The 57,671-nt window shown below is 60.8% G+C and carries 42 protein-coding genes (2 of these 42 only partly in view); 17 read left to right on the top strand and 25 right to left on the bottom strand.

From position 1 onward, the window contains the following. The 3 genes from HKK57_RS25780 to HKK57_RS25770 form a co-directional block, all read right to left on the bottom strand. Positions 1-1,171: the beginning of an AAA family ATPase gene (locus tag HKK57_RS25780; RefSeq protein WP_169391096.1), read on the bottom strand. The gene continues 2,468 nt to the left of window position 1, outside the view; only the first 1,171 of its 3,639 coding nucleotides appear in the window; its start codon is at positions 1,169-1,171; its stop codon lies beyond the left edge, outside the window. After that, positions 1,168-2,409 carry an exonuclease SbcCD subunit D C-terminal domain-containing protein gene (locus tag HKK57_RS25775; protein ID WP_169391095.1) on the bottom strand — a complete coding sequence of 414 codons (1,242 nt, stop codon included), beginning with the start codon at positions 2,407-2,409 and terminating at the stop codon, positions 1,168-1,170. Before HKK57_RS25775 ends, HKK57_RS25780 begins: the two co-directional genes overlap by 4 nt. 345 nt (positions 2,410-2,754) lie before the next feature. Beyond that, complete coding sequence (locus HKK57_RS25770) at positions 2,755-2,964, bottom strand: hypothetical protein (protein ID WP_169389584.1); 210 nt, start codon at positions 2,962-2,964, stop codon at positions 2,755-2,757. Between the two features lie 238 nt (positions 2,965-3,202). On the opposite strand from HKK57_RS25770, the gene HKK57_RS25765 reads away from it, so the two are divergent. Together HKK57_RS25765 and HKK57_RS25760 are read left to right on the top strand one after the other, a co-directional pair. Then, positions 3,203-5,149, top strand: a complete 1,947-nt coding sequence (locus tag HKK57_RS25765; protein ID WP_169391094.1) for a hypothetical protein — start codon at positions 3,203-3,205, stop codon at positions 5,147-5,149. A gap of 99 nt (positions 5,150-5,248) precedes the next feature. Then, on the top strand, positions 5,249-7,162 hold the full coding sequence (locus tag HKK57_RS25760; RefSeq protein ID WP_029294777.1) for a hypothetical protein: 1,914 nt from the start codon (positions 5,249-5,251) through the stop codon (positions 7,160-7,162). Between the two features lie 79 nt (positions 7,163-7,241). Here HKK57_RS25760 and HKK57_RS25755 read toward each other — a convergent pair whose 3' ends face one another. From HKK57_RS25755 to HKK57_RS25720, 8 genes are all read right to left on the bottom strand, one after another. Next, positions 7,242-10,301 carry a hypothetical protein gene (locus HKK57_RS25755; protein ID WP_169391093.1) on the bottom strand — a complete coding sequence of 1,020 codons (3,060 nt, stop codon included), beginning with the start codon at positions 10,299-10,301 and terminating at the stop codon, positions 7,242-7,244. 591 nt (positions 10,302-10,892) lie between these two features. Continuing rightward, complete coding sequence (locus HKK57_RS25750) at positions 10,893-12,533, bottom strand: BatD family protein (RefSeq protein WP_029294781.1); 1,641 nt, start codon at positions 12,531-12,533, stop codon at positions 10,893-10,895. Beyond that, on the bottom strand, positions 12,530-14,266 hold the full coding sequence (locus HKK57_RS25745; RefSeq protein WP_029294783.1) for a VWA domain-containing protein: 1,737 nt from the start codon (positions 14,264-14,266) through the stop codon (positions 12,530-12,532). The genes HKK57_RS25750 and HKK57_RS25745 overlap by 4 nt, the downstream gene beginning before the upstream one ends. Beyond that, positions 14,263-15,351 carry a vWA domain-containing protein gene (locus HKK57_RS25740; protein ID WP_169391092.1) on the bottom strand — a complete coding sequence of 363 codons (1,089 nt, stop codon included), beginning with the start codon at positions 15,349-15,351 and terminating at the stop codon, positions 14,263-14,265. The genes HKK57_RS25745 and HKK57_RS25740 overlap by 4 nt, the downstream gene beginning before the upstream one ends. Then, positions 15,344-15,838 carry a DUF4381 domain-containing protein gene (locus tag HKK57_RS25735; RefSeq protein WP_029294787.1) on the bottom strand — a complete coding sequence of 165 codons (495 nt, stop codon included), beginning with the start codon at positions 15,836-15,838 and terminating at the stop codon, positions 15,344-15,346. The genes HKK57_RS25740 and HKK57_RS25735 overlap by 8 nt, the downstream gene beginning before the upstream one ends. Then, positions 15,835-16,767: a DUF58 domain-containing protein gene (locus HKK57_RS25730; protein WP_029294789.1), complete on the bottom strand. Its 933-nt coding sequence runs from the start codon at positions 16,765-16,767 to the stop codon at positions 15,835-15,837. Before HKK57_RS25730 ends, HKK57_RS25735 begins: the two co-directional genes overlap by 4 nt. Positions 16,768-16,772: 5 nt before the next feature. Then, on the bottom strand, positions 16,773-17,732 hold the full coding sequence (locus HKK57_RS25725) for an AAA family ATPase (RefSeq protein ID WP_003218556.1): 960 nt from the start codon (positions 17,730-17,732) through the stop codon (positions 16,773-16,775). Between the two features lie 251 nt (positions 17,733-17,983). Then, positions 17,984-18,337 (bottom strand): hypothetical protein, encoded by a 354-nt coding sequence (locus HKK57_RS25720; RefSeq protein WP_092235787.1) that lies wholly within the window; start codon positions 18,335-18,337, stop codon positions 17,984-17,986. Positions 18,338-18,784: 447 nt separating this feature from the next. Between HKK57_RS25720 and HKK57_RS25715 the strand changes: the two genes are divergently transcribed. Next, positions 18,785-23,644 carry an NAD-glutamate dehydrogenase gene (locus HKK57_RS25715; protein WP_029294799.1) on the top strand — a complete coding sequence of 1,620 codons (4,860 nt, stop codon included), beginning with the start codon at positions 18,785-18,787 and terminating at the stop codon, positions 23,642-23,644. A gap of 595 nt (positions 23,645-24,239) precedes the next feature. Here HKK57_RS25715 and HKK57_RS25710 read toward each other — a convergent pair. The 3 genes from HKK57_RS25710 to HKK57_RS25700 all read right to left on the bottom strand — a co-directional run bounded on the left by HKK57_RS25710 (position 24,240) and on the right by HKK57_RS25700 (position 27,095). Beyond that, a complete protein-coding gene (locus HKK57_RS25710; RefSeq protein ID WP_169391091.1) occupies positions 24,240-24,917 on the bottom strand; it encodes a GntR family transcriptional regulator in 678 nt (225 codons plus the stop codon). A gap of 15 nt (positions 24,918-24,932) precedes the next feature. After that, positions 24,933-25,634 (bottom strand): FadR/GntR family transcriptional regulator, encoded by a 702-nt coding sequence (locus HKK57_RS25705; protein ID WP_029294803.1) that lies wholly within the window; start codon positions 25,632-25,634, stop codon positions 24,933-24,935. 150 nt (positions 25,635-25,784) lie between these two features. Further along, positions 25,785-27,095, bottom strand: coding sequence for a C4-dicarboxylate transporter DctA (locus tag HKK57_RS25700; RefSeq protein ID WP_029294804.1), 1,311 nt, complete (start codon positions 27,093-27,095; stop codon positions 25,785-25,787). A 232-nt stretch (positions 27,096-27,327) separates the two neighbouring features. On the opposite strand from HKK57_RS25700, the gene HKK57_RS25695 reads away from it, so the two are divergent. Beyond that, positions 27,328-28,002, top strand: a complete 675-nt coding sequence (locus HKK57_RS25695) for a DNA-3-methyladenine glycosylase I (RefSeq protein WP_169391090.1) — start codon at positions 27,328-27,330, stop codon at positions 28,000-28,002. A gap of 3 nt (positions 28,003-28,005) precedes the next feature. Here HKK57_RS25695 and HKK57_RS25690 read toward each other — a convergent pair whose 3' ends face one another. Together HKK57_RS25690 and pdxR are read right to left on the bottom strand one after the other, a co-directional pair. After that, on the bottom strand, positions 28,006-28,413 hold the full coding sequence (locus tag HKK57_RS25690; RefSeq protein ID WP_070995939.1) for a cupin domain-containing protein: 408 nt from the start codon (positions 28,411-28,413) through the stop codon (positions 28,006-28,008). Positions 28,414-28,496: 83 nt separating this feature from the next. Then, positions 28,497-29,930 (bottom strand): MocR-like pyridoxine biosynthesis transcription factor PdxR, encoded by a 1,434-nt coding sequence (gene pdxR, locus HKK57_RS25685; RefSeq protein WP_169391089.1) that lies wholly within the window; start codon positions 29,928-29,930, stop codon positions 28,497-28,499. A 162-nt stretch (positions 29,931-30,092) separates the two neighbouring features. Between pdxR and HKK57_RS25680 the strand changes: the two genes are divergently transcribed. The 3 genes from HKK57_RS25680 to HKK57_RS25670 all read left to right on the top strand — a co-directional run bounded on the left by HKK57_RS25680 (position 30,093) and on the right by HKK57_RS25670 (position 35,781). Beyond that, on the top strand, positions 30,093-30,533 hold the full coding sequence (locus HKK57_RS25680) for a carboxymuconolactone decarboxylase family protein (protein WP_169391088.1): 441 nt from the start codon (positions 30,093-30,095) through the stop codon (positions 30,531-30,533). A gap of 118 nt (positions 30,534-30,651) precedes the next feature. Next, positions 30,652-34,017: a calcium-binding protein gene (locus HKK57_RS25675; RefSeq protein ID WP_169391087.1), complete on the top strand. Its 3,366-nt coding sequence runs from the start codon at positions 30,652-30,654 to the stop codon at positions 34,015-34,017. Between the two features lie 18 nt (positions 34,018-34,035). Beyond that, on the top strand, positions 34,036-35,781 hold the full coding sequence (locus HKK57_RS25670; RefSeq protein ID WP_169391086.1) for a hypothetical protein: 1,746 nt from the start codon (positions 34,036-34,038) through the stop codon (positions 35,779-35,781). A gap of 231 nt (positions 35,782-36,012) precedes the next feature. On the opposite strand, the gene HKK57_RS25665 is transcribed toward HKK57_RS25670, so the two are convergent. From HKK57_RS25665 to HKK57_RS25640, 6 genes are all read right to left on the bottom strand, one after another. Beyond that, entirely contained in the window at positions 36,013-36,780 is a 768-nt protein-coding gene (locus HKK57_RS25665; protein ID WP_070995936.1) for an SDR family oxidoreductase, read from the bottom strand. Between the two features lie 16 nt (positions 36,781-36,796). Continuing rightward, complete coding sequence (locus HKK57_RS25660; RefSeq protein ID WP_029294820.1) at positions 36,797-37,864, bottom strand: phosphotransferase family protein; 1,068 nt, start codon at positions 37,862-37,864, stop codon at positions 36,797-36,799. Positions 37,865-37,993: 129 nt separating this feature from the next. Then, entirely contained in the window at positions 37,994-38,947 is a 954-nt protein-coding gene (locus HKK57_RS25655) for a 2-hydroxyacid dehydrogenase (protein ID WP_029294822.1), read from the bottom strand. A 146-nt stretch (positions 38,948-39,093) separates the two neighbouring features. Continuing rightward, positions 39,094-39,525: a hypothetical protein gene (locus HKK57_RS25650; protein ID WP_169391085.1), complete on the bottom strand. Its 432-nt coding sequence runs from the start codon at positions 39,523-39,525 to the stop codon at positions 39,094-39,096. A gap of 63 nt (positions 39,526-39,588) precedes the next feature. Further along, a complete protein-coding gene (locus HKK57_RS25645) occupies positions 39,589-40,083 on the bottom strand; it encodes a DUF4822 domain-containing protein (RefSeq protein WP_169391084.1) in 495 nt (164 codons plus the stop codon). Positions 40,084-40,366: 283 nt separating this feature from the next. Beyond that, entirely contained in the window at positions 40,367-40,579 is a 213-nt protein-coding gene (locus tag HKK57_RS25640; protein WP_169391083.1) for a hypothetical protein, read from the bottom strand. A gap of 342 nt (positions 40,580-40,921) precedes the next feature. Between HKK57_RS25640 and HKK57_RS25635 the strand changes: the two genes are divergently transcribed. Next, a complete protein-coding gene (locus HKK57_RS25635; protein ID WP_029294830.1) occupies positions 40,922-42,199 on the top strand; it encodes an HAAAP family serine/threonine permease in 1,278 nt (425 codons plus the stop codon). A gap of 392 nt (positions 42,200-42,591) precedes the next feature. Here HKK57_RS25635 and acnB read toward each other — a convergent pair whose 3' ends face one another. Further along, entirely contained in the window at positions 42,592-45,201 is a 2,610-nt protein-coding gene (gene acnB, locus HKK57_RS25630; RefSeq protein WP_029294832.1) for a bifunctional aconitate hydratase 2/2-methylisocitrate dehydratase, read from the bottom strand. Between the two features lie 395 nt (positions 45,202-45,596). On the opposite strand from acnB, the gene HKK57_RS25625 reads away from it, so the two are divergent. Beyond that, on the top strand, positions 45,597-46,067 hold the full coding sequence (locus HKK57_RS25625; RefSeq protein WP_029294834.1) for a DUF1289 domain-containing protein: 471 nt from the start codon (positions 45,597-45,599) through the stop codon (positions 46,065-46,067). 148 nt (positions 46,068-46,215) lie between these two features. Here the strand turns inward: HKK57_RS25625 and HKK57_RS25620 are convergent, their stop codons facing one another. Next, positions 46,216-47,079: a universal stress protein gene (locus tag HKK57_RS25620; protein ID WP_070995003.1), complete on the bottom strand. Its 864-nt coding sequence runs from the start codon at positions 47,077-47,079 to the stop codon at positions 46,216-46,218. A 157-nt stretch (positions 47,080-47,236) separates the two neighbouring features. Between HKK57_RS25620 and HKK57_RS25615 the strand changes: the two genes are divergently transcribed. The 3 genes from HKK57_RS25615 to HKK57_RS25605 all read left to right on the top strand — a co-directional run bounded on the left by HKK57_RS25615 (position 47,237) and on the right by HKK57_RS25605 (position 49,984). Beyond that, positions 47,237-47,839: a tRNA-(ms[2]io[6]A)-hydroxylase gene (locus HKK57_RS25615; RefSeq protein WP_029294839.1), complete on the top strand. Its 603-nt coding sequence runs from the start codon at positions 47,237-47,239 to the stop codon at positions 47,837-47,839. A gap of 149 nt (positions 47,840-47,988) precedes the next feature. Next, complete coding sequence (locus tag HKK57_RS25610; protein ID WP_029294841.1) at positions 47,989-48,696, top strand: winged helix-turn-helix domain-containing protein; 708 nt, start codon at positions 47,989-47,991, stop codon at positions 48,694-48,696. A 4-nt stretch (positions 48,697-48,700) separates the two neighbouring features. Continuing rightward, positions 48,701-49,984, top strand: coding sequence for an ATP-binding protein (locus tag HKK57_RS25605; protein WP_154907422.1), 1,284 nt, complete (start codon positions 48,701-48,703; stop codon positions 49,982-49,984). Between the two features lie 68 nt (positions 49,985-50,052). On the opposite strand, the gene HKK57_RS25600 is transcribed toward HKK57_RS25605, so the two are convergent. Beyond that, a complete protein-coding gene (locus tag HKK57_RS25600) occupies positions 50,053-50,844 on the bottom strand; it encodes a MipA/OmpV family protein (protein ID WP_169391082.1) in 792 nt (263 codons plus the stop codon). A 221-nt stretch (positions 50,845-51,065) separates the two neighbouring features. On the opposite strand from HKK57_RS25600, the gene nosR reads away from it, so the two are divergent. The 5 genes from nosR to HKK57_RS25575 form a co-directional block, all read left to right on the top strand. Further along, positions 51,066-53,246: a transcriptional regulator NosR gene (gene nosR / locus HKK57_RS25595; protein ID WP_104912165.1), complete on the top strand. Its 2,181-nt coding sequence runs from the start codon at positions 51,066-51,068 to the stop codon at positions 53,244-53,246. A gap of 38 nt (positions 53,247-53,284) precedes the next feature. Next, a complete protein-coding gene (gene nosZ / locus HKK57_RS25590; RefSeq protein WP_029294848.1) occupies positions 53,285-55,207 on the top strand; it encodes a TAT-dependent nitrous-oxide reductase in 1,923 nt (640 codons plus the stop codon). Positions 55,208-55,461: 254 nt separating this feature from the next. After that, on the top strand, positions 55,462-56,721 hold the full coding sequence (locus HKK57_RS25585; RefSeq protein WP_405045207.1) for a nitrous oxide reductase family maturation protein NosD: 1,260 nt from the start codon (positions 55,462-55,464) through the stop codon (positions 56,719-56,721). Continuing rightward, on the top strand, positions 56,721-57,632 hold the full coding sequence (locus tag HKK57_RS25580; protein ID WP_029294852.1) for an ABC transporter ATP-binding protein: 912 nt from the start codon (positions 56,721-56,723) through the stop codon (positions 57,630-57,632). Before HKK57_RS25585 ends, HKK57_RS25580 begins: the two co-directional genes overlap by 1 nt. Further along, on the top strand, positions 57,629-57,671 hold the beginning of the coding sequence (locus tag HKK57_RS25575; protein WP_029294854.1) for an ABC transporter permease. It continues 788 nt past the right edge of the window; the window shows 43 of its 831 coding nt (coding positions 1-43); its start codon is at positions 57,629-57,631; its stop codon lies off the right edge, out of view. Before HKK57_RS25580 ends, HKK57_RS25575 begins: the two co-directional genes overlap by 4 nt.

Below are 57,671 nucleotides of genomic sequence, written 5' to 3'. Positions count from 1 at the left end.
CGCTGCTTTGGGCCAGCTCGCGGGTCAGGCGGGTGAGGGTGCTGTGTTCCTCGAAGGCCTGGCGCAGCAACGGCGCAGCCTCGGTCTGTTGCTGCAGGGCCACGGCCAAGGCGCCGTGCGCGCTGGCTTGTTGCTGCTGCAGTTGTTCCTGACGCGCGTGCAGGGCTGTCTGCTGCTCAAGGTGTTGGCGGATCTGCGCCGCCAGGGGCTCCAACTGGCCGGTCAACTCGCTGTGCCGCGCAAAATGATGACGCTGCGGCGCCAGTTGCTCCAGGCGGCTCAAGTCCAGGCGTTGCGGGCCCTGGCTGTGCCACGCCTGTTCGGCCTGTTGCAGTTGCTCGACCGCACTGTGCTGGCGCTCTTGCCACTCGCGCAGTTCCTTGAGCCAGGTGTGTTGCAGTTCGAGCTGTTTGAGCTGGGCCTGCTGGGTCTTGAGCTGCTGCTGAGCCGCGCTCAACTGTTGATCCAGCTCGGCGCGGGCCTCGGCCGGCAGCGGCGTGACACCTGTGGCTTGGTCCTGCAGCAGCTTGTGGGCGTCCTTGGCCTCCCGGGCCTTGACGAACGCGCGCTGCCCCAGTTGGGTGTAGAGCGCGGTGTCGGTGAGTTTTTCCAGCAGTTCGCTGCGCTCGTTGTCGTTGGCCTTGAGAAACGCGCTGAACTCACTTTGCGCCAGTAGTACAGCCCGGGTGAACTGCTCGAAATTCAGGCCCAGCGCCAGTTCCAGCTGGGTCTTGTATTCGGTTTTCTGGCTGGCCAGCAGTTGTTCGCTGTCCAGGTCGATCAGGCTCTGGCGGCTGTGTTGCAGCTTGCCGCTGGCCTTGTCCCGGGCGCGGTTGGCTTCCCAGCGCGCACGGTAGCGGCGCCCGTTGACGCCGATAAAGTCGACCTCGGCATAACCTCCACCGGTGCCACGCCGGATCAGGGTGCGTGGGTCGCCAATGGAGATATCGGTATCGGCATCGGGCATTTTCGCCTGGCCGGTATCGCCCAGGCGTGGCACGGCGCCAAACAGCGCCAGGCAGAGGGCGTCGAGCAAGGTGCTTTTACCGGCGCCGGTGGGCCCGGTAATCGCAAACAACCCGGCGCTGGCCAGGGGCTCGGCGGTAAAGTCGATCTCGAATGGCCCGGCCAGCGAGGCGAGGTTTTTCAGGCGGATGGCGAGGATCTTCATGGCTGTTTGCCCTCCTGTTGCACGTCCTGGAGCAGCACGGCGAAATCCTTCAGGGTCTGTTCATCCACTTCACTGCCATAGCTGTCCTGCCAGGCGCGGCTGAACAGTTCCTGGGGGGTGAGCTGGTCGAGTTCGATCAGGGTGTCTTCGTCACTGCCGTCGCTGCCGCGTTGGCCGGCGTACTCGGCGGCGATGCGCACCAGGCGCACCGCCTTGCCCAGCAGGGCCGTTTCGATTTGCTGGCGCAGGTCCGGTTGCGGCTCGTCGAGGCGCACCCGCACTTCGAGCCAAGGGTGGCGCTGGGTTTCGGCGAGCAGGTCGATATCCGGCAGATCGGCCAGGGCCTTGAGGATATCGGCCAAAGGCGCGGCTTCCAGGCGTTGCAGGTTGACCGCGCGCGGAATAAGGAGGGGTTCGACGCTGACCAGCATTTGGCCCTGGAATGTCACGTCGAGAATCTGGTGCTTGTAGCCGATTTCGGAGAACGACAGCGGAATCGGTGAGCCGCTGTAGCGAATCCGCTCTTCGCCATTCACCTTTTGCGGCTTGTGCAAATGGCCGAGGGCAACATAGCCGACACTCTTGTCGAACAGGTTGGCCGGCAGCGCCTCGGCATTGCCGATGATCAGGCTGCGCTCTGAGTCTTCCGACACCGAACCACCGGCCATATGCGCATGGCTGATGGCAATCAGCGCCTGGCCTTTTTTGCGTTTGGCGTTGGCGGCGGCAATCAGCCATTCATGGACCTGGCCGATGCCGCGCAGGTAGTCGTCACCCAGGTGCGCACCGGTCACTTCTGCCGGGCGCAAGAACGGTAATGCCAGGCACCACGCGGCGATCTTGCCTTTGGCATCCGGCAACGGGATCAGCAGGCGCTCGGCATCCAATTGCCCATCGTCCAGCCACAACACGCGGCCCAGCGCATGGGTACGCAAACGGCGCATCAACGGCGCAGGCAGTTCGATGCGCGAGCCGGAATCGTGGTTGCCGGCGATCATCACGATGGTCAGCGTCGGGTTTTGTTCATGGGCGCTGATGATGAAGTCATACAGGCGCTCCTGAGCCTTGAGCGGCGGGTTGACCGTGTCGAAGATGTCGCCGGCGATCAGCAGCGCATCGGGGCCATGCAGTTTCAGTTGGCCCAGCAGCCAATCGAGGAAACAGGCGTGCTCGAAGTCGCGTTCCTGGCCGTGGAGGTTTTGGCCAAGGTGCCAGTCGGAGGTGTGGAACAGACGCAAGGCGAACTCCGTGGGGAAGAGGTAAAGAGGGGAGGAGTTTACCTGTGTAGGCGCTGGCGTGCCTGAGAAGGCGGTGGGGCAATTGAAAAAACTGCCAGCTGACACACCGCTTTCTCTTCAGGGCTGCACAAATCAAATGTGGGAGGCCCCACTACTTCTTCGAAGTAGTGCCGTCGCGCATCAAACTGGATACCCTGAGGCGATCGGGCTTGTCGGAACGCCGCATCGCCCGCTCGCCACAGGGAGTTCGTCAGTGCCTGAAAGTTGTGTAGATACCGATGCTGCGATGGCGGCGTGTCAGTCGAATTTTGGTGTGTCTAATGAAGTGAAAACGGGACAGGTCTTTTAAATAGATCTGTCCCGTTTTTGCCGTTTTTGTCCCGTTTTTTTGGCGTTGGCGGCGGCAATGAACCATTCATATACCTGGCCGATACCACGCAGGTAGTCTTCAGTCAGGCGTGCTTGAAGTCGCGTCCCTGGCCGTGGAGGATTTGGCCCAGGTGCCAGCCCTATCTTTTTATAGGCACAGTGCGGCGTTTTTTCGAATGCGCTCATTTATTGAAGACTCCGATTATCAGACGAGTGGTCGACTTACCTGTCAGATATGACAGTAGACAGTGATTTTTCGGCAGCGCTTACTGTTAGTACTTGCCTACACCACGACGTGATTTAGCTTCATTACGAATGGAGCGGGCAAAGGCTAGTTCTTGAGCGTTGATACTAGCTATTTATTCACGCGACCACTGAGTCTGGTTGCTGATTGTAGATATTCTAATGTCTGGAGGTCTATCTTATGTCAATTCCTGTGGCAACTCATGTGACGATTATCGGTGAGGCCGTTGCGGGTGCAGTGGTCCGCGGCAGTTACTTTTACGTTAATGATATTCCCGAGCAGAACTCTATATATAGATGGTATATAGATGGAACTTCATTTATAGAGGCTAAAAGCCTTGACTTTCAAATACAGGCATCCCTCAGTGGAGCAAAAATCAGATTTTCGGTAACACCAATGGATGAGAGTGGTGACATTGGTATAGAAACCTTCTCGCCGGAGATAGAGATCTCTGATGGTTATCAGAATATTACCGACGAAGAGCATCGTAATAGTTTTGTTTCCCAGCGGGGTCATTCTTCTTATTATGTGCCAGATCCTAAAGATAGAGTGTTTGTCGCTAGCGCACAGGCCTTTTCACTGACTGACGGGAAAACGCAAAGTGTTCATATCAGAGGGCGTGCTGATCATGCGGGTGATCCCCCGCAAGAAATACGCCAATACCTGAAAAATAATCCAGCTACGCGTATGTTTTCGACCGAGCGAGACTTTGGTGCACTGGTACCCGTGTTGGGCAGTACTAAGCGCCTGTTGTTGTGGGGGACTAATATGGCTAATGTTCCCCCGCAGCTGGACTTGAATAATATTAAGTATGTGTATAGCAATCGTACGGCGGTCGCCTTTATTTATGACAATCCGGCGCCTGGAAAAAATACGATCGGCGCATTTGGCAATGCCGCGAACGGCGGAGTGGTCCCAGATGAGATTCAGAGGAATCTGCTGTTCGATCCGCCTAAGGCAATCTATGCGACGGAAACCGCGTTTGCGGTATTGACTTACAGGGGAACTGTCTATGCTTGGGGTCAGGCTGCGGGCGGAGGAGTTATTTCTTTAAATGCTCAGAATTACTTAAGGACGATGAAGGTTGAGCGGATTATCAGCACAGCCGGTGCGTTTTGCGCGATTGGTCCGCAAGTCATCAATGACCCTGAAATCAAGCACGTCGTGACTTGGGGCGACGCGGCTAACGGCGGGGCAATTTCTGCCCAGGACCTGACTTACATTCTTGATCAGGATGGTGTTGAGCAGGTCGTTGCCAATCGCAATGCTTTCTGCGCTGTGACGAAATTGCGCAGAAGAGCGATAAGTTGGGGGGCGGCAAGCTACGGAGGAACCATGACCGAAGCTGCACGAAGACTCGCTGCCGGAGGCAATATTCTTTTATGCCAAGGCTCTGCGTGGGCCTTTACCATGTTCAATAACTCCGGGCTGTCTGAATCTTGGGGCGCATCGGGTTATGGTGGACTTTCCGGTCACGAGGGGTCTGACGACGAAAACGACGCTGGGAAAGTATTTGAAAAAAGCGTTGAAAAGAATCGCATTGAAGCACTCTTCAAAGATATGCGGATCAATGATTGGTATCAACAACAACGGTCACCGACGCGCCACAGAGCAGAATGTGATCCAAGTGCTACCCCAGGCGCCAATTTAGGTGAAATTGTCACACCTAATGGCATCATCAGCCTTTACTCTAATGACTCCAGCTTTTTCATGGTTGCGAAGGAGTCCGATGGGCGAACCAAGGACCTGTTTTCTTGGGGCCAAACCCTAGGAGGTGGAGCTATTCCACCGGCTACCCGGCAAGTCCTGATGGCCAGTCAAATAACGGGTGTGCACTGCACGAATGGGGCCTATGGCGTAATTAGCACACAAGGTTTTGTTGGTGGGGTGGTTTCCGTATTTGGTGGTGGCAATGCTTATCAGGATGCAGGGGAAGTTCCGGAAGCGCTTCAGGAATATTTGAGAGGTGATGTGAGTGGACTTTACGCTCTGAAGTTTATGCCGCCCTATTATCCTACCGGCTCAAGATCGCCCTCAGCATTTGCAGCCAGACGAACAAATGGAACGTATGTTGTCTGGGGCGGCGGAGCGAGTGTAACAGATGAGTTGTATGACCCGGCCGGTTAAGGGAGTGTATGTTTTGGACGGCGCTCTACGGCTTACGTTATTTGAAGCCGTTGTAGAGAGTTGCCAACAGTTTGGATTGCTGTGATTGGAGAATTCAACATGAGCAATGTTAAGGAAAAGGCTGTTATTCGTGCTGTCCCCAGTGCAAGTGACGTAGAAATTGTGGGGGATATATTTGTAGGCGCCACTGTGCACGGCCTATATAAGTATGATGCTAATGGTGCCAGCCACGAAGGATTGTCACGCTTCTATTGGCATCTCAATGGTGAACGTTTATCTGATGAAGGGCAGTTGGATTTAAAACTCAGGCCTTCCGATGACGGTAAGTTTTTGCAGTTTTCGGTTGTGCCGGTGGACTCGGTGGGGACAACAGGTAGTGAGTATTTCTCACAGTTTTACGAGGTTCGCTCAGGTTTTCAGGGCATATCTGACGAGGAAAATGAGTGGTGTTATCTGAAGCAGCGCGGTAATTTTTCATTCCACGTCCCGGAGCCCTCAGATAGAATATTCGTTTCCTCAGGCGGGGCATTTGCGTTGCTTGAGCCAACCAGTGGCGACGTTCATTTGGAAGGGCAGACCGGCTGGGGGTTACCCGTGCCTCCTGAGATAGTTAACTTTCTAAAGAATAACAAGGCGATAAAATTATTTTCGGCAGAGTTTAGTTTTGCCGCGTTGGTGAATGTCGGTAGTACCAATCAATTGTTATGCTGGGGTAATACAATTCCATCCACTGCGCCTATTCTTCAAGGGGTAAAGTCGGTTTACAGCACTCGAAGTGCGTTTGCCGTCATTCTCGACAATCCTGCTCCCGGCGCAGACAGTATTCGTGCGATTGGCCCTGTTAATAATCCGGTCTCCACGGTTCCTGCGGAGATCCAGCGAGAATTGTGGTTCGATCCTCCCAAGGCCATTTATGCCGCAGATGATGCATTTGCTGTTTTAACTCAAAACGGCAGGGTTTACGCATGGGGGCAACCCAACAATGGCGGCAACATACCGCCAGACGTGCGGGCGCATTTGAATTCGATGTTTGTTACTCGGATAGTTGCATCGGCGATTTCCTTCTGCGCTATAGGGAGAGATGGCGACATTGCTGTCTGGGGGGCCGCTACCGGTGGCGGAAGCATTCCCACAGACCGATTGACGAGTATTCTGGACGATGGTGGCGTGCAATCCGTCATTGCCGCGACGGCGTCGTTCTGCGCCATCACGCGAAATAGGCGTAGAGCGGTCAGTTGGGGCAGGGCAGCTGAAGGGGGCGATATGAGCGCCAGTGCCGCTCAACTTGCCGCGCGCGGTAATATCATTTTGTGTCGGTCCGCCCGGTGGGCGTTTCTGATGGCTAACAGTAGCGGTCAGGCGGAGGCTTGGGGAGCCCCTCAATATGGTGGGGCTCCCTTGACTGCTCAAGAGAAGCGTCAATTCAGGCAGGTGTTGAAGGGGGCGAAAGCTGTACCGGGCTATGCCAGCCGGCGCGGCGAAAGCAGTCAGTCGCCAAGACTGCGCAGGAATGTTTCGTCCTCAGCCATTATTGTCGACGGGAATCTCAGCTTGTATGCCAACGATGTCAGCTTCTTTTTGCTGAGCCGTCATGATGACGGACGGACCAATGCAATCGTGTTGACAGGGTTGAACACTCATGGCGGCACGATGAATCCGGCGTTGCGGCAGACTCTGATGGCTAGCCTGATTCGTGACGTTTACTGTACAAATGGTGCGTACGGTGTAATCACTACGCAGGGCGGCACGGATGGGGCGGTATCAGTTTGGGGGGCCACACTGGCGATGGAAGATGCCGGTGAGATTCCTCCGGAGTTGGCTGAGTACCTGCGCAGCAACGTAACGGAGTTGTACTCGATCAAGCGTTTTCCCTACGTGGTCCTTCCACCGCCGCCGCCTCCCATCCCACCGCATACTGACCCTTCCTTTGCGGCACGTCGCACCGATGGCACTTACGTATTATGGGGTGGCAATGTAAGGAACCAGTATTTTGATCCGAGGGCAGCACAATAGCTGTGCTCTTCACCTAACAGATATATAAACAACCCGCGGATGTCGCGGGTTGTTTATGTTCGTCAGTTGGGCATTTCACCTAGTTGGCAGGTTGCACAAATTGCATGCGGGGCATTTCCCGTATTTGGATCTGGTCGAGGGAAAAGGTGCTTGTCGCATTGATCGAGAAAGTTATTCTTACCTGGTGAGCTTGTGTGGGTGGTGTTGCAGGCGTTGTAAAGGTATGGCTTAACCTATCCCAATTTCGGTCCGGGGCCACAGCCCTGGTAACCGTCGTGTTGCCAAAGCTGATTTTGGCTGTCGTTTGTGAGGTACTACCGGTGGTTTTGCAGTAGAAGCTGACCTCGTATTGAGTGTTTGCCTTCAAATCGACGAAGGTTTTCTGCACGCCGGGTTCTATGGCCTCGAAGCTGTTTTTGGTTGCTTGCCAAATGACGTTTTCGGCGCCTTCAATCGTCAGGGCACCTTTGCCGTTAACGCTGTTCACCCATCCGTTCCAGTTGAAATTGTAGAAGTCGGTCAGGTCCCGGAAGTAATCGACACGTATGTTGTAGGTTCTCGTCGGAAAGGCTACGGCCAATGCTTTACTCAAGCTTTGACCGAAGCCTACCCACAGCTGAATGGTCAGTGTTGAACCGTCCATGAGCCGCTGGAGAGACTCAATGGGTGTGGGTGGCTGTAGTCCTCCGATAGCGTCAACCTCACCCAGGCGGTGAGAGATGTAAGTCATCTCATGATAGGCGTCGCCGTTGTTATAGATTCCCTGATATTCCATCCAGACACGGCTGTCGGGATGAATGAACGGCCAGACTGGTGTCAGGGTGCGAGCCCCTATTACCAACTGCGAGAGTGTCAGGTCTGCGGCGTCTCCTACGCCTTGGATAAATGGGGTGGGTAAGCCGGTAAGGGGCAGCAGTTCCAGATCTACGATTTCCGATGCATAGGAGAACGTGCCGCGGGTGAAGTGATATTGCACGCTGATACGGTTGCCCCCTTCGCGAATGCCCTTGGCAATAATCTCCGGCGAAATGAAGGCGCGCACTTCATGGGTGTCGGGATTACCCTGTACTTGGATGGCATCGCTGCCAATCCCGTCGCTGCTCAACCACTCGAGCAGACTCTCATCGGTCGCGAGCATGGGCCGGAACTTAATAGTGACCCAGGTGCCCGCCAAGGCGGCCAGGGGATTGAGCCGATCCGGGTGCAGGGACGCACCTTCGATGATGGGCCGATCCAGCGTCACACCCTTGCCGACGGTGAGCGCCAGAACTTCTGAGCGCAGCACCACCCGTGGTGGCCCAGGGCGCTCCAGGCTGTAGGAGATGCGCAGGCTACCGTTGTTGTTCTTATCGAGAATGTCACGGCTGACGGGATAGGGCAGTTCCTTGCCCTGCGTTGCGCCGTTGATCTCCAGGCTGCCGCTGGCGGAACCGCCAGGGCCGGAACCAATGCACGACCAATGCAGCGTATCGCCAGCGACAGTGTCGAGGAAAGTAAAGGTGACCAACACCTCGTTGCCGGGCACGTCAGTGGGGTCGACGTTGTTACCGATAGCCCCCTGCAGCCGTGGCTCCGGCATGTCCACCGTCCGCTCCCCGATCTGGACACCCAGCATCGCCGATTGACGGATCGCCAGCGCATTGCCGCCCAACAAATGAACGGCGCCATCGTTGGTTTCGTAATGAATCGTCGTGTGGCCCTTGCCGGTGAACGGCGCGAGCTCGGCCGCGGTGACTGTGTATGTGCCGCCCTGGGCACCGGCCAATTGCTCCTTGCGGTAGATAATGGCCTCGCCCCCACCCGCAGGTACGTGGGTGATTTTCAGCTCTTCCAGCCAGCCCGGATTATGCGGCTCGTAAACCGGAATGGTGACGGTGATGTCCTGACCTGCCGGAATCAAGCCCAGCTCAATAGGGCTGACGCTGGGGGGCGGCATCAGAACCGGGGTACCGACCACGGTAATCGTGATACTGCCGGATTGCCCGAGGAATACCCCGGCGTCAGTTTCCCAGCGGAATGACACCCGGAATGAACCACCGACCAATTGGCTAATGATGCTGGCATCGATGGAAATATAGGTAAATCCCAAGTTCTTGTCGGTCTCAGGCGCCTGCACGAAGGTCTGAGGAGTACCGTCGGCTAGTGTGCCGAACAGGGTAACGATGATCTTATGCCTGGGGTTGGGTGTCGGAACCGACCGCGCTGTATAGGCGATGACTTCGAAGATCGCGCCACTTTGGGTGTCGAAGTCGATTTGTCGCGATTCGAGTACGGCGCCATCCACCAGGAAAGTCGGAGCCTCCAACAGACTGGGGTCCAACTCGGCCTTCAGCAAATACGGCTTGGAGTACTGGTATTTTTCTCCGGAGAAGTTTTCTACCACATCCCGGACGCGAAAACGCAAGGTCAACTCGCCCTGTTGTCCGCCCTTATCGATGACCGACTTGGGTACAAAAACCCGTATCGGTTCCGTCCCTGCGGCTTCGGCAGGGCTCACGGTATGCAATATGAAAATGCCATCCCAGGACAATTCGATCACATCGTTTTGGCGAATGTACTGGTACAAGTAAATCAGGCACCACACGCCGGCAGAGACATCGCCTGCGCCAATGGTCGACCCGTATGCAAACCCTTCGACAGCCATGACCAGCCCGGTATGCCATTCGTTGCCAGGATCGGTATCGATTCCGCCAGGCCGGTTGATCTTGATCAGATAGCGTTCAGGTGGAGAGGTACTTTCGTTACCGCTGCCGGCCCGTCGCACGAGGCCACTGCCCAGCACCTCGCCTTTAGGCACTTTCTCCTCGGGTATTGCCAGGTTATGACGGGGCCGAGTCAGGTCGGTGACTACACCGTCGAATAACTTGTCTCCAAGAAAAAGGGCGTAATAATCGTTGATGTTCTGACTGGCCCAATTTTCAAACGCGAACAACGCGTAGGGACGCACATGGCGAATACCAAGGCCATGGATAGCGTTTTCAGGATGTGCGGTGAACTGCAGTGGCACCGAAGGATAGGCGGAATAAGGTCGGTCCAGGTCTTCCAGCCGTTGCGGCTCGGGGGTGGGGGGCGGTGGCCCGTCCGTTGTGCAGACGGCGGGACGCGAATGACCGGTAGGAAACCTTGAATGCTTGGGCATGATGAGCTCTCCTGGCTGAGGGGGAACGCGCCCTGGCTGGACGCGTTGGTGGCGAGGAAGATCAAACACCCGGAGGATAGGGATGGGTAACTGTCAGAAATGACAGTGACGACGAATGGTCACAGGTAGAGGCCTCCCTGGGCGTAGAGCGGTGGCACGTTAGTAGTGTGGCGGCGAATGGTTCGTCTATGGAGAAGAGGAAAAGGATCGGCGTTTACCTGTGTTGCAGAACATTCTGCCCCAGATGATGCAGGTCCTATGTGGAAAGAGGCGTGCGCGCGATAGCGGTGGTCAGTCTGTTGACCCACTATTATCGGGGACAAGCCCCTCCCGAAGGGCTTAAGCGGTGTGCGGTCGAGGATTTTGCGGCCATCGTGGTTTAGCGGGATGAGTGAGATCAACATCAAAAGCGAGGAGTCCTGACCGCCGACCTGACTTTTGAAGCCTGTGCATACCCCTGTAGGAGCAAGCTTGCTCGCGAACAAACGTCAACGATAACGCGTGGCTTCTGGATGCACGCGGCGTTCTTGCTGACACCATCGCCGGCAAGCCAGCGCCCATAGGGGTTGTAGTGTTGGCACAAAATTGTGGTTACTTCGGATACAGCGGCGGCAAGCTGGTGCTGTCTGCCACCGGCGCCTGTTCGCGTTCGGCCATGGGGATGGCCTTGACCGCGCGCCATAACTCTTCGCCCTGCCAATACTGGCCGCTTTCGCTGTAGAGCGCGCCATTCAACCCATCCAGCGCATCGGACAAGGGCACGAACCGCGCCGCCATGTCCGCCAGGGTTTCCGGTTGCTGGCGGGCCCAGGCATCCAGGGCCTGGCGCGTGGCCTGGGGGTCGTTGGCCTGGCTGGCGCGCTTGAGGTCGTCGAGCAAAGTCCGAGGGCTAGGGCCGGTCTGGGCGGCGCGCAGGATCGCCGGCCGTGAGCGGGCCCGCCACCACAGGCCGAAGCCGAGCAGGGTGGTGCAGGCGAAGAGCAGGCTGGTGAGCTGCCAGATCCACAGGCGGCCATCATCCGGTGCCGTGATGACCGTGGGCGTGGCCGGTGTGTCGACCACCAGGCTGGGGTTGACCGCCACTTGCAGGGTGCGGGCCGGCAGGCTGGTGCGTTCCAGATGGTCTTCGTGGGTGTTCCACCACACCACTTCCACGGCGGGCAATTCCAGCGCGCCGGCGCGGTTGGGCACCAGGGCTTCGCGGTCTTCGCGGCTGCCTATCACTCCGCGTTCGCTGTTTTGGTTGCTCAGTACCGGCTGGTCGGGGTAACGCCGCAGACCGGCGATTTCGGTGCTCGGCAGCGCCGGCAACTGGGCGCTGGCCAGGCCTTCGGCCTTGAGGGTAAGGATGCGGGTCAGGGAGTCGCCGACCTGTACGTTCGCAGGTTCCGGGTTCCAGCTTTCCCCCAGGCTCAGGCTGCGGGCCGGCAGCCAGGGCGCGTCCGCTGGATACAGGGCCGGCTTGGGCTTGACCGTCAGGGGGATCTCGGTGGAATTGACATGCAGCAGCTTGCCAGGCCTTGGCGCCTGGGGCGCAGTGCCCTGGGCCGGGCGCGGTTCGACCATGGTGGCGCTGAACATCTGTGCGGGGATCAGCAATTGCCCGCTGTGTTGCGGGTAAATCCCGTAGCGCATTTCGATCACGCCATGGCGCACGCCGTTGATGACTTTCTCATAGGTACGTGAATCGCCCACTTGCTCGACCCGGGCATCGGCCAACTGCAAAGGGGCCAGGCTGCTGTCGTCATACAGCGCCACCGAATGGTAGATGCGCACGGTCAACAGGGCCTGGGCTTGCACGTAGACCGTGTTCTGGTCGAGGCTGGCTTCGATGAACACCGGTTGTAGCTGGTTGTCGCTGTCCTGGCCCAGGGTTTCGTCCACTTGCAGGCTGATCGCCTGGGTCTTGAGTTCGCCCAGTTGCAGCGGTGGGATCACCACCGTGCCGGTGCTCTTGGGTTGCAAGGTGATGATCCAGCGGGTCGTCGCGTGGTTGCTACCGTCGAGGGTGGTGAGCTGGTTGATCTGGCGGGTGCCGCGTACGTCGAACAGCGGATCCAGGGGCGAGAGGTCCGGTTTGCCGAACTGGGTGACGTCGTTGGACTCGATTGTCAGCTCCACCGTTTCCCCGGAATTGACGCGGCTGCGGTCGATACTGGCGGCCAGGTCGGCCGCCTGGGCGTGAGCGGCCCACAGCGCTAGCAATAAGACAAATGGGGTGCAGCGGCTCATCGAGTCTTGTCCTGATGTTGTTGCTGTTCGTACCAGAATTTGCGTCGCAACAACTCGCCGGGGTTGTCCGGGATCTGTCGCAGCCATTGTTCCAGGGCCTGGCGGTGCTCCTCGTCGAGGCTGTCGTTCGTCGGGCGCAGAGGGGGCGTGGTGGTCTGTTCGTCGCCCAGTTCGCTGCCGGGTACTTCGTTACTGCCTGCAGGCGGCGGGGTGCCGGGCTGTTTTTCGCCGGTGCCCGCCTGGCCCGCGCCCTGGGGCGATTGCTCGCCGCCGCTGGTTTGCTGGCCATCGTCGCCTGGTTGCGCAGTTTGGCCGGGTTGGGTGGATTCGTCATCCTCGTTTTTTTCGGGGGCTGGAGGCTCGGGTTCCGGTTCTTCCAGCAACAGGCTTTCGACGAGGGCTTTGTTTTTCAGCGCCGGCTGCAAGTCCGGCTGGGCCTCCAGGGCCTGTTCATACGCGTCTATCGCCGCTTCCAGCTCGCCAGCGCGGGCCAGGGCATTGCCCCGATTGTAGTGGGAGTAGGCATCACTGCCTTCGGCAAAGCGCCGGGCGGCCTCGGCGTAGTTGCCCGCTTCATACAGGGCCACACCTTGCCATTGCGGGTTCTCGAAGTGTTCGGCGGCTTCGGCCGGGCGTTTGTGCTTGAGCAGGTATTGGCCCTGTTGGTCGGGGCGCAGCCACAGGTCATCAAAGCTGAACGCGTAGCTGGGTTGCGGTGCGGCCAGCAGCAGTAGCGGCAGGCAGAACAGCCAGCCACGGCGCCCGGCGCAGGCGGCGAGCAGCAGCAAGGGCAGCAATAGCCAGTAGCCCTGGTCGGCCCAGGTGTCCAGTTGCAGGCGCTGGCCGTCGTCGCGCAGGTTTTGCGGGCCGTCCAGCAGGCCAAGGTTGCGCAGGTCTTTGTCGTCCAGGCGCGCCTGGCGATAGCGGCCGCCCATTTCACTGGCGAAGGCCTTGAGCGTCGGGCTGTCCAGGCGCGGGATCAGGATCGCGCCTTGCTCATCCTTGAGGAACTCGCCGCTTTCCTGGGTGACCGGCGTGCCTTCACGGCTGCCAATGCCTAGGATCGACAGGCTCGGCGCCTGGCCTTGGAGCAGCAGGCGAATGCCCTGGCGTTCCTGCTTGGACAGCGAGGAGCCAATCAACAGCAAACGGCCCTGGCCGAGGCCGCCGTGCTTGAGCAGGTCCAGGGCTTTTTCCACCGCCAGGTCGGCGCGATGGCCGGCCTGCGGCATGATCGAGGGACGCAGGGCATCCAGCAGGTTGCGGCTGGTGGCCAGGTCATCGGAGAGCGGCACCAGCGTATGAGCGCTCCCGGCATACACCACGATGGCGGTCTGCGCATCGCTGCGCGCCTGCAGCAGATCCACCAGCTTGCGCCGCGCCTGCTCCAGGCGGTTGGGTGGGCTGTCGGTGGCGAGCATCTCGGGGGTCAGTTCCAGCAGTACCACCAGCGGGTCGGCGGGTTTCTGGCTGATCTGTTCAACTCGTTGCCAGCCGGGGCCGAGCAAGGCCAGCACCGCCAGCAACCAGGCCAGGCCCAGCAACAACCACGGCGACTTGCTTTCCCGACCATTGCCGCCACTGAGCAGGGCGGCATGGAAGGCGGGTGGCAGGATCATCTGCCAGCGCCCGGCGCGCTTTTGTCGATGCCACAGTTGCCACAGCAACCAGCCGAGCACGGGCAGCAGCAACAGCCACCAGGGACGAAACCAGTGCGGCCATAAAGCGATCATCGACGCCTCCGCAAGCGCAGGCGTTGAAGGCGTTGGCGCCATTGTGGGTGCTGTTGCAGGAAGTGGCCCTTGGTCGACAGTTTATTGAGCAGGCGTTGCAGGGCGTTGTCCGGCCAGCGCTCCTGGATCACCAGCAACAGGCTCAGAAACAGCGCCAGGGCCAGTGGCCCGCTGTACAGCGCCTGGGTCGGGCGGGCCTGGGTCGGTTGTTGTGCCACCGGCTCCAACTGGTCAAGGGTTTCCTTGATCGCTTGCAGCTCTGCACCGTCGTGGGCACGGAAATACTGCCCACCGGTGGTTTGGGCGATGGCCTTGAGCGCCGGCTCATCCAGATCCAGGCTGGGATTGAGGCCGAGCATGCCCAGGGTGCCGGTCTGCTCCGGGTTGGCGCCGATGCCGATGGGGTAGATCTTCACGCCTTCTTCGGCGGCCAGGCGCGCGGCAGTCAGTGGGTCAATTTCGCCGCCATTGTTGGCACCGTCGGTCACCAGGATCAGCACCCGGCTTTGTGCCGGGCGCTGCCGCAGGCGCTTGAGGGCCAGGCCGATGGCATCGCCAATCGCCGTGTTTTTACCGGCAATGCCGATGCGCGCCTCATCCAGCCAGGTGCGCACAGTGCTCCGGTCGAAGGTCAGCGGCGCCTGCAGGTAGGCCTGGCTGCCAAACAGGATCAGGCCGACGCGATCACCCTCGCGGCTCTCCAGAAAGTCCCCCAGCAGGTGTTTGACCAGGCTCAAGCGGCTGACGTCTTCGTCCTGCCACTGCATATCGGGGAAGTCCATGGAACCTGACACATCCACCGCCACCAGCAGGTCGCGGCCGCTGGCGGCAATGGGCAGCGGCTCGCCGAGCCATTCCGGGCGCGCGGCGGCGGTCAGCAGCAACAGCCACAGGACCACGAATGGCGCTTGTTGGCGCCAACCCGGCAGGTTGATGCGCGCGCGGCGCCGGGCCAGGCCTTCGAGGTCGCCGAGGAAGCTGACCTTCAAGGCCGGCTCGCCACTGTCGGCTACCGGCAGGATCAGGCGCATCACCCACGGCAGGGGCAACAGGGCAAAGATCCACGGCCAGGCGAACTCAAACATGCTTGCGAATCCACGTGTCGACGGCTTGCGTCAGGCCGGCGATGGCCTTGTCGTCGAGTTTGCATTCGGGTTTGTAGGTGCCTTCCACCAGCACCATCCACCGCGTCAGGCCGGCCGCCGGGCAGCGGTTGTCGAGAAACGCCAGCCATTTGCGCCCATTGAGGGTGTGGCTCTGGCTGTAGGGGTAGTCGTTGCGGCACAGGCGCTTGAGCAGGCCGTTGAGTTGCTGCAGCCAGGCGCCGGCCGGCGCGCCATCGTAGGGTTTGGGCATCAGCGCCAGTTCCGCGAGGGCGGCGATGCGCACGGGGTCCAGGGGTTGTTCGGCCCGGGCCAGCGGGCGTTTGCCCGGCAGAAAGCGGCGCAGCCACCACAGGCCCCAACCCAGCAGGGGGATCAACCCCAGCAACAGCCACCAGCCGGGCGCCGGAGGCCAGAACCCAATGGCCGGCGGGGCAATCAGCGGTTGCAGTTGGTCCAGGCTGCTCATGGCTTTTTCACCGGGCGTTGCGGGTTGAGGTATTCGCGCAGTTGCTCGACCATTTCGCTCTGGGTGCTCAAGGGCATCAGCAATACCCGTAGCTTTTGCGCGAGCAGTTCCCAGCGGGCGATGCGGGCTTCGGCCTGGGCCTTGTAGGCTTGGCGCAGCTCGAAGTTCAAGGTGTCGATTTCCAGTTGTGCGCCCCGTTCGGCAAAGCGCAGCAGGCCGGCGGCGGGCAGGGCGTGGTCCAACGGGTCCGAGACGGGCAGCAGCAACAGGTCGCAATGGCGCGACAACAAACTCAGTTGTTGTTCAGCACCTTCGGTCAGGGCACGTTCATCGCAGATCACAATCACCAGGCTGCCGGGGCGCAGTACTTCGCGGCCACGGCGCAGGGCCATGCCCAGGGCATCGGCTTCGGGGCGGCTCTCGGTGTCGAGGCTCTGGTTGACCCGTACCAGGCGGTTGAGCAGTTGCAGCAGGCTTTGTTTGCTGCGTCGTGGCTTGATTTCATAGTGCTCGTTATCACCGAACACCAGGCCGCCCACCCGGTCGTTGTGCCCCAGCGCGGCCCAGCCGATCAGGCTGGCGGCTTGCGCTGCGAGAACCGACTTGAACATCAGCCCGGAGCCGAAGAACAGCCGGCAGCTTTGCTCGACCATGATAAAGATCGGCCGCTCGCGCTCTTCATGGAACAGCTTGGTGTGGGGCTCCTGGGTACGCGCCGTGACCCGCCAATCGATGGTGCGCACATCGTCACCCGCCTGGTACACCCGCACCTGATCGAAGTCGACCCCGCGCCCGCGCAGCTTGGAGTGGTGCAGGCCGATCAACGGGCTGCGCTGGCTCGGCGTCGAAAACAGTTGCACCTCCCGCACGCGATGACGCATCTCGATCAACTCGCTGAGGGAAATACGGATTCCATCGCCGGCGTTCATGGGGCTCAAGCGACGGCAACGACGTCGAGAATGCGTTGCACCACACGGTCCTGGTCGATACCGGCTGCTTCGGCTTCAAAGGACAGGATGATGCGGTGGCGCAACACGTCGAACAGCACCGCCTGGATATCTTCGGGGCTGACAAAGTCGCGCCCGGCCAGCCAGGCGTGGGCCCGGGCGCAGCGGTCGAGGGCGATCGAGCCCCGAGGGCTGGCGCCGTAGGCGATCCACTCGGCCATCTCCGGGTCGAACTTGGCCGGGGTGCGGGTGGCCATGACCAGTTGCACCAGGTATTCCTCCACGGCATCGGCCATGTACAGGCCGAGGATTTCCTTGCGCGCGGCAAAAATCGCCTGCTGGCTGACCCGCCGCTCGGGCTTGGTCTCGCCATTGAGGGCTTCGCCACGGGCCTGTTGCAGGATGCGGCGCTCCACGGCAGCGTCGGGGAAGCCGATCTTGACGTGCATCAGGAAGCGGTCGAGCTGGGCTTCAGGCAGGGGGTAGGTGCCTTCCTGCTCGATGGGGTTTTGCGTGGCCATCACCAAAAACAGCGGTGACAGTTCGTAGGTACTGCGCCCGACGCTGACCTGGCGCTCGGCCATGGCTTCGAGCAGGGCCGATTGCACTTTGGCCGGGGCACGGTTGATCTCGTCCGCCAGCACCAGGTTGTGGAAGATCGGCCCTTGCTGGAACACGAAGCTGCCGGTTTCCGGGCGATAGATTTCGGTGCCGGTGATGTCGGCGGGCAACAGGTCGGGGGTGAACTGGATGCGATGGAACTGTGCTTCGATGCCTTCGGCGAGCTCCTTGATGGCCTTGGTCTTGGCCAGGCCGGGAGCGCCTTCTACCAGCATATGGCCGTCGGCGAGCAGGGCAATGAGCAGGCGCTCGATGAGTTTTTCCTGGCCGAGAATCTGCGTAGAAAGAAAGGTTCGCAGCGCGAGCAGCGCTTCACGATGTTCCATCGATGACGGTTCCTGGAAAGATGAGCCTGGGGCGTGTGAAAAATGCCAGGGCCTGGGGGGCTTACTTTAATGCATTGGAGGGGCTGGCGACTAACGAACCGGGGGGTATTTTTTGGGGTTTGTGGGAAAGGTCTGAGGTTTTTGGCGTCGATGAGGGCCTCATCGCGGGCAAGCCCGCTCCCACATTTGGATTGTGGCGCGTTCAAATGTGGGAGTGGGCTTGCCCGCGATGGCGATTTTGCAGCCGCCAATCAAGGTGTGCGGATGTAAGTGCCGGTGCCCTTGAGAATGTTCTGCAAGGTTTCTTCTACCTCGGCCAGGTCCGATTCCGGCGTGCTGTGCTTGATCTGCAGGTGATCGCTGCCACCCAGCGCGTCCTTGTCTGCCGCGCCAATCTCTACCAGCAAGGTGGTCGCGCCCAGGGTGATCTTCAAACCGTCCAGGGTCGAAGGTTCGTAGTCCCAGGTCAGCTCCACCTCGTCCTCATCCGGATAACGGGACAGCATGAACATCTCGCCATTGGTGCCGTGGCAGCAGAGCATGGCCATGTTGTCTTCTTCGTCATCGCACGGGGTGGCGAGCAGGTGGGCGGTGGTCAGTTGCATGGGGAATCCTGTGTGGGAGAGGGCGCAGCGTGGCAATTGTGCCATTGCGGCCGATTTTGTGCTGCATGCTGTTATGACCTCGGGGCCCGGATCAGTCATTTCTGGCACTCGCGGGCTGGAAAATAGCCTGTTTTGCAACCGGTTATTTCAGGTTGCACAAATTGCAACCGGTGCGCTGCGTGCTGATGACCGAATATGTCGCAGCATCGCAAGCAGGCCGCTTCCCACACTCGTTAAGCTGCGCAACGTATGTGCCTGCAGCGTGACGCTGACCTGCCCGTTGTACCGTCATCCGCCAGCGGCATGTGACCTCATTGTCTTGTCCAGCTTCACCCACCTGTCACCCTGATTCGTTTATGGTTACCGACGAACAGAAATGACGGTCTCCCCGCAAGGGGATAACACGCGACGCTTCCATCAATAACAAGCCCAAGCGGAGTACCACAGATGGCGTTCTTCACCGCAGCCAGCAAAGCCGACTTCCAGCATCAACTGCAAGCGGCACTGGCGCAGCACATCAGTGAACAGGCACTGCCACAAGTGGCGCTGTTCGCTGAACAATTCTTCGGCATCATTTCCCTGGACGAGTTGACCCAGCGTCGCATGTCCGACCTGGCCGGTTGCTCCCTGTCTGCCTGGCGCCTGCTTGAGCGCTTTGATCACACCCAGCCGCAAGTGCGCGTCTACAACCCCGATTACGAACGCCACGGCTGGCAGTCGACCCACACCGCGGTCGAGGTCTTGCACCATGACCTGCCGTTCCTCGTCGATTCGGTACGTACCGAACTGAACCGCCGCGGCTACAGCATCCACACCCTGCAAACCACCGTACTCAGCGTGCGCCGTGGCAAGAAGGGCGAGCTGCTGGAAATCCTGCCCAAAGGCACCCAGGGCGAAGACGTCCTGCAAGAATCGCTGATGTACCTGGAGATCGACCGCTGCGCCAATGCCGCCGAGCTGAACGTGCTGAGCACGGAGCTTCAGCAGGTATTGGGCGAAGTGCGCGTGGCCGTGGCTGATTTCGAGCCGATGAAGGCCAAGGTCCAGGAACTGCTGGACGGTATCGACAACAGCCAGTTCGCCATCGAGGGCGAAGAAAAGGCCGAGATCAAGAGCTTCCTGGAATGGCTGGTGGGCAACCACTTCACCTTCCTGGGCTATGAAGAATTTGTGGTACGCGACGAGCAGGACGGCGGCCATCTGGAGTATGACGCCGATTCCTTCCTCGGCCTGACCAAGCTGCTGCGCGCCGGCCTCACTGCCGAAGACCTGCGCATCGAAGACTACGCCGTGGCCTACCTGCGCGAACCGACAGTATTGTCGTTCGCCAAGGCTGCGCACCCAAGCCGTGTACACCGTCCGGCTTACCCCGACTACGTGTCGATCCGCCAGATCGATGCCAGCGGCAAGGTCATCAAGGAATGCCGTTTCATGGGCCTCTACACCTCCTCGGTGTACGGCGAAAGCGTGCGGGTGATTCCGTATATCCGCCGCAAGGTCGCGGAGATCGAACGCCGTTCGGGCTTCCAGGCCAAGGCGCACCTGGGCAAGGAACTGGCCCAGGTGGTCGAAGTACTGCCCCGCGACGATCTGTTCCAGACCCCGGTGGACGAGCTGTTCAGCACCGTGATGTCGATCGTGCAGATCCAGGAACGCAACAAGATCCGCGTGTTCCTGCGCAAAGACCCATACGGCCGCTTCTGCTACTGCCTGGCCTACGTGCCGCGGGATATCTACTCCACCGAAGTGCGCCAGAAGATCCAGCAAGTGCTGATGGATCGCCTGAAGGCCTCGGACTGCGAATTCTGGACCTTCTTCTCCGAATCCGTGCTGGCCCGTGTACAGCTGATCCTGCGGGTTGACCCGAAGAATCGCCTGGATATCGACCCGCTGCTGCTGGAAAAGGAAGTGGTGCAGGCCTGCCGCAGCTGGCAGGACGACTACGCGAGCCTGGTGGTCGAAAGCTTCGGCGAAGCCCACGGCACCAACGTGCTGGCGGACTTCCCCAAGGGCTTCCCCGCCGGCTACCGCGAGCGCTTTGCCGCGCACTCGGCCGTGGTCGACATGCAGCACCTGTTGAACCTGACCGAAGCCAAGCCGCTGGTCATGAGCTTCTATCAGCCGCTGGGCCATGTGACCGGCCAGCAGGAACTGCACTGCAAGCTGTATCACGCCGATACCCCGCTGGCGCTGTCCGACGTGCTGCCGATCCTGGAAAACCTCGGCCTGCGCGTGCTGGGTGAGTTCCCGTACCGCCTGCGCCACGCCAATGGCCGCGAGTTCTGGATCCACGATTTTGCGTTCACCGCCGCCGAAGGCCTGAACCTCGATATCCAACAGCTCAACGACACCCTGCAGGACGCGTTCGTGCATATCGTCAACGGCGATGCCGAGAACGATGCGTTCAACCGCCTGGTACTGACCGCCGGCCTGCCATGGCGTGACGTGGCGCTGCTGCGTGCCTACGCCCGTTACCTCAAGCAGATCCGCCTGGGCTTTGACTTGGGCTATATCGCCAGCACCCTGAACAACCACACCGACATCGCTCGCGAGTTGACCCGGTTGTTCAAGACCCGCTTCTATCTGGCGCGCAAGCTCACCGCCGACGACCTGGAAGACAAGCAGCAACGCCTGGAACAAGCGATCCTCACCGCCCTGGATGACGTTCAGGTGCTCAATGAAGACCGGATCCTGCGGCGCTACCTGGACCTGATCAAGGCCACCCTGCGTACCAACTTCTACCAGGCTGACGCCAACGGCCAGAACAAGTCGTACTTCAGCTTCAAGTTCAACCCGCACGCCATTCCCGAGTTGCCCAAGCCGGTGCCGAAGTTTGAAATCTTCGTCTACTCGCCGCGCGTCGAAGGCGTGCACCTGCGCTTTGGCAACGTCGCCCGTGGCGGCCTGCGCTGGTCCGACCGTGAAGAAGACTTCCGTACCGAAGTGCTGGGCCTGGTAAAAGCCCAGCAGGTGAAGAACTCGGTGATCGTGCCGGTCGGCGCCAAGGGCGGCTTCCTGCCGCGTCGCCTGCCATTGGGCGGCAGCCGGGACGAGATCGCGGCCGAGGGCATCGCCTGCTACCGCATCTTCATTTCCGGCCTGTTGGACATTACCGACAACCTGAAAGACGGCGCCCTGGTGCCTCCGTTGAACGTGGTGCGCCACGACAACGATGACCCGTACCTGGTAGTGGCGGCCGACAAAGGCACCGCGACCTTCTCCGATATCGCCAACGGCATCGCCATCGACTACGGCTTCTGGCTGGGCGATGCGTTTGCTTCCGGTGGTTCGGCCGGTTACGACCACAAGAAGATGGGCATCACCGCCAAGGGCGCGTGGGTCGGTGTGCAGCGACACTTCCGTGAGCGCGGCATCAACGTGCAGGAAGACAGCATCACGGTGGTGGGCGTCGGTGATATGGCCGGTGACGTGTTCGGCAACGGCTTGTTGATGTCCGACAAGCTGCAACTGGTCGCCGCCTTTAACCACCTGCACATCTTCATCGATCCAAACCCGAACCCGGCCACCAGCTTCGTCGAGCGCCAGCGCATGTTCGAGCTGCCGCGTTCGGCCTGGAGCGACTACGACACCAGCATCATGTCTGAAGGCGGCGGGATCTTCTCGCGCAGTGCCAAAAGCATCGCCATCTCGCCACAGATGAAAGAACGCTTCGACATCCAGGCCGACAAACTGACCCCGACCGAACTGCTGAACGCCTTGCTCAAGGCACCGGTGGACCTGTTGTGGAACGGCGGGATCGGCACCTACGTCAAGGCCAGCACCGAGAGTCACGCCGATGTGGGCGACAAGGCCAACGACGCGCTGCGCGTCAACGGCAACGAGCTGCGCTGCAAGGTAGTGGGCGAGGGCGGTAACCTGGGCATGACCCAACTGGGTCGTGTGGAATTCGGCCTCAATGGCGGCGGCTCCAACACCGACTTCATCGACAACGCCGGTGGCGTGGACTGCTCCGACCACGAAGTGAACATCAAGATCCTGCTCAACGAAGTGGTGCAGGCTGGCGACATGACCGACAAGCAACGCAACCAGTTGCTGGCGAGCATGACCGATGAAGTCGGCAACCTGGTGTTGGGCAACAACTACAAGCAGACCCAGGCCCTGTCCCTGGCCGCACGCAAAGCCTACGAGCGTGCTGCCGAGTACAAGCGCCTGATGAGCGACCTGGAAGGCCGGGGCAAGCTGGACCGCGCCATCGAGTACCTGCCGACCGAGGAGCAGCTCGTCGAGCGCGCCACCACCGGCAAGGGCCTGACCCGTCCAGAGCTGTCGGTGCTGATCTCGTACAGCAAGATCGACCTCAAGGAAGCGCTGCTCAAGTCCCTGGTCCCGGATGACGACTACCTGACCCGTGACATGGAGACCGCGTTCCCGCCGAGCCTGGTGGCCAAGTTCTCCGAGGCCATGCGTCGCCATCGCCTCAAGCGCGAGATCGTCAGCACCCAGATCGCCAATGACCTGGTCAACCACATGGGCATCACCTTCGTGCAGCGGCTCAAAGAGTCGACTGGCATGAGCCCGGCCAACGTGGCCGGCGCCTATGTGATCGTGCGTGACATCTTCCACCTCCCGCACTGGTTCCGTCAGATCGAAGCCCTGGACCACCAGGTGTCGGCTGAAGTGCAACTGGCGCTGATGGATGAGCTGATGCGCCTGGGTCGCCGTGCCACGCGCTGGTTCCTGCGCAGCCGTCGCAATGAGCAGGATGCGGCGCGTGATGTGGCGCACTTCGGCCCGCATCTGGCAGCGTTGGGCCTCAAGCTGGACGAACTGCTGGAAGGCCCGACCCGCGAAGGCTGGCAGAACCGTTACCAGGCGTATGTTCAAGCCGGTGTCCCGGAGTTGCTGGCGCGCATGGTGGCGGGTACCACGCACCTGTACACCCTGCTGCCGATCATCGAGGCCGCCGACGTGACCGGCCAGAGCGCCGCCGATGTGGCCAAGGCCTACTTCGCCGTGGGCAGCGCCCTGGACTTGCCATGGTACCTGCAGCAGATCAGCGATCTGCCGGTGGGCAACAACTGGCAGGCCCAGGCCCGCGAAGCCTTCCGCGATGACGTGGACTGGCAGCAACGGGCGATCACCATCAAGGTTCTGCAAATGGCCGATGCGCCAGAAGACATGGAAGCCCGCGTGGCCCTGTGGCTTGAGCAGAATGCGAGCATGGTCGAGCGCTGGCGCGCGATGATGGTGGAAATCCGTGCTGCGGTGGGTACGGACTACGCCATGTACGCGGTAGCCAACCGTGAACTGCTGGACCTGGCAATGAGCGGTCAGGCGGTGCTGTAATCAGCCGCTAGAGCGCTAAAAACAAAAGCCCCGTATCGCGAGATACGGGGCTTTTTGTTTTCACGCGGGTCAATGTAGGAACCCAAAATGTGGGAGCGGGCTTGCCCGCGATAGCGTCCGTTCAGGCAGAGATGTATCAAATGACCCACCGCCATCGCCGGCAAGCCAGCTCCCACCTTTGATTTGTGGTGCGACCAAAATACTCTGCCCGACAAAGCCCCCCTGTGGGAGCGGGCTTGCCCGCGAAGGCGTCCGTTCAGGCAGAGATGTATCAACTGACCCGCCGCTATCGCCGGCAAGCCAGCTCCCACATTTGCTCTGTGGTGCGACCAAAATACTCTGCCCAATAAAGACCCCCTGTGGGAGCGGGCTTGCCCGCGATGGCGCCCGTTCAGGCAGAGATGTATCAACTGTCACACCGCCATCGCCGGCAAGCCAGCTCCCACCTTTGATTTGTGGTGCGACCAAAATACTCTGCCCGACAAAGACCCCCTGTGGGAGCGGGCTTGCCCGCGATGGCGTCCGTTCAGGCAGAGATGCATCGACTGACCCACCGCTATCGCAGGCCAGTTCCCCCATGTTGATCGCCACGGGCTTACGAAAGCTTCGACTCCAGGTGATCCAGATACCGGCCCATCAATCCTGCGGCCGTGCCCGCATCCCTGCGCTCCACCGCTTCGACAATCTCTGCCTGCTCACGCCAGGCGCCGGAGAACGCCCCTTGCCGGGCAATGACCAGCGAGGTCAATGGCACCAGGCTATTAAGGAACTGCGCCAATGGCCGGTTCCCCGCAATGGCCGCCAGCGACAGGTGAAACTCCCCACACAGGCGGATGGCCGGGCCTTGCTGGCCTTGTTCCACGCATGCCCGCTGGCGGGCCACCAGTTCGCGTAGGCGCCGCACTTGCCCTGGGTTGGTCTGCGCGCACGCCAGTTGCACCACGGTCACTTCCATCAAGCGCCGCGCTTCAAGAATATGTTTCACCTGCTCGGCATCCGGCGCCGCCACCTGGGCGCGCAGGTTGGGGCGCAGGATGATCACTTGTTGTTCTGCCAGGCGTGCCAGGACCCGGCGCAGTACGCTGCGGCTGACACCAAATTCCTGGGCCAGGCCTTCTTCGGTAAAGCGGCTGGTGGGTACGATGCGCTGTTCCAGGATGGCATCGAACAGGCGCGGGTAGAGGTCTTCCACCGACGGCCGCTTGCCGGGCACCAGGCGCATGGCGGGCGGGGCGGTGACAACGATGTTGCGTTGCAAGGCGTGAGCGCTCATGGCCAGTCTCCAAAGTCAGCTGCCGAGATGATCGTCGGGAATGTTCAGGGCCGTGCCCATGCGCTGGCCCTCGTTGAGGATGTGGCGGCGCATTTCGGCGCTGGCCAGGGCGCTGTTCTTGTTGCGGATTGCGCGCACTACGGCTTCGTTTTCCTGCAGGCGCTCGGCCAGGTGTTCGGGGGAGTTGCGCAACACCTGGGCGCTTTGCTTGAGCGCGTTGCTGGTCTGTTGCACCACGTTCTGGAAGATGGGGTTGGAGGTCAGGGCGAACAGCTCTTCGTGGAAGGCAATGTAGGCGTTCATCCCCGCTTCACTATCGTTGGCTTCCAGGGCCTCGCGCATGTCCATCAAGGTCAGGCGCAGTTGCCCGATTTCCTTGCTGGTGATGGACTGGGCCACCAGGCCGACGATAAACGGCTCCAGGGTGTAGCGCAGTTGCAGGATATCGGCGAGGCTGGCATCGGCCACCGCGTCATGGGCCTGGGGGTCGTTGACACTGGTTTCCAGCACGACCACGCCTTTGCCGGGCATCGAGCGTACCAGGCCGAGGGTTTCCAGCACGATCACTGCCTCGCGCAGGCTAGGGCGGCTGATGCCCAGTTGTTCGGCCAATTCGCGCTGGCCGGGCAGCATCTCCCCGCGCCGCCACTGGCCGCGGGCCAGGGCAGCGCGCAGTTTTTCTACGACTGAATTGACGACGGTTGAGGTGCTGATCACGTCGTGGGCTCCTTGAATTTAAATAACCCTTCAACGGTAGGAGCGAGCTTGCTCGCGAAGACCGTCAACGATAACGCGGGCAGACTGGATGCGCGCGGTGCCTTGAAGTTTTTCGCAAACAAGCTCGCTCCTACAGTGTGTGGGGAAGGTTCAGAACTCCTGATGAACCGGCAGCACCGGTTTCTTGGCCTGGAACGCATACCCTTGCTGCCCATCGAGCACCTTGTTGGCCCGTTGGATATCAATGTCCTTTTCCCAGCGGGCAATGGCGACGGTGGCTACGCAGTTGCCGATCAGGTTGGTCAGCGCCCGGCCGATCCCCATGAACCAGTCCACCGCCAACACCAGCACCAGGCCCACCACCGGGATGGCGGGGATGGCAGTGAGGGTTGCCGCCAGAATCACCAGGGCCGAGCCCGGTATGCCGTGGGCGCCCTTGGAGGTAATCAGCGATACCAGCAGGATGGTCAGCAGGTCGGTCATCGACAATGGCGTACCGGTGGCGTTGGCGATAAACACGATGGCCAGGGTCAGGTAGATCGAAAAACCATCGAGGTTGAACGAGTAACCGGTGGGGATCACCAGGCCGACGGTGGAACTGCCAATGCCCAGGTGCTCCAGTTTACGCATGATCTGTGGCAGCACGGCGTCGGATGAGGCGGTGCCCATCACGATCAGCAGTTCTTCGCGCAGGTATTTGAGCAGCGGCAACATCCGCAGGCCCGAAAACCGCATCACGGCGCCGAGGATTATGGCGACGAAGGCCATGCACGTGAGGTAGAACAAACCCACCAGGCTGCCCAGGTGTTGCAGCGAGTCCAGGCCGTAAGTGCTGGTGGTAAAGGCGATGGCACCAAATACACCAATCGGCGCCAGGCGCACGATCATGCCCATGATGCGGAAGATCACATGGCTCAACTCATTGATCAGTCGCGAAATGCCCGAGGCCGCTTCACCCACCAGGTTCAGCGCGCTGCCAAACAGCACCGAGAACAACAGCACCTGCAACACGTTGTTGTCGGCAAAGGCGCCGATCACCGAGTTGGGGATCAGGTCCATCAGGAACTGGCTGGTGCCCTTGATATGCTGGCCGCGATCCGCCAATTCATTGAGGCCGGCAGATGACAACTGCTCCAGGTGGATATTGGCCCCGCTGCCGATCCCGGTACTGAAGGCCAGCACCAGGCCAAGCACCAGAGCGATAGTGGTGAGGATTTCAAAGTAGATCACCGACTTGAGGCCGATGCGCCCGACCTTCTTCAGGTCCCCGGCCCCGGAGATGCCGCTGACCACCACACAGAACACGATCAGGCCGATCAGCATCTTGATCAGCTTGATAAAGCCGTCACCCAGGGGTTTGAGTTGTGAGGAGAATTCGGGAAGGGCCAGGCCACAAGCGATGCCGAGCATCAGGCCTATGACGACTTGCAGGAAAATCGAACGCGAGCACCATCTGAGCATGGGAAGGATCTCTATTCGGTGCCCTGGTGGGTCCAGGGCTTAATTGTTGTGGTCTGACCGGTAAGTCCAGTGCGTGGCCAGTCTACGCCCGGTTTTTTGCAAACTACAAGGGGGAAGTGGAGTGTTTAGGATGTCCGGTCTTACCAGTTGCTCGGTAAGCGTGATGCTTGAGCGGTTGGCGGCGTGGAATTTTTTTCGCTTATCATGCGGCGATTGGCCGTTGAGGTGATAAATGGATAAGCCAGGACTGACGACGGATGAAACGGGGCTGACCCGTTGTACATGGCGCACGGCCGCCGCCCAATACCCCGATTATCACGATCACGAGTGGGGCGTGCCGGTTGCCGATGACATTGCGTTGTACGAGAAGATCTGCCTGGAAGGCTTCCAGGCCGGCTTGGCGTGGATCACCATCCTGCGCAAACGCGAGCACTTTCGCCGGGCGTTCGAGGGTTTTGATTTTCGCCAGGTGGCGCAATACACCGAGCGCGATGTCGAGCGCTTGATGGCCGATCCGGGCATCGTGCGCAACCGCGCCAAGATTCTCTCAGCCATCAACAACGCACGCCGCGCCTGTGAACTGGTGGCAGAAAGCGGTTCGCTGGCGTCCTGGCTATGGGCCTTTGAACCGACTGCCGATGAGCGGCCAGCGGTGGTGGACCTGGCTTACTGGACGGGCAATCCCACCTCGCCGGCTTCGGTGCGCTTGTCCAAGGCCTTGAAGAAACGCGGCTGGACATTCGTGGGGCCGACGACGATGTACGCGTTCATGCAGGCCATGGGAATGGTCAATGACCACCTGGAAGGCTGCGCCTGCCGGCAGCCGATCGAAGAACTGCGGCGCCAGTTCAAGCAAGCCCCTGTGGCGAGCGGGCTTGCCACAGGGGCTCTACAAGCCAGCGTCTAGCAATCAGTTCTGCGCTGGCAGGGGCGTCAGCACATCAGCCTTGTCATCCAGAACCATCACCACCAGCAACCTGGCCGGCTGGGTCTGGCTGGCATTGCTGGATTCGAAGTGGCGCGAGCCGGCCGGTTCGTAGAACGATTGCCCGGCCTTGTAGGTAATGGCCGGTTCATCGTTGACCCGCGAGGTGATTTCACCCTCCAGTACATAAGCCACCGCCGTGCCGGTGTGGCTGTGGGGGACGGTGGCCTGGCCCGGTGCGTAGTCCACGGTGAGCATGATGGTTTTTTTGCCAGGCACGTTGCTCAAGGCATGCTCTTGCAGGACCTTGATCGATTCCTGGTTGTAGACCGGCTCATGGGCAAAGGCGCTTAGCGAAGCCAGCAGGAGGGTAGTGCCGAGCAGTATTTTCATGGTGCAGTTCTCCAGGGTTGCAGACCCCATCACCCTACGCCCGGCACCGTGGCGCACCTATAGCCAATCCTCTGGAAAACCCCTTAGCCAATCTGCTGGAGGATATCGCGCACCTTGTCCAGCGATGGGTCGATATCCAGGGTCTCGATGGCCCCAAAGCCGATAATCAGGCCGCACCGCACCGGTGCTTCATGAAAAAACACGTCCAGTGGGTACAGCCCGACTTCCACTTGGCGCGCCAGTTCGATCAGCAAGGGAATGTTTACTGCCCCCTTGCACAGCGCTGCCAGGTGGAACCCGGCTACGCTGGGCACGGCTTCGAACCAGGGTGACAAGTCGCCGGCCAGGCGGCTGAGGATGCGCTCGCGGCGGGTAGCGTAGACGGTGTGACAGCGCCGAATGTGCTTGAGCAGGTAGCCTTCGCTGATGAACTTGGCGAGTGCCCATTGCGGCAGTGTCGAGGTGTGCTGGTCGGTCAGTTGCTTGGCCTTGACCACCGCGCCATGGATCGCCGGCGGCAGTACTGCATAACCCAGGCGCAGGTCCGGCAGCAGGGTTTTGGAGAAGGTCCCGACGTAGGCCACAATGCCGCGTTCGTCCATGCTTTGCAGGGAGTGGGTGGGTCGGCCTTCGTAGCGGAAATCACTGTCGTAGTCGTCTTCGATGATGATCGCGCCCAATTCCAGCGCGCGTGCCAGCAGCGCCTCGCGACGTGCCTGGCTCATGGGCATGCCAAGGGGGAACTGGTGTGAAGGCGTCACGTAGATCAGCCGTGTGCCCTGGGGAATCTGCGTGACCTGAATACCTTCGGCATCCACCGGCACGCTGGCCACCGTTGCCCCTACGGCCTCGAACATCAAGCGGGCGGGGGTGTAGCCGGGGTCTTCCATGGCCACTAGACTGCCCGGTTCCAGTACCACTCGGGCGATCAGGTCCAAGGCTTGCTGGGCGCCATTGCACACCACAATGTCGGTGTCGCGGCAGTTGACCCCCCGGGAAAATGCGATGTGCCCGGCGATCGCGCTACGCAGGGCCGGCAGGCCTTCGGGTTGGCTATAGAACCCGCTGTTCTGGGCAGTGCGGCGCAAGGCGTCGAGGGTGCAGCGCCGCCATTCGTCCTGGGGGAACAGGCTGCGGGTGGTGGCGCCGCCGATGAACTCGCACCGCAAGGTGCCGTCGCGGGTCGGATGGCGCATGGGCGAGGGCAGCGCCTGCCATTTGGCCAAGTGCGCGGCGCAGGCCAGGTCGGCATCGTCCTGGCGCCGGGCAGGGCGGTTTGCCTGACTGTTGACGAAGGTGCCACGGCCAATCTTCCCCACCAGCAGCCCTTCATAGGTCAGCAGCGCATAGGTGTCGGAGACGGTCTTGCGCGACACCCCCAACTGCTCGGCCAGCAGGCGGCTGGGCGGCAGCTGCGCACCCGAGGCCAGGCGCCCGGACTGGATGGCCGCGAGCAATTGCCGATACAGTTGTTCGGCCAGATCCTTGCGGCCATTGATGACGACGTGCAGTTCCATGGAGCATCCCGAGGCGGTCAGACTGCGCCCAGATTACCCGCAACAGTGGGGCGCGCCTACGGCCAAGGCGGTCTAGGCATAAAGCGCCACTTTGGCTATAGGGCACGGGCCGGCACGGTCTTAAGCTGGCGGCCATCGTCTTTGCCCATCGAGGCCGCCCCTATGCAACCGCGTCTGGATTACTACACGGCTTCGCCCCAAGCGCTTAAAGGCATGATGGTGCTCGAGGCGACGTTGTTCGAGCTGTCCATCGACAGGCCTTTGCTTGACCTGATAAGGATCCGCGTCTCGCAACTGAACCACTGTGGGTTTTGCAGTGACATGCATGCCATGGCGGCGTTGGCGCGGGGCGAAAGCACGCGGCGTCTTTTGGCGTTGTGCGTATGGCGTGATTCGCCGCTGTTCACTCGCCGCGAACAACTTGCCCTGGCGTGGAGCGAGGCCACGGCGTTGCTGGCGTGTGCAGGCGTGCCGGATGCGCTGTTCGCCGCCGCCCGTGCCGAGTTCGGCGAGCAGGCCCTGGTGGACCTGACCATGGCGGTTACGACCATCAGCGGCTGGAACCGCCTGGCCGTCGCCTTTGGCCAGTTGCCGCCAGAATAAGCCCACCCGGATAAAGATCTACCGCTGCGGCGCTTGTGGCCCGTAGCACCATCGCCCTATGCCTGGCACTTGTTGCCAGCAAACCATGTGACCCACGTCATGGCATAGGGAAAGACTCATGACTCAACCTGATACACCCGCAGTGGACGCACCTTTGGCGCTGGCCGATCTGGATGCCCGGCTGGGGGATCTGCTGGTCGGTGTTTTACCGGTTCGCCGTACCGTCCTGGCTCAAATGGGCGCGCAGATAAACGGCAAGCCCATCAACGTGCACCACCTGGCTGGGCGCGAGGCCGACCAGACGCTGCTCGATTCGATCCGCTTTGCGGCGCCGCAGCTCAAGGCATTCCTGGGCACGGACGCCACCGTCAGTGACAGCAGCGCCAGCCTGCTGTTCGAGTTCGCCGCATTACGCTCAACCCCGGCCAAGCCGCTGCTTGAGGGGGCGTCGAGGCTGGACAGCGGTGACACGATGACCCGGCTCGATGACTTGCTGCGCGCCGTGCAGAACACCAACCTCAACCAGGCCCTGCAACGTGAAGGCTTGCCCGCCTGGGTCGACACCCCCCGAAGCCGAACCCTGGAAGCGATGGGGACTGGCTTGCAGGTCTATGGCTATTACAGCGCGATCAACGCCTTGGCCCAGGCCATCAAGACCGGTGATATTCGCCAGACCCTGGCCGCCGGTGGCGAATTGCTCGCCGAGCTGACATCCAGCGCCCTGGAGTTGGCCCTGGAGCGTCTGGGCAAGCGCATGCTGGAGAACGGCGGGCGTGTGTTCAAGGGGTTCTGTGCGAGCAGCGTAGGCCAGTTGTTGCGGCGCGGCGCGGGCCTGTTTGCCCAGGTGTTGACCCTGCCGTTCGACATCTTCAGTGCAGTGCAGTCACTCAATGAGGCGGCGAAGGCCCAGGGCAAAGAGGCGTTGGACCACTACGTCAATGCCGGCTTCAGCCTGGCCAGTGCAGCCCTGGGCGTGGTGCTGGGGATCGCCGCCCTGGCGGGTTTCAGCTATGCCGGGCCATTGGGGATTGCCGCGGCCGTGGTGCTGATTCTCGGGGCGCAGATCTACAGCGCAGTGCGTCAGGTGGATGACATTGACGATTACATCGAACTGACCGTGTCCGAGCGCTTGAGGGCCGGCTGGCTGTCGTTTGCAGGCCGGGAGCTGGACAAGGATGTGCGCGACCGCTACCTGGTGGCGAAGATGGAAAAGCAGCACGCAACCTACCTTACCGGCGTGGCCGAAAAGTGGCTGCGCGGTGCGCTCAAGAGCACCGTACACGCGGTGGTCAATGGGCGGTTCGAAGTGCGCATGATCCCCGTGCGGGAGTGGAAGCACCGTTGGGACGAAGCGGCGGGAGAGCTGCCCTACCGCGATACCACTGGGCCGGCCATCCATGATGGTGATGATGTGGTCGATGCCTCCCATGCCGGCGTCAGCCAACTGCCCGGGGTGGTGCTGGGCAAGCCGTTTACCCACGCTGCGATCCTCTGGCGCCTGGGCGATGGTAACGACAACGTCCAGGGCCTGCTGGAGATGCGCAATATCTTTCAGTTCGGGGCGGGGCACAAACGACTCACGGGTGGCATCCGCGATGACCAGTTCATATTTGAGCTGCCAGCGGATACGTTTGAGGCCGTTGCCACCCCGGGCCCGGCGAGTGAGCTGCACGGTGGCAGCGGCAGTGATGCCTTGCATTTTGGCTACCGCTCCCCTTACGTCGAGGGCATTGAGGGGCTTGCCATCGATCTGCAGGCCGGCAGCGTCACACGGCGCAAGGATGCCGGCCGCAGCGGGCTGTCGAACCAGATAACCCTGGACTCGATCGAGAACGTTGCGACGCCTGCGGGCGTGGCCAGTCACGTCAAGGGTACGGCGCAGGCCAATATCCTGATTGCCGAAGGCAACAACGACCGGATCGAGGCCGGGGCCGGCAATGACACGATCTTCGTCAACGGTACCGATGCCTGGGTCGACGGTGGAACGGGTAGCGACCGCTACGTCATTGCCAGCAACCGGGGCACCGTCACGCTGCACGAGCAGCACTGGCAGGAAGACACGCTGATTGAGCTGGGGTGGGAGCTGTCCAGCATTGCTGACTGGGTGATCCAGGAATGTGCGTTGGTGATCCGCTCCCTGCGCGGCCTCGACGGCGAGTTGCCGGAGCGCTTGGTCAGGATTGAAAACCTCTACCTGCATGAATCCGGCGAGCGGCGCCTGGCCGGTCATAATCTGCGTTTACTGACCGCGGACGGTTACACGTTGGAGCCGGTTCTCCCGCCGTTGCTGAGCGCGCAAGGCGATCAGCCGATCAAGGTGGCTGCCCGCTCGATGAGCCCTGTGCCGACGTTTCAGCGCGTGTTGGCGGGCGGCGAATGGGTGCTGCCATTCGGCCTGTCGACCCGCTGCTTTATCGAGCGCGGCGTGGCCGAAAAGCGTGTGCGGGTTCGAATCGCGGGCGGCGCCACGGCCTGTACCCTGTACCTGGACTACCGCACCGAGGAACTGATCGATGTGGTGGCCGGGTATCGCGTGACCCTGCGCAGCCAAGGCCCGGTCGACACGCTGACTTACAGCGATGTGACCTTGACCCTGACTTTCGCGGACGGCGGCCGCCTGGTCCTGGCCGAGTTCGCCAGCGACCGCGGTGCGGTGCGCGCCGATGTCGCCGCCAATATCCGGGCGGCCAGCCTGAAGCCCGACTGCGAGTGTGTGCTGGTCTTCAACGATGGCATGTCTTATCGGGTTCAACCGTTGCAGCAATCCTACCAGCAAGACCGTGAGCGGCCAGGCTTCAGGCTCTTTGACGGCCGTTCGGCACTGTTGGCGCGGGTTGGCAGCCATGGGTTTTTCCGGCCGCTGAGTGCTAAGGGCGTGTGGCTGCAGGCGCTGCCGCAGACCCTGCGGATCCCGGCTGGGCCCCATCGTCAGACCTATGCGCTGGTGGGGCGCGGGTCGGTGTATGAGGTGCACCCCAGCAGCGGCGCCACCATTGCCCTGTCTACTCCAGGTGCGCTGGCCAAGACCTCGGATGCCTCCACCTGGCAGATCAACACCAGCGGCCTGGATGAGCCCATCGACCACAAGCAGATCATTCTGGCCGAGCACCGGCTCAAGGTGGGCAGCGTGACGCTGATCCTGCCCATCGTCACAGACCCGCAGGTGCCGCTGGAGCAGCTGTATGTGCAGACCCTTGAAGGTGACCGATACGAGATCCGCCTCGATCTGGGCAGCGTTTGCCTGGTGCAACTGGATGCCTCGCGTTACCTGACCATAGCCGAGGTCTGGCAGCAACTGCGCCGCATGCGTCAGCACTCAAGGTTGATGGCGCGCCGCTTGCGGGTGCTCGGTGTGCAGTTGGCGGATGGCACTGACAGCGCGATTGATTACGACGCGCTGCTCGATCGGTGGGTCGCCCACGGTGACCCCACGCGTAGCGTGGCTTCGGCAGACCTGATGCGCATAAGCGTGTCACTCAACTAATACTGGAAAGGGATTTCTATGCAACAGACACCTCATTCACCCCGGCCCGGGCCCTCCAGGCCTGCCCCTCGCGTCGAGGCAGGGAGCGCTGGCGGCCTGGTCAGGGATTTTGGTCCTCAGGGCCGTAGCCCTTTTGCCGAGCGTCAGGCGAGCCGCCCGCTGGTACGCGGCCACGATGCGTCGCTTACAGTGCCGCAAATCAGTGACCTGGACGTGCCGGGACCCATGCCGCCGATGGCCGTGCTGGTCACTGGGTCGCTGCTGCCGGCGCCGAGCGCCGAAGGCGTGTATACCCACAACGGTCGCACTTATCTGGACCTGGAAACCGGCGAGACGGTACTGGTGGTGCGTGACCCGCACACCGGTGAGTGGCGCGAACGCGCGCCTCATCAATTGGCCGCCACGGGCGCGCCGGTGCAGCGGGTTGCGGGCAGTTCGTTGTGGGCCAGGCGCACCGCTGCGGCGCAAGCCCCGGTCTCGTTGCCGACAGCGGTCCCGGCCAGAGGGCGCTTGGACCCGGTGTGGGACCTGCAGCGGTATGACGTCAGCCAAGCGAGCAATGTGCCGCTGTTTCCGATGGCGGGAATGAACGACTTTGTGGTCCAGGGCACGCGTTACTACGTGAATGCGCAGTTCAACTTGAAGGCCTTCAGGATCAAGCAAAGCCATATCCAGCAGCGCGGGCCACACGGCAACTTGCGCCCCAGTGGCTCGTTTGCCGAGGACGGGATTATCCGGCTTTCAGGGCGCGAGCCCCTGACCTATCTGCATGTTGGGGGGGTTACCAGCCGTATCGAGCTCGATAACGTGCGCCAGAAATGGCGGCTGCTCGGCAATGGGGTCGAGGCGATTTACCTGGATACGGGCGGCCATTTGAGTTCCTGGGTGCCGCAGCTTCAATTGCGCGATATCGGCGATATTATTTCGCAGGCGCGCAGGGTGTTGGGCTACACCGGCGTCAGCAGCGACATGAGCCAGGGAGTCATGTCGACCATGGACAAGAACACCTATGTCTATATGCAGCAATATGCCCGGCAACTGATCGGTTCCGAGACGACGGCTATACACCAGGCGCCGGTACGGGATCGGGATCGCATGATTGACGAGCATATCTGGCGCCATGGTTATCCCTATGACCGTTTGCGCCAGGCGATCAGTGCCCAGGCGGATGGTCGCGCCTTGCCGGCGGGCATCGCGCAGTTCGATCCGCTCCAGGGTACGGCAACCGTCAGCGTGCGTGAGGGCGGCAGCTTCAACGTTCAAAGCGTCAGCAGCAACGCCCAGCTTCATTACCCCAGGCGGCGCCGAAGTGATGAACACCAAAGGTTGTTCGAGCAATGGAGTGCGCTTGACATCCACGCCACCAGGCAGCGTGGTGAGGCCAATGAGCGCATGTATCGTCAGATGTTGGTCGAGGATGGCTACCGGATTATTCCAGGAGGCACCTATGGCCGGGGGCAGAACGGTTTTGACCTGGTATTACAAGGGCGAGCGGATGCGATTTATCTGCTGGAAATCAAACATATTCCACCGAGTAACACTAACCGTTTGTCCAGTGTCAGCATGGCGAAGGGGCTGGGGTACTGGCAGATGGAAGACCGCTGGGTAAGCGCGGTATTGGCCCATTCCGAGGCTGCGAACTCACCGGCTGGGGATGCCGTCAGGCACGCGCTGGGCAATCAACAGCTATTCAAGCTAGTCGGCGCCACGGCACCCAATGGCACTCAGTATGTGTTCAAGATTGATATGAGCCCGGTGCGTTAGAGGGGAGGTGGTGGGGGGAGAGCGCTGTTGTGGCAAAGGCGGCTATGGAGAAGGGGGGGGCTTGCTGTGGCGAGGGGGCTTGTCCCCCGCTGGGCTGCGCAGCAGCCCCAAAACCTGCACCCTCGGTTGATCTGACACGTTTCGGTGATCCTATTGGGGCTGCTGCGCAGCCCAGCGGGGGACAAGCCCCCTTGCCACATAAGCTCCACCTCGCCGCACAAGCCGCCGGTGTCAGGACAGGAAGCCGCCATCGACGTTCAGCGACACACCGGTGGTGTAGGTCGAGGCGTCGCTGGCCAGGTAGAGCACGGCGCCGGCCATTTCGCTTGGGTCGGCCACGCGCTTGAGTGGGATCTGTGCCAGGGCCATGTTGAGGATCGATTCGTTCTTGACCAGTGCCGAGGCAAATTTGGTGTCGGTCAGGCCCGGCAGCAGGGCGTTGCAGCGAATACCGAACTGCGCACACTCCTTGGCGAAGACCTTGGTCATATTGATCACGGCGGCCTTGGTCACCGAGTAGATACCCTGGAAATGCCCGGGGGAAATACCGTTGATCGAGGCCACGTTGATGATGCTGCCACCCCCGTTTTCACGCATCAGCTTGCCGGCTTCCACCGACATGAAGAAATAACCACGGATGTTCACGTCGACGGTTTTCTGGAAGGCGCCCAGGTCGGTGTCCAGTACGTTGCAGAACTGCGGGTTGGTCGCGGCATTGTTGACCAGGATGTCCAAGCGCCCGAATTGCTCGCGGATGCCGGCAAACACCTGGGTGATCTGCTCCATCTCACCGATGTGGCAGGCAATGGCCGTAGCCTTGCCACCGGCGGCGATGATCGCGTCGGCCACGTGTTGGCAGCCATCGATCTTGCGGCTCGACACAATCACATGGGCGCCTTGCTGGGCCAGCAACTTGGCAATGGCCTCACCGATGCCACGGCTGGCGCCGGAGACAAAAGCAATCTTGCCGTCGAGGTCGAACAGGTTGGTCTTGGACATGGTGGTTCCTTGTCGGTCAAAGCGTGGATTTGTGGATGACGTTCAGGCTCATCTGCTCCAGCAGCTTGTTCATCTGGATGAACTGCGCAAAGCGTTTGTCCTGGGTCTGGCCATGGAAGAAGCGGTAGTAGATCTGCTGCACGATGCCGGCCAGGCGAAACAGGCCGTAGGTGTAGTAGAAGTCGAAATTGTCGATCTGGATGCCGGCGCGCTCGGCGTAATAATCGACAAACTGGCGGCGGGTGAGCATGCCGGGCGCGTTGCTCGGCTGGCGGCGCATCAGTTGCACGGGCGCAGGGTCGGCGGCTTCGATCCAATAGGCGAGGCTGTTGCCCAGGTCCATCAGCGGATCACCGAGGGTGGTCAGTTCCCAGTCCAGCACGCCGATGATTTGCATCGGGTTGTTGGGGTCGAGGATCACGTTGTCGAAGCGATAGTCGTTGTGCACGATGCTGGAGGTCGGATGATCAGCCGGCATCTTGTCGTTGAGCCAGGCGCGCACGGCTTCCCATTTCGGGGCGTCGGGGGTCAGGGCTTTTTCGTAGCGATCGCTCCACCCGCTGATCTGGCGTGCCACATAACCTTCGGGTTTGCCCAGGTCGGCCAGGCCGCAGGCGTGGTAGTCGACTTGGTGCAGTTCGACGAACTTGTCGATGAAGCTTTTGCACAGGGCTTCGGTGCGCCCGGCGTCCAGACCCAGCTCCGGCGGCAGGTCCGAGCGCAGGATGATGCCCTTGACCCGCTCCATCACATAGAACTCGGCGCCGATCACCGATTCGTCGGTGCAGTGCAGGTAGGCCTTGGGGCAGTAGGGGAAACCGTCCTTGAGTTGGTTCAGGATGCGGAATTCGCGGCCCATGTCATGGGCGGACTTGGCCTTGTGGCCAAAGGGCGGGCGACGCAGGACGAACTCCTGGTCAGGGTACTCAAGCAGGTAGGTCAGGTTGGAGGCGCCCCCCGGAAACTGGCTGACTTTTGCGCTGCCGGTCAGGCCTGGGATATGGGCCTTGAGGTAGGGGTCGATGAGGCTGGCATCCAGTTCTTCGCCAGGGCGAATCTGGGTGGATTGGTCATTGAGCGCCATGCTTATCCCTTCTGCTTATTCTTGAGGCCTTGGACTATTGGCTAATCTAATGCGCACAGCCGGCCCGCCACAAGGCTGGCACGGCTTAATAGGTTAGCGTGTTGGATGATAATCAGCGTGCCTGATCGGTCACTTTTCGGGCGCCGGCAAGGCGACTGGCGTGAGTACCGGGCGCCCGGCGAAGTACTCCACCAGATTGTCCGCCACCCGTTGCACGGTGTCATGGGCCGCTTCCGGCGACAGCCCGGCCACATGCGGGGTGAGGACTGTGTTGTTGAGGCGCTTGAGGCCGTCCGGCACGTTGGGCTCGTCATCGAACACATCCAGCGCCGCGCCGCCGATGCGTCGTTGTTCCAGGGCGTTGATGAGGTCGGCGGTGACAATCACGCTGCCGCGGGCAATGTTCACCAAAAAACCGTGGGGCCCGAGGGCGTCCAGCGCCTGACGGTCGATCAAGTGACGGGTGCCCGGCCCGCCGGGCGTGGCAATCACCAGAAAGTCCGAGTTGCGCGCCAGTTCTACCGGTGTGGCGCAGTAGGTGTAGTCCACATCGCTGCGGGGCTGGCGGCTGTGGTAACTGATCTGCATGTCAAAACCCAGCGCAGCGCGCTGGGCGATCGCCATGCCGACCGCGCCCAGGCCCAGGATCCCCAGTTGCTTGCCCGAAAGGGACGGGCGCATGACCTTCGGCCATTCACTGCGCCGTACCGCTGCGTCGGCGCGGGGGATGTCACGTACCAGTGACAGCAGCAGCGCCATGGCGTGGTCCGCCACCGAAGGGGCGTTCACGCCGGCACCGTTGGTGACGACGATGCCCCGGTTGCTCGCAGCCTGCAGGTCGACCTGCTCATAGCCAGCGCCGATCACGCAAATGATTTCCAGCAGCGGCAGGGCGGCGATTTCCTCGGCATGCAACCCCAAAGGGCCACGGGTCAGCACAGCCTTGATCTGCGTGCCATGGGCCTTGATGGCCTGGGCGCGTTCGGCGGGCGTCGGCGCGAGGATCACATGAAAGTCATTGCTCTCGATGATGTGCAGGTATTCGTTGATGGTTTCAACCAGGACCAGAACAGTGGCGGACATGGGGCAGCTCTTGTTGTGGGGTTTGAGACCGGGATTATGCGGCATTTTTTAAGTACGAAATGCCAGCGGGTGGAAGATCTTTATTTGATGGGAGCTCTTTAGATGGGGATGACAGCGCCTGAAGACGCTGTGCATCGATTCCGGTGCTACTGGGCTTGCCTCGCCTTGTTCCGTTCCGCCTGGGCGATGTCCTTGAAATCATAGGTAGGGAAAAACTCGGTCCGGTAGGGGCCCCATGCGGTGTTTTCCAATGCGAGGTTGACCGCCGACAGACGAGAGGCGGGCAGGCGCAGGACGATGACTTGTCCGATACCCATGGTGATGTTCCAACTGACGACCTCTACCCCCTCCGGTGGAAAGACTTTATAGAACTCCTGCCTGGCGAGTTGCGCTCTTAGTTCACTTAATGGTCGGGATTGATCATGTTTTAGAAAGACCGTCAGCATGATTGCATTGTCTTTTGTCGCGGCAGGTGCACTTGCGGCTTGGGTGGCTGTGGGTTGTGCATTGGCACAGCCGATAAGTAGAGCAAAAAACCCTACCATGGATATTAAGAGTGACTTGAGTTGAGTCTTCATAGAGTGGGTCTTTTTGTTGTTTTCGTAAGTTGTTGGAAAGTGTATTCAATAGATGAAGAATATTCAGTGAGAGGTGGTGGTTTTTATCGGGCCTTTGTAAGGTGCGTGAACCACGTAGATGCGGACTTTCTCGTTGGTTTCGACCATGTCGCGCGGCACCTCCCGCGAATAGGTGAATTCTTCGTGATTGAGGGTTTCAAGTCGCCTGACCACTGTTCTGGTCGGGCCTTTGTCAGGGATCAGGATGTGAGTCTTTTTGTCGCCCGTAACAAGGAAGTAACCGCCACCGCCATTATCGTATTTTGACAGCCCGGTGTCGGCGTAGAAGAACTCGTAGCGATTGCGCTCGGGGTCCCACATGGATATGCCTACTACGCCTGGGTACTTGTCCTTGACGTCAACGTGGGGGGCGCCCTCTATATAAACGTTGGTGGTCAGCCATTGAGGGGATGAAGCGAATGCGCGGATATCGGCGTTTGTCGGTTGCGCTTGGCTGGCGAGTGGGGTGAACAGGGTCATAAGAAAAAGCCCGGTAAATATACAGTTGTATTTTTTCATTGAATTATTCCTGTATGGAGTTGAGGGCGTTACCGGCGATGCACTGCTTGGAAGCAATAGCGGAAGAATTAGGTCTGCTGAGAGCATCTATCAATGCTTGGGTGTATGTTTGTAATAAATTCAGCGATGTTGAAAAGTTGCGTTTTGTTTGTTTTGAAGTTGTGCGTGGGAAGCTTCCTAGAGTTAAGTTGTTGTTTCCTAAAATTTCGCTTTTTAATATGAATGATGTTTAAGGCAGGAAGTGCGTCGCGGGCTGAAGCGCCGCGACGTCACTTGATGAGACTCAGCCGATTCTTGGGAAGGGAATCAGGGAGGTGCGTGGTTTTTGCGCCTGAAACTCGACACCATTGAAGCTGAAGGTGTTGGGGTTATGTTGTGGTTGCCCGGGCTGGGGCTGTTGGTCGGGTTGGTGTGATGCGACGAATTGGCTGATGGTGTCCGCCAGTAGGCCGGTATTGAAGAAGGATTGCTGATTGTTAGATGCAATTGAGGTCATTTTGAGTGCTCCAGGTACGAGGGAAGGTGGTGAACGTGACACGCCTTTTATAGCGTGCAGCGTTGTGTGGTGGTGCTGGTGCATCGCGTTCCCGAAACAACAAACCAAGACATACAAATACGCATCGGTAGCAGTCTTCAGGCGGGCTGCATATGGGGGCTGGAGGGGCCTCCTCAGAGGCTGAAGTTGTCGGCGTGACTTTTTTGCAGGCTCTGCATTCGTCAGCTAAGTCTTTGCTTATGCAGGCGAATCCCGGACAATCGCGCCCCTGTTACGGTCGTGGCGCTGCCTGTCAGGTTTTTCTGACTCGTCGCGATCGTATGAAAGCGGAGAACCGAGCGGATGAATGATCAGGCCAATAGCGTCGATGAACGCTACGCAACGACACCTGTAACCCTCACGGGCTGGAGCCGCCAGGACACGACCTGGATGCTTGGCCTGTTCGGCACGGCGATTGGCGCCGGTACTTTGTTTCTACCCATCAACGCTGGCCTGGGCGGCTTCTGGCCGTTGCTGATCCTCGCGCTGCTGGCGTTCCCGATGACTTATTACGCGCACCGTGGCCTGACGCGCTTTGTATTGTCGGGCCGTGCAGGCTCGGACATCACCGAGGTGGTTGAAGAACACTTCGGCATCAAGGCCGGGGCGTTGATCACCTTGCTGTACTTCTTCGCGATCTTCCCGATCCTGCTGATCTACAGCGTGGCGTTGACCAATACGGTTGGCAGCTTCATGTCGCACCAACTGCACATTGAGCCGCCGCCACGGGCGCTGTTGTCGTTTGTGCTGATCCTGGGCCTGCTGGGCGTGGTGCGTTGCGGCGAACAGGTGATCGTCAAGGCCATGAGCCTGATGGTGTATCCGTTTATTGTCGCCTTGCTGTTTCTGGCGGTGTACCTGGTGCCGCACTGGAACGGCGGCATTCTCAGCACCGCCAGCACTGTGCCTGCACCGTCGGCGCTGCTGCATACGATGTGGCTGGCGATTCCGGTGATGGTGTTCTCGTTCAACCACTCGCCGATCATCTCGGCCTTCGCCGTTGACCAGAAACGCCAGTACGGCGCCCACGCCGAAGAGCGCAGCTCGCAGATCCTGTCCCGCGCCCACCTGTTGATGGTGGCGATGGTGATGTTCTTCGTATTCAGCTGCGTGCTGACCTTGTCGCCGGGCCAACTGGCCGAAGCCAAGGCGCAGAACCTGTCGATCCTGTCCTACCTGGCCAACCACTTCGATAACCCGACCATCGCCTTTGCGGCGCCATTGATTGCGTTCGTGGCAATTGCCAAGTCGTTCCTGGGCCACTACATCGGCGCCAGCGAAGGCCTCAAGGGCCTGATCGTCAAGAGCGGCCGCCGCCCGGGTGCCAAGGCCCTGGACCGCATGACTGCGGGCTTCATGCTGGTGGTGTGCTGGATCGTGGCCACCCTGAACCCAAGCATCCTGGGAATGATCGAGGCCCTGGGTGGGCCGATCATCGCCTCGATCCTGTTCCTGATGCCGATGTACGCGATTCGCAAGGTACCAGCCATGGCCAAATACCGTGGGCAGGCGTCCAATGTGTTTGTTACGGCGGTAGGTCTGGTGGCGATCACAGCGGTGGTGTACTCGCTGTTGGCCTAAGCCCCAAGGCGGTACAGCGCTAAAAGGTGGTTTTGTGTGGGAGCGGGCTTGCCCGCGATAGCGGTGGGTCAGCTGGACGCATAGGTGACTGACCCACCGCTATCGCAGGCAAGCCAGCTCCCACATTTGTTTTGTGGCATGTCCAAAATTCCCAGCCTCGCCGCGATCCCCTGCGGTGGGTCAGTTAGACGTATAGGTGATTGACCCACCGCTATCGCAGGCAAGCCAGCTCCCACATTCGTTTTGTAGCGTGTCCAAAATTCCCTGCCTCGCCGCGACACCCTGTGGGAGCGGGCTTGCCCGCGATGAGGCCACAACAGCCCCACATTTCTCCAGGCATAAAAAAACGCCGCGTACCTTGCGATACGCGGCGTTTTTTGTGTCAGCAGACCTTAGGCTTGAACCACCGGAATGTTGGCACTTGCAGCGATTTTACGGAACTCGGCGATCTGGTCGAAGTTCAGGTAGCGGTAGACATCACTGGCCATGGTGTCCAGTTTGGCCGCGTAGCCCATGTACTCTTCGACGGTAGGCAGGCGACCCAGCGTGGAAGCGACTGCCGCCAGCTCAGCCGAGGCCAGGTAGACGTTCGCGCCATCACCCAGACGGTTCGGGAAGTTACGGGTCGAAGTCGACACTACGGTGGAGTTCGGCTCTACACGTGCCTGGTTACCCATGCACAGCGAGCAGCCCGGCATTTCCATGCGCGCGCCAGCCTTGCCGTAGATGCCGTAGTAGCCTTCTTCGGTCAGTTGGTGAGCGTCCATCTTGGTCGGCGGCGACAGCCACAGACGGGTTGGCAGCTGGCCCTTGACCTGCTCCAGCAACTTGCCGGCAGCGCGGAAGTGACCGATGTTGGTCATGCACGAACCGATGAACACTTCGTCGATCTTCTCGCCAGCAACGCTGGACAGCAGACGGGCGTCATCCGGGTCGTTCGGCGCGCAGAGGATTGGCTCGTTGATTTCGGCCAGGTCGATTTCGATGACTTCGGCGTATTCGGCGTCGGCATCGGCTTCCATCAGCTCAGGGTTGGCAACCCAGGCTTCCATCGCTTGGGCACGACGTTCCAGGGTACGCGCATCACCGTAGCCTTCACCGATCATCCAGCGCAGCAGGGTGATGTTGGAGTTCAGGTACTCGGTGACGGAGTCTTTCGACAGCTTGATGGTGCAACCGGCAGCCGAACGTTCGGCCGAGGCGTCGGACAGCTCGAAAGCCTGCTCCAGCGTCAGGTCGTTCAGGCCTTCGATTTCCAGGATGCGACCAGAGAAGGCGTTTTTCTTGCCTTTTTTCTCAACGGTCAGCAGGCCGGACTGGATCGCGTAGTAAGGAATGGCATGAACCAGGTCACGCAGGGTGATGCCAGGTTTCATTTTGCCTTTGAAGCGCACCAGGATCGATTCCGGCATGTCCAGTGGCATCACGCCAGTGGCTGCGGCGAACGCGACCAGGCCAGAACCGGCCGGGAACGAGATGCCCATCGGGAAACGGGTGTGGGAGTCACCACCGGTACCTACGGTGTCCGGCAGCAGCATGCGGTTCAGCCAGCTGTGGATGATGCCGTCGCCTGGACGCAGCGATACACCGCCACGGGTCATGATGAAGTCAGGCAGGGTGTGGTGGGTGGTCACGTCGATCGGCTTTGGATAGGCCGCGGTGTGGCAGAAGGACTGCATCACCAGATCGGTGGAGAAGCCCAGGCACGCCAGGTCTTTGAGTTCGTCACGGGTCATAGGACCGGTGGTGTCCTGGGAGCCGACGGTGGTCATCTTCGGTTCGCAGTACGTACCTGGACGAACGCCTTTGCCTTCTGGCAGGCCACAGGCCTTGCCGACCATCTTCTGGGCCAGGGTGAAACCCTTGCCAGTGTCGACAGGTGCTTCAGGCAGCTTGAACAGGTCGGTAGGGCCCAGGCCCAGCTCGGCGCGGGCCTTGTCGGTCAGGCCACGGCCGATGATCAGTGGGATACGGCCGCCGGCACGTACTTCATCCAACAGGACCGGGGTCTTCATTTCGAAGGTGGTCAGGACTTCATCGGTGCCGTGCTTGCAGACTTTGCCAGCATGCGGGTACAGGTCGATCACGTCGCCCATGTGCATGTTGGTAACGTCGAATTCGATTGGCAGTGCGCCAGCATCTTCCATGGTGTTGTAGAAGATTGGAGCGATCTTGCTACCGAAGCAGAAGCCGCCAGCGCGCTTGTTAGGCACGTAGGGAACGTCGTCGCCGAAGAACCACAGTACCGAGTTGGTTGCCGACTTACGGGACGAACCGGTACCGACTACGTCACCGACGTAGGCGATCGGGAAGCCCTGGCCGCGCATTTCTTCGATCTGCTTCATCGGGCCGGTCTTGCCTTGCTCGTCCGGCACGATGCCTTCACGGGCCATTTTCAGCATGGCCAGGGCGTGCAGCGGGATGTCAGGACGGGACCAGGCATCGGGAGCAGGGGACAGGTCGTCGGTGTTGGTTTCGCCGGTGACCTTGAATACACGCAGGCTGATCTTGTCGGCCAGGGTCGGGCGGTTCTTGAACCACTCGCCGTCGGCCCAGGACTGGATCACTTCCTTGGCGTGCTGGTTGCCGTTCTTGGCTTTTTCCGCGACGTCGTGGAAAGCATCGAACATCAGCAGGGTGTGCTTGAGCTGGGCAGCTGCAACGGCGGCCAGTTCGGCGTCGTCCAGCAGTTCGACCAGCGTCACGATGTTGTAGCCGCCTTGCATGGTGCCGAGCAGTTCAACAGCGCGCTTTTTGTCGATCAGGGGAGAAGAAACTTCGCCCTTGGCCAGGGCAGACAGGAAACCGGCCTTGACGTAGGCAGCTTCGTCAACGCCTGGTGGAATGCGGTTGGTGATCAGGTCAACGAGGAACTCTTCTTCGCCAGCCGGGGGATTTTTCAGCAGCTCGACCAGGCCTGCGGTTTGTTCGGCGTTTAGCGGCTGGGGAACGATACCCAGGGCTGCACGCTCTTCGATATGTTTGCGGTAGGCTTCAAGCACAGTTATTACCCTCATCAGTGGTCCCACGGGACGCTCATCCAGACATGCACGGCACGCATGCGCTCGAGGGCTTTTTGAGCCGTAGAGCCAGCGCTGCCGGCATTTCTCACAGAAGCTGCTTTCAAAGTTTTACGCCTGCAGAACGGAGCTGATGAGGGTTGGTGCTGGTTATTTAAAGGTTAAACAACCAGCGCCAACACCGTTCTGAAGGAACGACTGTGCTCGTGACGCTTTGAAAACAGCTTCCAACGGATTATTTGGCGCCTTACAAGGCCGGATGATTCTACGGCAAAAATTTTCTAAAGGTAAGTTGCCGCAGCAAGTTTGCAGGGTGATGAACCTTAGACAAAGGGCTAACATGGGCCACTGTTTCGCTGATTTGTGCGCTGCCACCCATGTCCAACCAAACCATCAAGACCCCTTGCATCGGCCTGTGCTCCACGGTTTACGGCGATCTCGTGTGCCGGGGCTGCAAGCGTTTCCACCACGAAGTGATCCAGTGGAACGGCTATGGAGAGGAAGAAAAACGTGCCGTATGGCTGCGGCTTGAGCAACTGCTGGTGCAGGTGATGGCGGGCAAACTGGAGGTTTTCGATCCCAAACAGCTGCGTTGGCAGTTGGAGCAGCGCAAAATCCGCTTTGTGCCGCACCAGTCCGAATACTGCTGGGCCTACCAGTTGATCGCCCGGGGGGCGCGGGTGATCAACAACCTGGAAGCCTATGGGATGGTGCTGATGCCGGAGTTTCGCGACTGGAACCTGCCGGAACTGCGCGATGCCATTGATCGGGAATTTTTTATCCTGTCCGAGGCGCATTACCAGCGCTACATCGCCCCTGGGTTCCTCAAGGATGCACTTTCTGGCTGACGACACCGATCAAAATGTGGGAGCGGGCTTGCCCGCGATGGCGTCCGTTCAGGCAGAGATGTATCAGATGACCCACCGCCATCGCAGCGGTGCGGCGATCCGACAAGCCAGCCCCTACAATTGATTTTCATTGGCCGAGGGATGGGTATCAGGGCTTGTTGGCCAGTTCCTCCAGGTGATCGATGATGCTCTGGGGCTTAAGCACCAGCACATCGCTCTCCAGCGCATCCAGCACCACTTCCGCCGTGTTGCCGATCAGCGCCCCGGAAATCCCGGTACGCGCCACGGTGCCAATGATTGTGACCGCCGCGCGCAATTTATGGGCGGCATGGGGAATCAATACATCGGCCGGGCCTTCTTCGATGTGCAGGCGGTTGTCATCGATGTCGAATTCGGCCTGGAAGGCCTTGCACTGCTCGCGATAGCGGGCTTCGATGGTTTCTTTGAGTTGGAACACCGGATCAGCGGCCGACAGCATGGGCGACGGATGGGCGCTGATCACATGCAATTGGCCCTTGGCCAGGCTGGCAATGTCAAAGCCATGATCGACAATGGCGGCGTGCAGGGATTTATGCTCGTTGTCGAGGTTGCCCACGTCGATGGCCGCCAGGATCACCCCGTCGGTCCACGGGGTCGCGGTCTTGACCAACAGCACTGCCGCCGGGCACAAGCGCAGCAGCTTCCAGTCGTCGGGTGTCAGTAGGGCCTTTTTCAGCGGGCTGTCGGGGTAGTGCTGCTTGATCACCAGTGCGCACCCTTCGGCTTGCTGCACGGCGATGATGGTTTCGTGCCGATTGTTTTTCCAGGCCAGTTCGGTGCTGACGCTATAGCCGTCTGCCAACAGTTGTTCCTTCAGCAAGCTCAACAATGCCGAATGCTCATGTTTTGGATCGCATACCAGCAAATGCAAGTGTGCGTCGGTCACCCCGGCGATCAGCTTGGCGCGCTTGAGGGCCAGGCTCTCCGAGTGTTCGGGCTCGATGATCACGAGGATTCTGCCAATATCGTTCATGAGCGGGATCTCCAAGGGTGGAAAGGACAGGGCGTGGAACAACTATAGTTGTTGCCCGCCGTACGGCATGTTGATGCACATCAAGGCCCGTGACTGGTGGTCTGCAGCGGGGTCGGTATAATCGGCGGCCTTTTGTGATCCTTTGCCCGTGAGCCCGATGAACCTGCCCGAAATCCATGAATTCCTCGGTTGCCGCACCCCCGATGCCTGGGTCCAGGCCGCACTGGCCGACCAGGAAACCCTGCTGATCGACCACAAGAACTGCGAGTTCAAGGCCGCCAGCACTGCCCTGAGCCTGATTGCCAAGTACCACTCCCATGTCGACCTGATCAACATGATGTCGCGCCTGGCCCGCGAAGAACTGGTGCACCATGAGCAAGTCATGCGCCTGATGAAAAAGCGCAAGATCGAGCTGCGCCAGTTGCATGCCAGTCGCTATGCCTCGGGTCTACGCAAGGTGGTGCGCAGTCACGAACCGGTCAAGCTGGTGGACACCCTGGTGGTGGGCGCTTTTATCGAAGCGCGCAGTTGCGAGCGTTTCGAAGCACTGGTGCCACATTTGGACGAAGAACTCGGCAAGTTCTACTTTGGCTTGCTGAAAAGCGAGGCGCGGCATTTTCAGGGTTATCTGAAGCTGGCTTATCAGTATGGTGATGCCAAGGACGTTGCCCAGGTGATCGAGCGGGTCCGCGCCGCCGAGCAGGAGTTGATCGAATCGCCGGACGTCGAGTTCCGTTTCCACAGCGGCGTACCGGCCTGATCGTGAAAGACTGCGGGCTATTTGTAAAAAACTCTTAAAAACATGAAGTTTGCGTCGAAGCCCCGCAGTAAGGGGCTCTGCATGCGCTTGTGGAGCGCGGTTGCCCACTATAATGCGCGCACTTCAATCGGCGCGCGCAGTGGAAACTTATGGAAAACTTGGGTCTGGGCAAGGTCTTGCTCGTTGAGGACGATGAGAAGCTGGCAGGGCTGATCGAGCATTTCCTGGCACAGCATGGCTTTGACGTGCGCGTGGTGCACCGGGGCGATGAAGCCTTGGCGGCGTTCCTGGCCTTCAAGCCGAAGATCGTCGTGCTCGACCTGATGCTGCCGGGCCAGAGTGGCCTGCATGTGTGCCGCGAGATCCGCAATGTGTCCGACACACCCATCGTGATCCTCACCGCCAAGGAGGATGACCTGGACCATATCCTCGGCCTGGAATCCGGCGCCGATGACTACGTGATCAAACCGATCAAACCACCCGTACTGCTGGCACGCCTGCGCGCCTTGCAGCGCCGCCATCTGCCGGAGCCGACGGTGCGCGGCTCGCTGGCGTTCGGCCAACTGGCGATTGACCGCAGTTGCCGGGGCGTGAGCCTGGGTGATGAGAAGATCGACCTGACCACCATGGAGTTCGAGCTGCTGTGGTTGCTGGCCAGCAGCGCGGGGAAGATCCTCTCGCGCGACGATATCCTTAACCGTATGCGCGGGATTGCCTTTGATGGGCTCAACCGCAGTGTCGATGTGTATATCAGCAAGCTGCGCAGCAAACTCAACGACAACCCCCGAGAACCCGTGTGCATCAAGACCATCTGGGGCAAGGGCTACCTGTTCAATCCGTTTGCCTGGGAGGTCTAGCCAGATGCTGCGCCTGTTTCTGCGCCTGTACATCATCCTGGCCCTGGGGTTGGCGGGGGCGATCTGGCTGGTGAACTACACCTTCGACGAATTGCTGCCCGAAGCCAACGAAACCTACAACCGTGAAGCCATGCGCGGCCCGGCCTACGGCCTGGTTGAGCAGTTGCGTCCGTTGCCGCCCGGGCCGGCCCGCGAGGCGCGGCTGGCCGAGCTGCAAAAGCACTATGGCTTGCGCCTGGGGTTTATTGACCGCGACGCAGCCGGCCTTGACCCCCGCGAGCAACAGTTGCTGGCTGATGGCAAGTTGGTGGTGCGCGGCGATTTCATGGAGTTCATCACTGAAATCGACGGCGGCGCGCAGTTGCTTGAGGTCAAGCTGCCGGTGGAACCACGCTGGCTGTATCTGTGGGCCTACAGCTTGTTGGGCTTGTGCCTGGCCATCGTCCTGTATTTCTGGGTGCGCCCGCACTGGCGTGACCTTGAGCACATCCGCCTGGCGGCCCAGCGTTTTGGTGACAATGACCTGGGCTCGCGCATCCTGTTGCCGCGTCGCTCCACCGTGCGTGAGTTGGCCGGGCACTTCAACCAGATGGCCGAGCGCATCGAGCACTTGATCGCCAACCAGCGTGAGCTGACCAACGCGGTGTCCCATGAATTGCGCACACCGATTGCGCGCTTGTCGTTTGAGCTCGATCAACTCAAGCAGGAAGCGGACCCGCGCCAGAGCCGCGCGCTGATTGGCGACATGTACGCCGACCTTGGCGAGCTGGAAGACATGGTTTCCGAGCTGTTGACCTACGCCAGCCTTGAGCGTGGTGCCACCCAAGTCACCCGCGAGAACATCGAGGCCCAAAGCTGGCTCGACAGTGTGATCGGCAGCGTCGCCCTGGAAGCGGAAGCGGAAGGCGTGCAGTTGTCACTGCGTACCTGTGAAGTGGAGTTCATCCAGATCGAGCCACGGTTTATGGCGCGCGCCGTGATCAACCTGCTGCGCAATGCCATTCGTTACGCCGAGCATCGGGTGGAGGTGTCGTTGGTCAAATTCGGCAGTGGCTATGAGGTACGCGTCTGCGATGACGGCCCCGGCGTACCCGAGGACGGCCGCGAGAGAATCTTCCAGCCGTTTACGCGCCTGGACGCCAGCCGCGACCGCCGCACCGGCGGCTTTGGCCTGGGCCTGGCGTTGGTCCAGCGGGTCAGCCAGTGGCATGGCGGGCAGGTGCAGGTGTTGGACTCGCAGTGGGGCGGGGCGTCGTTTCGCATGACTTGGGCCTACACCGATCTGTAGATGCCGACCGGCCGATTGTGGCAAACGGGCTGTTGTGGCGAGCGGGCTTGCCCCAGCCATCCGCTCCGTCAAAAGGTGTAATTCAGCACGCCCATCACCGAAGTCTGCATCCTGCGCTCCACAATCGGGCTTTTACCCGCATCACCCGACAAGTACTGCACATCCAGCAAGGTCGAAAATGTGGTGTGCTCGCCAAGGGGCACGCTCCAATCGAGGTTCAGCCCCCGGCTGACCATCCCACCCTTGGCGTCATACGCGCGAAAGCGGCTGCGCTGGGCTTGGCCGCTAGTCACGCCATACCACGTCTGTACATAGTTGCTATCGCCAAAGCGGCTGTTGAGGCTGGCGTCCACGGTGCCGTAGTCGCCGTCATACAGGTTGGTGCCGATGCTCAACTCCAATGAGGTGAAGGCCTTGCCGCTGTCTTTTTTATCGTCTTGCTCCAAGGCATGTTCCAGGGTCGCGCCCAGGATCGCGCTGCCCAGGGTATAGCTGGCACTCACCCCAAACTGTGGCCGCGACTTGATGTCGCCCATGCCCTTGAGCCGGTCGGAACCCAGGTGGGTGCTTTTCTTCTGGTCCTTGCGCGCGGTACTGGCGCCGACATAGGCGCTTAAGCTCAACTGGTCATCCTCATAACCCCAGCCCAGGCCCTTGTTGGTATCGAGAAAAATCCCCCATGGGCTGACGACGTTTACGCCCAGCAGGGGCGCGGTCATCCGTTCATTGCTGCCGCTGTAGCGCGGCAGGTTGGCCGCCCCGGCTTGCAGGCTGTATTGCCAGTCGGTGGCGACTGACAGTTGGGTGCAGGTGAGCAGGCACACAGAGGTGGCAGCGAGGTAGATCGTTCTTGAACGCATGATGGCCTTCGTTGTTCCATGGGAGGCTCGAATCCTAGGGACGGCGTGGGCAGGGGTCTTTGACAGCTTTGTCGGGAAACTGTCAAAGACTGTTAAGCCGGGGCTGCCTGCCCAGCGCCCAAACGCCGCACCGCCCCCAGACTTGATTTCAATCAAGGGCTCACTGGCCACCTGCCACCTACCATCGGCTGCATATTCCGGCCGTTGAAGTCAGTGAGCCCATGAACCGCACCAAGCCCTCGACCCTCGCTACCTTGGCGGCAAGCCCCGTCACCTGGTTGGTTGTCCTGGTTTTACTGTTCAGCCTGGCCGGCCCGGCCCAGGCCAAGTCCTACGGCGCGATTGAACAGCAGCGCATCGACAAGATCTTCCCCCAGGCAGACGCCATTTCCGCCCCTGAAGGCAAGTTCAAGGTGCGCACGCTGTCGGCCAAAGGCGCGGTGATCGGCTACGTGTTCCAGAGCCTGGACGTGGTGGATATCCCGGCTTACTCCGGCAAACCGATCAACACCCAAGTGATCCTCGACCCGGCCGGGGTGATCCGTGATGCCTATGTGCTGGAGCACCACGAGCCGATCCTGCTGATCGGCATTCCCGAGGCCAAGTTGCATGACTTCACGGCGCGCTACAGTGGGATCAACGTCAGGCAGCGGGTGGTGGTTGGGCACTCCAGCGACAGCCAGGCGGTGACCGTGGATGCGGTGGCCGGTGCCACCGTTACGGCCATGGTGGTCAATGAAGTGATCATGCGTGCCGCCCATGAAGTGGCGGTGTCGCTCAAATTGATCGAGGACAAGGCCAGCACCGCGCAGAAAGTCGCGCTGGTGCGCCCTGATCTGTTCGAGCCCGCCAACTGGGCGCAATTGACCGGCAATGGCGCAGTGCGCCGCCTGCACCTGACACGCGGCCAGGTGGACGCTGCCTTCAAGGGCACCGAGGCCGAAGGTGTGGAAGTGGCGGGGCCGGGGCAGGCCGACGAGACATTTATCGACTTGTATGTGGCGGACCTCAATGCGCCGACCATCGGCCGCAACCTGTTGGGCGAGGCGCAATACCGGGTGCTGATGCAGGGCCTCAAGCCTGGCGAGCAGGCCATTGCGGTGCTGGGGCGCGGGGTTTTTTCGTTCAAGGGCTCGGGCTACGTGCGCGGCGGGATTTTTGATCGGGTGCAGTTGCGCCAGTTCGGCAACGTCATCAGCTTTCGCGATATGGACCACCAGCGCCTGTATGACGTATTCGCCGAGGGCATGCCCGAGTTCGAGGAAATGTCGGTGTTTATCGTGCGCCCCCAGGCCGCGTTCGACCCAGGCTCGGCGTGGACCCTGGAGTTGCTGGTGCGGCGCCAGACCGGCCCGGTCAGCGGCACCTTCACCAGCTTTGAACTGCCTTACCAGATGCCCGAGGCCTACCTGGAACGACCCCTGCCGACCGCCGCGGAACAGGCCGCCATCGACGAAGCCAACCGGCCGATGTGGCTGACGATCTGGTACCAGAAACAGGTGCAGGTCCTGGTGCTGGGCGCCGCCCTGGTGCTGTTGACGGTGATTCTGTTTTTGCAGGACAGCCTGGCCCGGCGCCCGCGTCTGCTGCACTGGGTGCGTCGCGGTTATCTGCTGTTTACCGTGGTGTTTATCGGCTGGTACGCCCTGGGCCAGTTGTCGGTGGTCAATGTGCTGACCTTCGTGCATGCGCTGTTCCAGCAGTTCCGCTGGGAGCTGTTCCTCACCGACCCGCTGATCTTCATGCTCTGGGTATTCACCGCCGCCAGCATCCTGTTGTGGGGGCGTGGGGTGTTCTGTGGTTGGTTGTGTCCGTTCGGGGCGCTGCAGGAGTTGATCAACGAGGCGGCGCGCAAGCTCAAGGTGCGCCAGTTCGAACTGCCGTTTGCCGTGCATGAGCGGCTGTGGGCGATCAAGTACCTGATCCTGCTGGGGCTGTTTGGCCTGTCCCTGGAGTCGATGGCCACTGCCGAACGGTTTGCCGAAGTGGAACCGTTCAAGACCGCCATCACCCTGCATTTCGACCGCCAGTGGTGGTTCGTCGCCTATGCCTTGGTGCTGCTGGTGATCAACATTTTCACGCGCAAGGTCTATTGCCGCTATCTCTGCCCGCTGGGCGCGGCGCTGGCAATCCCGAGCAAGTTCCGCCTGTTCGACTGGCTCAAGCGGCGCAAGGAATGTGGCGATCCGTGCCAGTTGTGCGCCAAGGAATGCGAGATCCAGGCGATCCACCCCGATGGCCATATCAACGCCAATGAATGCCACTACTGCCTCGATTGCCAGATGACCTGGCACAACGACCACAAATGCCCGCCACTGATCAACAAACGCAAGAAACGCAACAAGGCCGCACCCACCCCTGGGCAATTGATCCCGGTGGTGCAGGTGGCGGTGCCTGAATGACGGCCTTGGGCACCCACTTTTCCCATCTGGAGCACATCATGAACGACAGCGAATCGAAAAAAACCGGGGCCACACCGCAACCCGAAGGCATGAGCCGGCGTGGCTTCCTCGGCACCGGCGCCGTGACCGGCGCGGTGCTGGCAGGCGCCTCGGCCATCGGCGGTACGGTGTTTACCCGCGAGTCCTTTGCGGCGGCGGCCAAGGAAGCGAAGTCGAAGATCCATGTGGGCCCGGGTGAGCTGGACCAGTACTACGGTTTCTGGAGCGGCGGCCACCAAGGCGAAGTGCGGGTGCTGGGGGTGCCGTCGATGCGCGAGCTGATGCGCATCCCGGTATTCAACGTCGATTCGGCCACCGGCTGGGGCCTGACCAACGAGAGCAAGCGCATCCTCGGCGAGGGCGCCAAATACCAGAACGGTGATTGCCATCACCCGCACTTGTCCACCACCGATGGCCGCTACGACGGCAAATACCTGTTTATCAACGACAAGGCCAACACCCGCGTCGCGCGGATCCGCCTGGACATCATGAAGTGCGACAAAATCGTCACCGTGCCCAACGCCCAGGCGATCCACGGCCTGCGCCTGCAAAAGGTGCCGTACACCAAGTACGTGTTCTGCAACGCCGAGTTCATCATTCCGCACCCCAATGACGGCCACACCTTCGACCTGCAAGACAAAAACAGCTTCACCATGTTTAACGCCATCGACGCAGAAAAAATGGAAATGGCCTTCCAGGTCATCGTCGACGGCAACCTCGACAACGCCGACATGGACTACACCGGCAAATACGCGGCGGCCACTTGCTACAACTCGGAAAAGGCCTCCGACCTGGGCGGCATGATGCGCAACGAGCGCGACTGGGTGGTGGTGTTCAACATCCCGCGCATCGAGGCGGCGATCAAGGCCGGCAAGTTCATCAACCTCGACGGGGTCAAGGTGCCGGTGGTGGACGGGCGCAAGGGCGACGATGGCAAGGACAGTGAATTCACCCGCTATATCCCGGTGCCGAAGAACCCCCATGGCTGCAACACCTCGCCGGACGGCAAGTACTTTATCGCCAACGGCAAGCTGTCGCCGACCTGCACCATCATTGCCATCGACAAGCTCGACGACCTGTTCAGCGACAAGATCAAAGACCCGCGCGGCGTGGTCGTCGGCGAGCCGGAGCTGGGCCTGGGCCCGTTGCACACCACCTACGACGGCCGGGGTTTTGCCTACACCACGCTGTTTATCGACAGCCAGGTGGTGAAGTGGAACATCGCCGAAGCCATCCGCGCCTATGGCGGCGAGAAGGTCAACTACATCAAGCAGAAGCTCGATGTGCACTACCAACCGGGCCACAACCACGCCTCGCTCACCGAAACCCGGGACGCCGACGGCCAATGGCTGGTGGTGCTCAGCAAATTCTCCAAGGACCGCTTCCTGCCCACCGGCCCGTTGCACCCGGAAAACGATCAGTTGATCGATATCTCGGGCGATGAAATGAAACTGGTCCACGACGGCCCGACCTTCGCCGAACCCCATGACTGCGTGATGGCGCGGCGTGACCAGATCAAGACCAAGAAAATCTGGGAGCGCAACGACCCGTTCTTTGCCGAAACCGTGGCCATCGCCGCCAAGGACGGGATCAAGCTGGAGACCGATAACAAGGTGATCCGCGACGGCAAGAAAGTGCGGGTGTACATGACCTCCATGGCGCCGACCTATGGCCTGACCGAGTTCACCGTCAAGCAGGGCGATGAGGTCACGGTGACCATTACCAACATCGACCAGATCGAGGACGTGACCCACGGTTTTGTCATGACCAACCATGGCGTGAGCATGGAAATCAGCCCGCAGCAAACATCATCCATTACCTTCATCGCCGACAAGCCGGGGCTGCATTGGTACTACTGCAGCTGGTTCTGCCATGCGCTGCATATGGAGATGGTAGGGCGCATGTTGGTCGAGCGGGCTTAACGGCTGTGGCGAGCGGGCTTGTCGGAACGCCGCATCGCCCGCGCTGGGCTGCGCAGCAGCCCCAATAAGCCCGCTGCGGTTTTTCAGATAAACCGAGGCTGGATGTTTTAGGGCTGCTCCGCAGCCCAGCGCGGGCGATGCGGCGTTCCGACAAGCCCGCTCGCCACAACAGACCGCTCACCACGATAGGCCCGCTCTCACAGGGGATCTGTCTTGATCAAAAGGAATGCTCCGTGGTTCAACCCCGCACGTTATTGATCGGGTGTGTGTGGCTGCTATTTTCGGCCACCGCCAGCGCCGCTTTACTGCCCATCACCGACTTGCCGTTGGTAGCCGCAGGCCCGCAGCACTGGCGCCTGCCCGCCGGCGACTACCTGGGCTCCTTCAGCATCGACCACCCCCTGCAACTCACCTGCGAACCCGGTGCGGTGATCCACAGCCAGGGCTTGGGCAACGGCTTGCTGATCAGCGCTGCCGACGTCACCGTCGAGGGCTGCACCTTCCTCGACTGGGGCCATGACCTCACCGCGATGAACGCGGCGATCTTCATCCAACCCAAGGCCCACGGCACCTTGATCAAGGGCAACCATATGCGCGGCCAGGGTTTTGGGGTGTGGGTCGATGGCACGGCGGACGTGAGCGTGATCGACAACCAGATCCAGGGCGACCCCACCCTGCGCTCCCAGGACCGGGGCAACGGCATCCACCTGTATGCGGTCAAGGGCGCGCGAGTAATCGGCAACCACGTGCGCGACGCCCGCGACGGCATCTACATCGACACCTCCAACGGCAACCTGCTGCAAGGCAACACCCTGGAAGACCTGCGCTATGGCATCCACTACATGTTCGCCAACGACAACCAGGTGCTCGACAACATCACCCGCCGCACCCGTACCGGCTACGCCTTGATGCAAAGCCGCAAGCTGACGGTGATCGGTAATCGCTCCGAAGAGGATCAGAACTACGGGATCCTGATGAACTACATCACCTATTCCACCCTACGCGACAACGTGGTCAACGATGTGCGCGACGGCACCACGGGCGACACCATGATCACCGGTGCCGAAGGCAAGGCACTGTTTATCTACAACTCGCTGTTCAACAGCATCGAACACAACCACTTCGGGCGCAGTGCGGTGGGCATTCACCTCACGGCCGGCTCCGAAGACAACCGGATTGCCGGCAACGCCTTTGTCGGCAACCAGCGCCAGGTCAAGTACGTGGCCACACGTTTGCAGGAGTGGTCGGCGGATGGCCGGGGCAATTACTGGAGCGACTACCTGGGCTGGGACCGCAACAGCGATGGCCTGGGGGATGTGGCCTACGAGCCCAACGATAACGTCGACCGCCTGCTGTGGCTGTACCCCCAAGTGCGTCTGTTGATGAACAGCCCCGGCATCGAGTTGCTGCGCTGGGTGCAGCGGGCGTTTCCGGTGATCAAGTCGCCGGGGGTGATGGACAGCCATCCGCTGATGAAAGACCCCACGCTTTCCCTGCTCAAGGAGCCCGCATGATGCCTGTCGTCGAAATCCAAGGCGTGACCCAGCGTTATGGGCGCGCCACTGTGCTGCATGACCTGAACCTGAGCCTGGCGCCCGGGGAGGTGCTGGGCCTGTTCGGCCATAACGGCGCGGGCAAGACCACCAGCATGAAGCTGATCCTCGGTCTGTTGCAGGCAAGCAGCGGCCAGGTGCGGGTGTTCGGCCGGGCGCCCAGCGACCCCCAGGTACGGCAGATGCTCGGGTACCTGCCGGAAAACGTGACCTTCTACCCACAACTCAGCGGCCTGGAGACCCTGCAGCATTTTGCCCGGCTCAAGGGCGCGCCGATGAGCCAGGTCGCGACGCTGCTCGAAGACGTCGGCCTGACCGCGGCAGCGCGGCGGCGGGTCAAGACCTATTCCAAGGGCATGCGCCAGCGCCTCGGCCTGGCCCAGGCCCTGCTTGGCGAACCGCGCCTGCTGCTGCTCGACGAGCCCACCGTGGGCCTCGACCCGATCGCCACCCAGGATTTGTATCGCTTGCTCGACCGCCTGCGCGGGCAGGGCACCAGCATCATCCTTTGCTCCCATGTGCTGCCGGGGGTGGAAGCCCATATCAACCGCGCCGCGATCCTCACCCAGGGCCGCCTGCTGGCCCTCGGCACCCTGGCGGCGTTGCGCGAAGAAGCCGGGCTGCCGACCCTGATCCGCAGCAGTGGCCTGCAACGGGCGGCGCTCTTGCAAAAACGCTGGAGCGAGGCCGGCCACGTGACCCGGCGCTGGGGCGCGCAGGGCCTGCAAGTGGCTGCGTTCAATGGCAACAAGCTGGACCTGCTGCGTCAGTTGCTCGACCAGGAAAACCCCAGCGATGTGGAAATCGTCGTGCCGTCCCTGGAGGACCTCTATCGCCATTACATGGACAGCCCTGCGGAGCGTGCCCTATGACGCCGATCTGGAACATGGCCCGCAAGGAATTCAGCGATG

Origin of the sequence: Pseudomonas sp. ADAK21 (assembly GCF_012935735.1) — a bacterium.
Classification (GTDB): domain Bacteria; phylum Pseudomonadota; class Gammaproteobacteria; order Pseudomonadales; family Pseudomonadaceae; genus Aquipseudomonas; species Aquipseudomonas proteolytica.
The sequence above is the reverse complement of the archived record's forward strand: the minus strand, read 5'-3'. Positions and strand labels throughout refer to the sequence as shown.

Bases quoted from the DNA above. Each gene is read 5' to 3' on its own strand.
- HKK57_RS25690 (WP_070995939.1), bottom strand. From the start codon at position 28,413: ATGAAAATACTGCTCGGCACTACCCTCCTGCTGGCTTCGCTAAGCGCC.
- HKK57_RS25680 (WP_169391088.1), top strand. From the start codon at position 30,093: ATGCAACCGCGTCTGGATTACTACACGGCTTCGCCCCAAGCGCTTAAA.
- HKK57_RS25720 (WP_092235787.1), bottom strand. From the start codon at position 18,337: ATGCAACTGACCACCGCCCACCTGCTCGCCACCCCGTGCGATGACGAA.
- HKK57_RS25610 (WP_029294841.1), top strand. From the start codon at position 47,989: ATGGAAAACTTGGGTCTGGGCAAGGTCTTGCTCGTTGAGGACGATGAG.
- HKK57_RS25735 (WP_029294787.1), bottom strand. From the start codon at position 15,838: ATGAGCAGCCTGGACCAACTGCAACCGCTGATTGCCCCGCCGGCCATT.
- HKK57_RS25740 (WP_169391092.1), bottom strand. From the start codon at position 15,351: ATGTTTGAGTTCGCCTGGCCGTGGATCTTTGCCCTGTTGCCCCTGCCG.
- HKK57_RS25640 (WP_169391083.1), bottom strand. From the start codon at position 40,579: ATGACCTCAATTGCATCTAACAATCAGCAATCCTTCTTCAATACCGGC.
- HKK57_RS25600 (WP_169391082.1), bottom strand. From the start codon at position 50,844: ATGCGTTCAAGAACGATCTACCTCGCTGCCACCTCTGTGTGCCTGCTC.
- HKK57_RS25635 (WP_029294830.1), top strand. From the start codon at position 40,922: ATGAATGATCAGGCCAATAGCGTCGATGAACGCTACGCAACGACACCT.
- HKK57_RS25675 (WP_169391087.1), top strand. From the start codon at position 30,652: ATGACTCAACCTGATACACCCGCAGTGGACGCACCTTTGGCGCTGGCC.
- HKK57_RS25625 (WP_029294834.1), top strand. From the start codon at position 45,597: ATGTCCAACCAAACCATCAAGACCCCTTGCATCGGCCTGTGCTCCACG.
- HKK57_RS25670 (WP_169391086.1), top strand. From the start codon at position 34,036: ATGCAACAGACACCTCATTCACCCCGGCCCGGGCCCTCCAGGCCTGCC.
- HKK57_RS25730 (WP_029294789.1), bottom strand. From the start codon at position 16,767: ATGAACGCCGGCGATGGAATCCGTATTTCCCTCAGCGAGTTGATCGAG.
- HKK57_RS25620 (WP_070995003.1), bottom strand. From the start codon at position 47,079: ATGAACGATATTGGCAGAATCCTCGTGATCATCGAGCCCGAACACTCG.
- HKK57_RS25700 (WP_029294804.1), bottom strand. From the start codon at position 27,095: ATGCTCAGATGGTGCTCGCGTTCGATTTTCCTGCAAGTCGTCATAGGC.
- pdxR (WP_169391089.1), bottom strand. From the start codon at position 29,930: ATGGAACTGCACGTCGTCATCAATGGCCGCAAGGATCTGGCCGAACAA.
- HKK57_RS25695 (WP_169391090.1), top strand. From the start codon at position 27,328: ATGGATAAGCCAGGACTGACGACGGATGAAACGGGGCTGACCCGTTGT.
- HKK57_RS25650 (WP_169391085.1), bottom strand. From the start codon at position 39,525: ATGAAGACTCAACTCAAGTCACTCTTAATATCCATGGTAGGGTTTTTT.
- HKK57_RS25745 (WP_029294783.1), bottom strand. From the start codon at position 14,266: ATGATCGCTTTATGGCCGCACTGGTTTCGTCCCTGGTGGCTGTTGCTG.
- HKK57_RS25655 (WP_029294822.1), bottom strand. From the start codon at position 38,947: ATGTCCGCCACTGTTCTGGTCCTGGTTGAAACCATCAACGAATACCTG.
- HKK57_RS25760 (WP_029294777.1), top strand. From the start codon at position 5,249: ATGAGCAATGTTAAGGAAAAGGCTGTTATTCGTGCTGTCCCCAGTGCA.
- HKK57_RS25725 (WP_003218556.1), bottom strand. From the start codon at position 17,732: ATGGAACATCGTGAAGCGCTGCTCGCGCTGCGAACCTTTCTTTCTACG.
- HKK57_RS25750 (WP_029294781.1), bottom strand. From the start codon at position 12,533: ATGAGCCGCTGCACCCCATTTGTCTTATTGCTAGCGCTGTGGGCCGCT.
- HKK57_RS25660 (WP_029294820.1), bottom strand. From the start codon at position 37,864: ATGGCGCTCAATGACCAATCCACCCAGATTCGCCCTGGCGAAGAACTG.
- nosR (WP_104912165.1), top strand. From the start codon at position 51,066: ATGAACCGCACCAAGCCCTCGACCCTCGCTACCTTGGCGGCAAGCCCC.
- HKK57_RS25715 (WP_029294799.1), top strand. From the start codon at position 18,785: ATGGCGTTCTTCACCGCAGCCAGCAAAGCCGACTTCCAGCATCAACTG.
- nosZ (WP_029294848.1), top strand. From the start codon at position 53,285: ATGAACGACAGCGAATCGAAAAAAACCGGGGCCACACCGCAACCCGAA.
- HKK57_RS25645 (WP_169391084.1), bottom strand. From the start codon at position 40,083: ATGAAAAAATACAACTGTATATTTACCGGGCTTTTTCTTATGACCCTG.
- HKK57_RS25770 (WP_169389584.1), bottom strand. From the start codon at position 2,964: ATGAGCGCATTCGAAAAAACGCCGCACTGTGCCTATAAAAAGATAGGG.
- HKK57_RS25605 (WP_154907422.1), top strand. From the start codon at position 48,701: ATGCTGCGCCTGTTTCTGCGCCTGTACATCATCCTGGCCCTGGGGTTG.
- HKK57_RS25665 (WP_070995936.1), bottom strand. From the start codon at position 36,780: ATGTCCAAGACCAACCTGTTCGACCTCGACGGCAAGATTGCTTTTGTC.
- HKK57_RS25755 (WP_169391093.1), bottom strand. From the start codon at position 10,301: ATGCCCAAGCATTCAAGGTTTCCTACCGGTCATTCGCGTCCCGCCGTC.
- HKK57_RS25710 (WP_169391091.1), bottom strand. From the start codon at position 24,917: ATGAGCGCTCACGCCTTGCAACGCAACATCGTTGTCACCGCCCCGCCC.
- HKK57_RS25580 (WP_029294852.1), top strand. From the start codon at position 56,721: ATGCCTGTCGTCGAAATCCAAGGCGTGACCCAGCGTTATGGGCGCGCC.
- HKK57_RS25765 (WP_169391094.1), top strand. From the start codon at position 3,203: ATGTCAATTCCTGTGGCAACTCATGTGACGATTATCGGTGAGGCCGTT.
- HKK57_RS25615 (WP_029294839.1), top strand. From the start codon at position 47,237: ATGAACCTGCCCGAAATCCATGAATTCCTCGGTTGCCGCACCCCCGAT.